Source organism: Arthrobacter sp. THG-b23 (assembly GCF_059091265.1).
This window is the reverse complement of record NZ_JBNHGM010000007.1, coordinates 1-57,671: the sequence shown is the minus strand read 5'-3', so window position 1 is coordinate 57,671 and position 57,671 is coordinate 1. Positions and strand designations below refer to the sequence as shown.

Below are 57,671 nucleotides of genomic sequence, written 5' to 3'. Positions count from 1 at the left end.
CTGGATGACCGTTTCACGTTGGATCTGTACCTGGTCAAAGCCCGCGACGGCGGACGCTACTGGCAGCAGCTCAAGGACCTGGCCGACGGCGACGAACGCATCACCTTCCACGACGCGGTCCCCCCGGAAGAGCTGCCCGCCACGCTCAATGCCTACGACGTCGGGGTCTTTTCCCTTCCGCCGCAGACGATGAACCACCGGTTCATGTTGCCGAACAAGTTCTTCGATTTCGTCCAGGCGCGCCTGGCCCTGGTGTTCAGCCCGTCCCCGGAGACCGCGGCGCTGATGAAGGCCTACGACCTGGGCGTGGTGACCGAGGACTTCAGTACCGAGTCGCTGGCCCGGGCGCTGGCGTCGCTGACCACCGAACAGGTGGACAAGTACAAGGCCAACGCGCACGGAGCCGCCGCGGCGCTCAGCTCGGCCGAGGACGAGGCCGTCACCAGGGGCATCCTCGCTGCCCTGCTGACGCCCTGACCGAGGCCGGCGCCAGCGGCATCCCCGCGGCGCGGCCGACGCACTGCCGGAGCCGGCGTCAGCGCTGCCGGAAGCCTTTCGCGGCGTCCGCGACGGCTTCGGCGGCGCGGGCCCCCACGCTGCGCAGCGAGTAGTTCCGCTCGACCCAGTCGGACAGCCGGCGGCGCTCGGCGTCGTCCGGGGTCTGTTCCAGCGCCGCGGCAAGGGCCTCGGCCACCTGGCCGGCGTCCCAGTCCACGCTCTGGCCCAGCCCATGGTCGGCCACCAGCTGCCGCAGCGGGCCGACGCCGGCGTAGACCACGGGCGTGCCGCAGCTCAACGAGACGAAGGCCTTGGTGGCGAAGGCAAAGTCATAGCCGCGGGCCGGCCGCACCGAGGCCAGCCCCGCGGCGGCGGAGCGCAGCGCGCGGGCGATCGTGCCGCCGTCGGCCGTTCCCATGAAGCGGATCCGCTCCCCCGCCGGTGCCGCCCGCCGGCGCAGCTCCTCCAGCTCCACGCCGCCGCCGTACATCAGCAGCCGCGCCTCGGGGTACCGGTCCGTGATTTTGAGGAAGCCGTCCACGAACACGCCGGCGCCCTGGATTTCGGACATGGTGCCGGCGTAGACGAAGGTGGGGCCGGGATGCGCAGCGCGGGGCCCGTCCAGGCTGAAGGTGCCCGTGTCGATGCCGGTGCCCACCTCGGCCACCCTGGCGCGTCCGGAGGTCAGCCCCGCCAGCGCCTGGGTCACGCCGGGCGAGATGCTCAGGACGCCGGAGGCACCGGTCACCACCCAGCGTTCCACGGCCCGCAGCACCTTGACCACCCGCGGGTGCACGCCGATCCCGGCCGCGGCATCAGAGCTGACGTCGGCGGAAAAGTACACGTAGGGACGGCGCCGCAGCGCGGCCGCCGCCCGGACCACCACGCCGGTGGTCGGCGGCGGCTCCACGAGCAGCACGTCGAAGGGTTTCTGCGCCAGCAGGCGGAAGAACAGCGGGATGTCGAAGCTGGCGTACTGGAGGTAGCCCCGCACGGCGCCGCTGGCATCCCGCAGCACGGGCCAGCGCAGGACCCGGGCGCAGGGGCGGCCGGTTTCCCCCGCCGCGGCACCAAGTCCCTTCGGGGGCCGGGTGGTGAGCACGGTGACCTGGTGCCCGGCCTCGGTCAACGCCCGGACGGTGGCGGCCAGCCGGTAGGCGGCGGCGCCGGCCTCCGGTGCATAGATCCGGGTGGCCAGCAGGATCCGCAGGCCCATCAGGCCTGCAGCCCGATGGTGCGGGATTCCTTCGCGCTGGCGATCATGGCTTCGGCGACGCGCAGCGTGTTCAGCCCTTCGCGCATGGTGACGATGGTGGCCGCCGGGCGGTCGGTGCGGGCGCCGCCGTCGTGCTGTGCAGCCGGGGAACCGGGCGGCAGTCCGCGCGTGGCGAGCACGGCGTCGCGGAAGGCCTCGTGTTCCACCTTCAGCGGTTCCCGCTTGGGAATGGCCAGGCGGGTGATGTTGCCTTCGGAGACGCCGCGGAAGTTCGCCACGGATTCCCATTCGGTGTCGATGGTGCCGTTTTCGTAGAAGGTCAGGTCGGCGGTCAGCGTGTCGGCCACGAAGGAGCCGCGTTCCCCGGTGACCACGGTGACCCGTTCCTTCATCGGCGAGAGCCAGTTGACCAGGTGGTTGGTGATCACCCCGTTGGCCAGCTGCCCGGTGGCCGCGACCATGTCCTCGTGTTCCCGGCCGGAGCGGGTGGTGGTGCGGGCGCTGACGGACCGGTAGTCGGACTGCGCCAGCCAGGCGGTGAGGTCGATGTCGTGGGTGCCCAGGTCCTTGATCACGCCGACGTCGGCGATCCGGGCCGGGAACGGGCCCTGCCGGCGGGTGGCGATCTGGAAGATCCGGCCGAGTTCGCCGGCCTCCAGCCGGGCGCGCAGCGACTGCAGCGCCGGGTTGTACCGCTCGATATGGCCGACGGCGCCGACCAGGCCGCGGGATTCGAACGCGGCGGCCAGTTTCTCGCCGCCGGCGACGGTGTCGGCGAGCGGTTTCTCCACCATGGTGTGCACGCCGGCCTCGGCCAGGGCCAGGCCGACCTCCTCGTGCAGGCCGGTGGGCACCGCGCACATGGCGATGTCGATCCCGGCCGCGATCAGCTCCTCGACGCCGCCGAAGACGGGCAGGCCGGGCGCCGCGCCGTGCGGGTCGCCGTACGCGTCGGCCACGGCCACCAGTTCCACGCCGTCGGTCTCGCGGAGCACCCGGGCGTGGTGGCGGCCCATCATGCCCAGGCCGATCAGCCCGGCGCGCAGCACGGTCTTGCCGGTCCCTGCCATGCTCAGGCACCTGCCTTCGCGAGGGCGTTGACCGCGGTGGCGATCCGGTCCAGGTCCTCGGCGTCGAGGGAGGGATGCACCGGCAGCGAGAGCACCTCGGCGGCCGCGGCTTCCGTCGCCGGCAGGTCCGCGGCGGTGTTGAAGGAGGGCAGCCGGTGGTTCGGGATCGGGTAGTAGACGCCGGACCCGATCCGGTATTCATCCTTCAGCGCCGCGGCGAACCGGTCGCGCTCCCCCGCGCCGATCCGCACCGTGTACTGGTGGTAGACGTGCACCGCGCCGTCGGCCACCCGGGGGGTGCCCACGCCGTCCAGGTTCGCGTCGAGGAACGCGGCATTGGCCCGGCGCCGGTCGGTCCAGCCGAGGACCTTGCCCAGCTGCACCCGGCCGATGGCGGCGTGCAGGTCGGTCATCCGGGCGTTGAAGCCGACCAGTTCGTTCTCGTACTGGCGTTCCATGCCCTGGTTGCGCAGCAGCTGCAGCCGGCGCGCCACCTCGTCGCTGCCGGTGGAGACCATGCCGCCTTCGCCGGAGGTCATGTTCTTGGTCGGGTACAGGCTGAACATCGCGAACTCGCCGAACGTACCCACCGGGCGGCCGCCCAGCGAGGCCCCGTGGGCCTGGGCGGCGTCCTCGAAGAGCAGCAGCGACTTCTCCGCGGCCAGCCTGCCCAGCGCGTCCATGTCGGCCGGATGCCCGTACAGGTGCACCGGCATGATGGCCTTGGTCCGCCCGGTCACGGCGGCGCGGACCGCGTCAGGGTCCAGGCAGTAGTGCTCCGGCTCGATGTCGGCGAACACCGGGGTGGCGCCGGTCAGGGCCACCGAGTTGGCGGTGGCCGCGAAGGTAAAGGACGGGACGATGACCTCGTCGCCGGGCCCGATGCCGGCGGCCAGCAGGCCCAGGTGCAGGCCCGAGGTCCCGGAATTGACCGCCACCGCGTGCCGGCCGTCCAGCAGCACCTGCGAGAACTCCTGCTCGAAGGCGGCCACCTCGGACCCCTGCGCGAGCATGCCGGAGGCCAGCACGGCGTCGACCGCGGCCCGTTCCTCGTCCCCGATGATCGGCTTTGCCGCCGGTATGAAGTCCTTGCTCACAACTGTTCTCCTCCGGTCTCGTCCGTAACTTCGTGCAACACGCCCTCGTCCTCCCGGTATTTGGACCCGGTCGCCGGGCACACCCACGCCGACGGATCCGCCGGGTCCTGCGCCAGCCGCTGTCCGGCCCGGCCCACCCAGCCGATCCGCTTGGCCGGAACCCCGGCCACGAGGGCGAAGTCGGGCACGTCGCGGGTGACCACGGAGCCGGCGGCCACGGTGGCCCAGGCGCCAATGGTCACCGGGGCCACGCAGACCGCCCGCGCGCCGATCGACGCGCCGTCGCGGATGTCCACGCCCACCGGCGTCCAGTCCTCGGCGCTCTTCAGCGAACCGTCCGGGGCGACCGCCCGCGGGTAGGTGTCGTTGGTCAGCACGACCGCCGGGCCGATGAACACCCCGCGGCCCAGCCGCGCCGGCTCGTACACCAGCGCATAGTTCTGGATCTTGCAGTTGTCCCCGGCCTGCACCCCGGTGCCGATGTAGGCGCCGCGGCCCACGATGCAGTTCTCTCCCAGCACGGCGCCCTCGCGGACCTGTGCCAGGTGCCAGATCTTCGTGCCCTCGCCCAGCCGGGCGGCGTCGGCGACGTCTGCCGAATCGGCGATGAACGCCATGGTTTCCCTCTTTCCGCTCACGGCCGCTGCGCCGCCGTCGATTCCGTTTTCGTTCCGGCGCTCAGGGCTTGCCGATCACCCGGTACGCCACGCCCGGCCAACGCCCAGCCGAGCTGACCCGCCGGCCGTCGACAAATACCTTCACGCCGGGCAGATCGTCCGGTCCCAGGTCCGAGTATTCGGCGTGGTCGGCCTGCACCACGGCGGCGTCGGCGGGCTCGCCCAGATGGTAGGGCGTGAAGCCCAAAGCCGTGAGCTCGGCATCGCTGAACATGGGATCATGCACGACGGCGGTGCCTCCCCGCGCGTTGATCGCCTCCACCGCGCCGAACACCCCGGAGAACGCAGTCTCCTTCACGCCGCCGCGGTAGGCCGCGCCCAGCACCGCCACGCGCGCACCGGCAAGGTCGCCGTATGCGCCCTCCAACAGGCCGATCGTATAGTCCGGCATGCCCGCGTTCGCCGCCCGCGCCGCAGCGACCACCGTGGCCGACGGATCGTTCCACAGATACAGCCGCGGGTACACCGGGATGCAGTGCCCGCCGACGGCGATGCCGGGCTGGTGGATATGGCTGTAGGGCTGGGAGTTGGACGCTTCGATCACCTGATAGATATCGATACCGGCGGTGGCCGCATAGCGGGCGAACTGGTTCGCCAAACCGATATTCACGTCCCGGTAGGTAGTCTCGGCGAGCTTGGCCAGCTCGGAGGCCTCTGCCGAGCCCAGGTCCCAGACACCGTTGCCGCGCGGCAGGTCCGGCCGGTCGTCGAAGTCCAACACCGCCTCGTAAAACTCCTGCGCCGCGGCAGCACCGGCCGCGGAAAGCCCGCCGACGAGCTTGGGATACTTGCGCAGATCCTCGAACACCCGCCCGGTCAGCACCCGCTCCGGGGAAAAGACCACGTGGAAGTCCTCGCCCTCGACCAGCCCGGAGCCGGCCTCGAGCATCGGTTTCCACCGGTTCCGGGTGGTGCCCACCGGCAGCGTTGTCTCGTAGGAGACCAGCGTGCCCGGCGTCAGGTGCCTGGCCAGCTCCTGCGTAGCAGCATCCATCCAGCCGAAGTCGGGCTTGGCCTCGGCGTCCACGAACAAGGGCACCACCAAAACCACGGCGTCGGCTCCCGGCACCGCGTCAGCATAGTCCGTGGTCGCCCGCAGCCTGCCGGCAGGCACCAGCTCGGCCAGCCTGTCCTGGAGTCCTGCCTCCCCGGGGAACGGTTCGCTGCCCGAGTTGACCAGGTCAACCACGGCGGGGTTCACGTCCACGCCGACGACCTCGTGCCCCTTTGAAGCGAACTGGGCCGCCAACGGCAACCCGATCTTTCCCAGAGCAATGACAGCGATCTTCAAGAGCTAAGGCCTTTTCTCGTTGTGTCGGTGTGCGGGCCTTTCGGCCCAGAGTCAAGGGTATCGCTTGTTCACGGCAGCCTTCGGTTCCGCAGTTATCCACAAACCGGGCGAAGCACAGGAAAGTAGCGCGCCCTTCTGCCTAGGTTCCTTGTCATGGTCCTCCACCTGACGCTCGCGGCCGCCCCCGGCCTTCGGGCCACCGCCGCGGCCTGGGTCGCCGCGAATGCCGAGGCGGTCGCGGGGCTGGAAAGCGGAATAAGCGCGGCGCCGTTGGCGGCCTGGCTGCGCGGGCGCCTGCCGGGGGTGGCCTTCACGGTGGCCGGACGGAGGCTGTCCTCCCTCACCGCGGGCGTGTCCCCGCTGGTCGACGGCGCCGTCGTCGTCTGCGCCCCGGACGCGGCGGTTGTGCCGCGCCGGGAAGCACCGGCGCTGCCGCCGCTGCTGCTGGCCGTCACTGCCGGGCCCGACGCCGGCCGCCTGTTCGCCCTCACGCGCGGCCGCTTCACCGTCGGCCGGCATGCCTGCGCGCTGACCATCGCGGATCCTGAGTTGTCTCGGCTGCATGCCACCGTGGAAGTCACCGACCGCCAGGTGTTGCTGCGCGACGCCGGGTCGTCCAACGGCATCGTCCGGGGCGGCAGGCGGACCAGGCAGGTCGTGCTGAGGGCGGGGCACACGGTGCGGATCGGCGGCAGCCGACTGCAGCTGGTCGTGGGCAGCGAACCGGGTGAACCGTTCCGGCCGGACACCGACCTGACCGTTCCGGTGCCCGTGGCTGAAAAGCCTCCGGAGCAACGGAGCCGGACGACGTTGCTGCTGGCCGGGCTTCCGTTGCTCGCCGGCCTGGCGCTGGCCCTGCTGACGGGGCTCTGGTTCTTCCTGGTCTTCAGCGCCATGTCCCTGCTGGCCGCCGCCGTGCCCTGCGCCGCCGGGCGGCGGCAGCGTCGCCGCTACCGGGCCGCGGTGCTTGCTGCGGCGGAAGCGGACGCCCGGCGGCGGCGCCGGGCGGCCCCCGGCCCCGCCGAGCTGACCGTGTCCCTGTTGCGGGCGGGCACGGGGCTTTGGCGTCCCGCCGCGGACCTGAGCCCTCCGGCACGCCCGGCCCACGTGTGGCTGCGGCTGGGGACGGCCAGCCTGCCGGCCCACATCGGCTCGGCGTCTGCGCCGGTCGCCGAGCCTCCCGCGCCACAGGACGTTCCGCTGTGTGTGGATCTGCTCGCCGAGCCCCGGCTGCGGTTCCAAGGAGCACCGTCCGGGCTGGAAGGACTGATGCGTTCCGTCCTGCTGCAGTTGGCCACACGGGCAGCGGGAACCTCTCTGCGTGTTGTCTGTTATGCGTTGCCGGAGTCGCTTCGAGCGTCGGCCCGGTTCCTGCCGGGGGTGGATCTGGTGGACCGGCCCGGGCAGCTGGCGGAGCGGCTCTCCGCCGGCGGCGGCACCATAGTGCTGCTGGTAGCCGGACGCGGCGGCGAGGCGGCCCGGCTCCTGGCGGATTCAGGACCGCCGGCCGCGCAGCTCTGGTTCGGCGGCCAGGCCGCATCCGGGACCCGGATCATCGTGGCCGGACAGGAGTCCCGCCTGACCGCCGACTCAAGGGACGTCGCGTTTTCGGTGGATCTGGTGTCGGCCCCGACGCTGGACCGCTTTGCCCGGCTGGCCGCCGCGGCCATCCCGGGCACGACGCCACAGGCGGCCGGTTCCGTGCCGGCGCGCTGCCGCCTGCAGTCGATGCTTCCGCCGGAGCCGCTGGCAGGGCGGTGGTCCCGCGGCGACCACCATCCCGGCCTCATCGCTGTGCCGGGTGCCGGCGCCGCGGGACCGCTGGCGCTCGACCTGGCCGTCCACGGGCCGCATCTGCTGGTCGCCGGCACCACCGGCTCCGGCAAGTCCGAACTGCTGCGGAGTCTTGTGCTCTCGCTGGCCCTAACCAAGTCCCCGAACACGGTGAATTTCCTGCTGATCGACTTCAAGGGCGGTTCCGGGCTCGGCCCGCTCGCCCGGTTGCCGCACTGCGCCGGCCTGCTCACGGACTTGACGCTGGAAGCAGTCGGCCGGTCGCTGGCCTGGCTGCAGGCGGAGGTGCGCCGCCGCGAAGCCCTGCTGGCCGGCCGCGGCATCGGCGACATCGCGGCCTGCCCGCCGGGCACCTTGCCGCGGCTCGTCGTCGTGGTGGACGAATTCCGGATGCTGGGCGAGGACGCGCCGCAGGCACTTCCCGAGCTGATGCGCGTGGCCACGGTGGGCCGGGCCCTGGGCATCCATCTGGTGCTGGCCACGCAGCGGCCGCAGGGGGCGGTCTCCTCGGACATCCGCGCGAATATCACCACCATGATCGTGCTGCGGACGCAGAACACGGCCGAGTCCCGCGACCTGCTGGACTCGCCCGTGGCCGCCGACATACCGGTGACCGCAAGGGGCAGGGCCTACCTGCGCATCGGCACGCAGGATCCGGTCCCCTTCCAGTCGGCCTCCAGCACCTTGCCGGCCGCCGGCCCCCTCCCGGCCTTCCGGACCGTGGACGAATGGCTGGCGGCGGAACCGCCGGCGGCGGTTGCCGCGGAGGGCGCCGGAGAGGTCGAGCGGCTGGTGGCCGAGGCCGCGGCCGCCTCCCGTGGCCTCGGCCTGGCGGAAGCCCGGCGGTTGCCGCCGGCCCTGCCGGCGAGACTGGCCGTCGCCGACCTGGCCGGGCCCGGGCCGGTCGCCCCGGCCCGCTGTCCCGGAGGCGGCGACGGCGGGAGCCAGCGCCCCGCCGGCGCCTTGCCTCACGACGGGGACAGCCTCGCGATCGGGCTGCTGGATCTGCCGTCCCGCCAACGGCAGGTGCCGCTGCACTGGCAGCCGGAGCGCGACGGCCACCTTGCGGTTCTCGGCGTGGAGGGAGGAGGGCACCGGGAGTTCTTGCGGGCCCTGGCGGCACAGGTCCTGGGCGGACGGGTGGAACGACACTGCTACGTGCTGGACGGTGACGGTTCGCTGGGCCCCGCCTCGGGCGCCGGCCGGACGGGCGCCTACATGGGCCCCCAGGACACCGAACGGGCGGCAAGGGTTTTGCGCCGGCTGGCCAACGAGGTCGCCTCCCGGCTCGGCGGCCTGGCGTCGGCAGATGGGCCTGCCGAGCCGGCGGCCACCGTTCCGTTGGTCGTGTTCGTCAGCGGGTGGGGCCGCTGGCTCAGTGGCTTCCGGGCCGGCCGGCTCGGCTGGGCCGAAGACTGTCTGCAGGATCTGGCCCGCGACGGCCAGGCGACGGGCGTTGTCCTGGTTGTGTCCGGAGACCGTGAGCTGTCCGGCAGCCGCTTCCTGCCGCTCATGGCCAACCGGCTTTACCTTCCGACCGGCGCCGGTCCCGAAACGTTGCTGGGCTGGCCCCGCCTTCCTCCCATGGACGCGGTGCCCGGCAGGGCTTTGGTGCAGGGGCGGATCGGCGGCGACGGCGGGGTCTGCCACCTGACCACCGATCCGGCCGGCTGCCTCCCGCCGGCCGACGCCCGCACCCGCCCCTTCAGGATAAAACCGCTGCCGCTGACGGTTTCCGCAGCCACGCTGCCCCGCGCATGCCGCGGGCAGCCGGTGATCGGCGTGGAAGGCGACGAGCTTGAGCCCTCCACGCTGGCGCTGGCCGCCGGCGAGGTGTACCTGGTCCTGGGCCCCGAAGGCAGCGGTAAGACCAACCTGCTGGTCCTCCTGCAGCGGTCGTTGGAGGGACTAAGGCCGTGTTGTGCACCGCCCCGCGACGGAAACGCCGACGAATTCTGGGCCGGACGCGCCGCCGCCGGGCGCGGCGCTGTCCTGTTGGTCGACGACGCCGAGGCCCTCGGCGGGCGTGCCAACGGAGCCATCGCCGCCTTGGTCGCCGCCGGCGCATCGGCCGTGGTGGCTGCACGCCCGGGGCCCTTGCTGCCGCAGCAGGTTCCGCTGGCCCTGCAGGCCAGGGCCAGGGGGCGCGGCATGGTCTTGGCGCCGCGGGCGGGCGCGGATGCGGACTTCTTCGGGGTGCGGCTCGACGACGGGTGGAGGCCGCCGGGACGCGGCTACCGGATCGATTCCGGCCGGGCCGTGCCGCTGCAGGTAGCCGTGGCTACAGGGCGCGGGGAGCGGCGCCCCTGACCAGAAAATCCGTCACGGGCTTGGTCAGCAGCAGGAAGAAGGAGGCGCCGGCCGCCACCAGCAGGACGGGGCCCAGCAGCAGCTGGCCGCCTTGGATCATGGAGATGGCCACCACCACCACGAAGACCTGCCACACCAGTGCAGCAGCCCGCGTCCAGCGGTATCCGCGGAACAGGAAGTGCCCGACGACCAGCAGCCAGAGGCCGAAGACCAGCATCAGGACCAGCAGGAAGACGCTGCTGGACAGGGATATCGGGGTCTGGGTGGCCAGCCCGTAGCCGTACAGGGCGGCTCCGCCCAAGAGCACCAGTGCTTCCAGGACCACTGCCGCCGCGATGATTTTGATGGCGATGGGACGGGCGGCAGGGGCGGATGACGGTGCAGGCATTGACACACTCGCACCCTACCTTAGATAGTCGGATTATCGCCTGCAGATGGCCGGGCACCGGTTCCCGGCCGGTGCCGAACCATATCACCCTGTGACGAATGACTCAGGTATTACGGCCGGTTAAGTCCGCATGACCTCTTGTTTACGCGGATTTAACATGAAACGCTTGATGGCGAAGCGCAGAGGGGGCCGGTCGGGCTCCCTTTTCTATGAGTCTGTTCGTGAATGTTTTCACAAAAACCACCGGACACCATTTAAAGGAGTATGTGATCAGCATGGATTGGCGTAGCCGCGCGGCATGCCTGGACAAGGACCCGGAACTGTTTTTCCCCGTGGGGAACACCGGGCCGGCACTCCTGCAGATCGAAGAGGCCAAGAGCGTCTGCCGGCGCTGCCCGGTGATTGATACCTGCCTGCAGTGGGCCATCGAGTCCGGCCAGGACGCCGGTGTGTGGGGAGGCATGAGCGAGGACGAGCGCCGGGCGCTCAAGCGCCGCGCCGCCCGGGCCCGCCGGGCGTCCTGACCCCAAGACCCCCAGTTTGGCGAGAGGCCGCTGCCGGATTCGGCAGCGGCCTCTCGCGTCGGCGGCCTGCCCGCGCTCAACGGGCACCCCTGTTGTTGAGCACCAAGTCGATCCGCACACACGTTCCCCCGCCGTCGCGCGGGGTCCATTCGATCCGGCCGCCCAGTTCGCTGGTGACAAGCGTGCGGACAATCTGCAGACCCAGGCCCTCCCCCCGCGGTTCCTCGGGCAGGCCCACGCCGTCGTCCTCGACCGAAACGGTCAGCAATTCGTCGTCGCCGCGCCGGCTCCGCCGGGCAGTCAACCGGACCGTGCCGTGCCGCCCGGCCAGCCCGTGTTCGACGGCGTTCGTGACCAGTTCGTTGATCACCAGGGCCAGCGGTGTGGCGAACTCGCTGGGCAGTTCCCCGAACTCGCCGCTGCGCTCGGTGCGGACAGCTTGCGTGGGCGAAGCCACTTCCGCCGAGAGCCGGAACTGACGCCCGATCAGTTCGTCGAAGTCCACGTTCTGCGCCAAGCCCTGGGACAGCGTTTCGTGAACCAGCGCGATCGTGGCGACGCGGCGCATGGCCTGTTCCAGCCCCTGTTTCGCCTCGTCGCTGACCATGCGGCGCGACTGCATGCGCAGCAACGCGGCCACCGTCTGGAGATTGTTCTTCACGCGGTGGTGGATTTCCCGGATGGTGGCGTCCTTCGACACCAGCTCCATCTCCCGCCGGCGCAGCTCCGAGACGTCCCGGCACAGCACCAGGGCGCCGAAACGCTCCTGCTCATTCCTCAGGGGGATGGCCCGCAGCGAGAGCGAGACGCCGCGGGATTCGATCTCCGTGCGCCAGGGCATGCGCCCGGTGACAACCAGCGGCAGGGTTTCGTCGACCATGCGCCGGTCCTTGAGCAGTGCCGTTGTCACTTCGGCCAGTGAGCGGCCTTCCAGGGACTCGACGTCGCCGAGCCGCCGGAAGGCCGAAACACCGTTGGGGCTGGCGTACTCCACTACCCCGTCGGCATCCAACCTGATCAGGCCGTCGCCGACCCGGGGCGCGCCGCGGCGCGACCCGGTCGGCGAGGCGAAGTCCGGCCACAGTCCCAGCGTTCCCATCTTCAGGAGGTCGTAGGCGCACTGCCGGTAGGTCAGCTCCAGCCGCGACGGCATCCTGGAGCTGGACAGGTCCATGTGCGACGTCACGATCGCCAGCGTCCGGCCGTTGCGGACCATGGGCACCGCCTCCACCCGCATCGCCATCTCCGTGGTCCAGTCGGCCTCCGACGACCGTTCGATCGTCTGCGACTGGCGTGCCTGGTCCACCAGCGGCTTGAGGTCCTCACGGATCCGCTCCCCCACGAAGTCCCGGTGGAACACCGTGTGGGTGGTCGACGGCCGCACATGCGCCAGCGCCACGTAGCTCCCGTCCGGCGTCGGGAACCACAGGGCCAGATCGGCGAACGCCAGGTCCGCGATCAGCTGCCAGTCGCCGACCAGCAGATGGAGCCACTCCGCGTCACCCGGTCGAAAGTCGGCGTAGTCGCGGATGGGATCGGTGAAGATGGCCAAGCTATCGCCGTACTGTCGAGCGCATCAGTCGCAGTGCCACGGACAACGACGCCATGTCGTCCTGTTCGAGCTTGTTCACTTCCTCGAACATGTCCCGGGTGCGCTTGATGTTCTCCGCGTTGGCCCGCTCCCACTCGTCGAGCCTGGCCTCGGCCTGCTCCCATGCCGGGGTGCTTTGCATCACCGCTACGGTGATGTCCGTGACGGTCGTGTACAGGTCGTCGCGCATGGCGGCCCGGGCCAGCGACTGCCACCGGTCCTCCCGCGGCAGCGACGTGATGCGCTCCAGCAGGTTGTCGACGTCGAACCGATCGTAGACCGCGTAGTAGACGCGGGCGACGGACTCGACCGGTTCGTCCATCTGCCCGGCGATGCGGGCAACGTCGAGCAACCCGAAGCTCTCGAACTGCTCGGCCCACTGCCGGGCGATCCCTTCCGGCAGCCCGCGTTCTTCGGCGGTTTCGAGCCATTCGTGCACGCGGGCCAGGTCATCGCCGCGCAGGTACTTGACCAGGTTGTTGCGCAAGGGATCCATTTGCGGCTTGAACATTGCGACGCCTTCGGCGACCGGGGTTCCGCTGTCAACATGGTTGATGTACCAACGTACCGCCCGGTCCAGCAGGCGGCGCATGTCCAGATGCACCGTGCACCACAGGTCCGTCGGGAAGCTGGCCGGCAATGCGTTCAGGGCCTCCACGAGCTTGTCGAACTCATAGATCTCGCGCAGCGCCACGAAGGCCCGTGCCACGTCGGCCTCGGAGACGGATGTTTCCTCCATGACCCGGAACGCGAAGGTGATGCCGCCCATGTTGATCATGTCGTTGGCAACGACGGTGGCGATGATCTCCCGGCGCAGCGGGTGGCCTGCCATATCGTCCCCGAACCGCTCGACCAGCTGGTGCGGGAAGTAGCCGCGCAGCACACCGTCGAAGAACGGGTCGTCGGCCAGATTGCTCTCGGTCAGCGCATGGGTCAACTCAATCTTCGAATAGGCGGCCAGCACGGAAAGCTCCGGTGAGGTCAGGCCCTGGCCGGCGCCGATCCGTTCGTGCAGCTCCTCGGTGGACGGCAGCGCTTCGAGCTGCCGGTCCAGGTCCGCATGGTTTTCCAGCCAGTCCATCAGGCGTTCGAAGCTGGGGCTCCACTCGATGATGCGCTGGCGGTCGTTGAGCAGCAGGACGTTCTGGTCGATGTTGTCCTGGATGACCAAACGGCCGACTTCCTCGGTCATCGAGTGCAGCAGGTCGGCACGCTCCGCTACCGGCAGTTTTCCGGCGGCGACCATCTGGTCCACGAGGATCTTGATGTTGACCTCGTAGTCGGAGCAGTCCACGCCGGCGGAGTTGTCGATGGCATCGGTGTTGAGGATGATCCCCTGGCTGGCGGCTTCGATCCGGCCGTGTTGGGTCATGCCCAGGTTGCCGCCTTCGCCGATCACCTTGACCCTCAGGTCGGCGCCGTTGACGCGGATGGCGTCATTGGCCTTGTCGCCGACTTCGGCATTCGACTCGGTCGAAGCCTTCACATAGGTGCCGATGCCGCCGTTGTACAGCAGGTCCACCGGCGCCTTCAGGATGGCCTGCAGCAGCTCGGGCGGACTCATGCTCGTGACCTGCGGATCGAGGCCGAGGACCTCCCGAACCTGCCCGGACAACGGGATCGACTTCACCGACCGCGGGTAGACCCCGCCGCCGGCGCTGATCAGCTTCTCGTCATAGTCGGCCCAGGAGGACCGGGGCAGCTCGAACAGGCGCCGGCGCTCCTGGAAGGAGGCAGCGGCGTCGGGGTCCGGGTCCAGGAAGATATGCCGGTGGTCGAAGGCTGCGACCAGCCGGATGTGCTCTGACAGCAGCATCCCGTTCCCGAAGACGTCGCCGCTCATGTCCCCGACCCCGACGACGGTGAAATTCTCGGTTTGGGTGTCGACGCCGAGTTCGCTGAAGTGCCGCTTGACCGATTCCCAGGCGCCGCGTGCGGTAATGCCCATTGCCTTGTGGTCGTAGCCGACCGAGCCTCCGGACGCGAAGGCGTCACCCAGCCAGTGGCCGTATTCCAGCGAGATGTCGTTGGCGATGTCGGAGAAGCTCGCCGTCCCCTTGTCCGCGGCGACCACCAGGTAGGTATCGTCGCCGTCCAGCCGGACAACCCGCTCCGGGGGCACGACTTCCTGGCCGGATTCGGTCCGGACCAGGTTGTCGGTGATGTCCAGCAAGCCGCGGATGAAGGTGCGGTAGCTTTCCTGCCCTTCCGCCATCCAGGCCGCGCGGTCCACGGCGGGGTCGGGCAGCCGTTTGGCGTAGAAACCGCCCTTCGCGCCGGTGGGCACGATAACCGCGTTCTTGACCGTCTGCGCCTTGACCAGTCCCAGGATCTCGGTGCGGAAGTCCTCCCGGCGGTCAGACCAGCGGAGTCCGCCGCGGGCAACATCGCCGAACCGAAGGTGGACGCCTTCGACCCGCGGCGAGTAGACCCAGATCTCATACTTTGGCCGCGGGAACGGCGCACCGTCGATCCGCGACGGGCTGAGTTTGAAACTGAAGTAGGGCTTGTCCTGGAAGTAGTTGGTGCGAAGCGTCGCGTCGATCAGGTTCGCCAGCGAGCGCAGCACCCGGTCGGCGTCCAGGGTGGGCACGGCTTCGAGTCCGGCTGCGAGCTCGGAACGGGCGGCCTCGACCGCCGCCTCGCGGTCACCGTCCAGGTCCGGATCGAAGCTGGCGTTGAACTCCGCCAGCAGGGCGCGGGCCACTGCCGGGTTGGCCAGCAGCGTGTCGGAGACGAAGGCGTAGGAGACCAGGTTGCCCAGCTGCCGCAGGTAGCGGGTGTAGGCGCGCAGCACCGCGACCTGGCGCCAGCCGATGCCCTCGGCCAGGACCAGCCGGTCGAAGCCGTCCGACTCGCTGCGTCCGGTGACGGCGGCGCCGAAGGCTTCCTCGAGCAGGTCGCCGGTGGCGATCGGATCGACGCCCGCCGGGTACCGGAGGCCGAAGTCGTACAGGAAGTAGTCTTCGCCGTCCGCAGTGGCGATCTCGAACGGGCGCTCGTCCAGTACCTCCAGCCCGGTGTTCTGCAGCACGGGCATGATGTTGCTCAGCGACCGCGCCTCCGGCAGGTACAGCTTCAGCCGGGCGTCGGCGGCGAGGACGTCGGCGCTGTCCTCGGGGACATAGACGTGCAGCACCGGGGCGGCCCCGGCGTCGCCTCCCTCATAGTTGCGGAAACGGTCGATGTCCTCGAGCGCGTCTTCCACTTCGTAGTCCACCCGGTAGCTGGGCGGGAACGCGTCCTTCCAGTTCGCCGAGAGGCGGGCAGCCTCCTCGCCGTCGAAATTGGCGCGCAGCACCTCTTCGATGCCCTCCGACCAGGACCGGGACGCCTGGGCCAACCGGCGCTCAAGGTCGGCGGTATCGACCTTCGGCACCGTGGAGTCACGCTTGAGCCGGATGCGGAAGAACAGACGGGCCAGGGCGGATTCCGACATCCGCGCCTCGTAATCGATGCTCTGCGGGTCGAAGGTGTTGCGCAGTTCCTGCTCGATCCGCAGCCGGACGGCTGTGGTGTAGCGGTCGCGCGGCAGGAACACCAGGGCAGACACGAACCTGCCGTAGGCGTCGGTGCGCAGGAACAACCGGGTCCGGCGCCGCTCCTGCAGCCGCAGGATGCCCATCGCGGTCGCGGCCAGCTCCTCGGCGTCCATCTGGAACAACTCGTCGCGGGGGTACGTTTCGAGGATCGACAGCAGGTCCTTGCCGGAGTGCGAATCGGCCGGGAAGCCGCTGTGCTGCAGCACTGCGGCGACCTTTTCCCGGGCAATCGGGACGCTCTTCACCGAGCGGTTGTAGGCGCTGGTGGCGAAGAGGCCGATGAAGCGGCGCTCGCCGTCGACGTTGCCCTGCGCATCGAAGCTCTTCACGCCGATGTAGTCCAGGTACGCCGCACGGTGCACCGTGGAGCGCGAATTCGCCTTGGTAATCACCAGCGCACGCTTTTCCCGTGCGCGGGCGCGGCCTTCTTCGGTGAGGTGCTGGATCCGCTTCGTGTCACCGATGTGGCGCATCATGCCCAGGCCGCTGTCCTCCCGGACCAGGAGCACGTCTTCGCCGTCCTGGGTGACGAGATCGTATTCGCGGTAGCCCAGGAAGGTGAAATTCCCGTCGTCGAGCCACTCAAGCAGCGCCTTGGCCTCCTGCAGGTCGGGAATCTCGTCGGCGCCTGCGACCGAATCCAGCGACGCGGCCACCTGCCGCACCTGCCGGCGCATGGCCGGCCAGTCCTCGACCGACGCGCGGACGTCCGCCAGGACGCTCTTGAGTCCGGTCATCAATTCGGCGGCCTTTTCCGGCTCGATCCGTCCGGTCTCCACGGCCATCCAGGACTCGATCCGCAGGACCTGGTCGCCGCCGGTCTCAAACGATCCCAGGTGCGGCAGTGCCGCCGTGTCCCCGCTGGAGACCCCGGCGGCGACGGGCACCTGTTCCACGCCGGCGAGGTCGTGGCTGTCCCGGGCCCGGGTGGTCACGAAAGTGGGGTGCATGATCATCCGGATGGCGATACCCTGCCGCAGCAGCTCGGCGGTGACCGAATCGACCAGGAACGGCATGTCGTCGGTGACGATCATGACCACGCTGGCCTCGGGTTCGTCGCGGATGCCGATCACCGGCTGGGCCGGCGGCCGGTGGACTGCCAGCTCCCGATGCGCGAGCGCACGGGCGCGGAGCACATCCGGACTGTAGCTCGCGGCATCCTCCGCGGCCAGGTGCTCGTAGTATTTGGCGATGAATTCCTCGTCGCCGGTTGCTGAGCTGGACAGATCCGCCATGCTGGATCCAGTCGACATGTAAAACGCCTCCGATAGGTGTGTCCCGACCGCGCCGTTGCGGTCCTTTGGCTAGCCTAACGCGGTGCGTTCAAAACTTCACTTTGGCCGGGTACGGCGGCGGATTCCCCGCCTGGGCGCCGCCGGCCGGCTTCCTGCCAGCCCGGCGATGGCGTGCCGCAGCACAGATCCGGGCGCGGTCTCCAACAGGACCGAACCGCCCAAGAGGGCGGCATCGGCCGCGGCGGAATCGGCCGGCAGCAGGGCGCGGATGTCACGCGCGGGCCCGAACCGCTCCCAGGCTTCCCGCAGCTGTGCTTCCGGCCGGGCTCCCACGGCTGCCGCCCGAACCTTGTTGAGCACGACTTCTGCCGGGGCCGAGGGGACTGCGTGCGCCAACTCGTCCAATCCGCGGACCAGCCGCGGCAGCCCCACGGAATCGGCGCTGCCCACAGCAAGCACCCGGTCCGCCGCCTGGAGTACCCGCAAGGTGGCGCCGTTGCGCCGGGGCGCCATCGAGTCAAAGCTCAGCTCCTCGTCGTGTTCCAGCGAGAAACCGCAATCCACGACGACGGTCTCCGCCACCGCCCGCGCCACCTCCAGGACCTTTCCAAGCGCCGATGGCCTCAGCTCGGTCCACCGGTCCACCCTGGTAATCCCGGTCAACACCAGCATCGAGGTTCCGGCCACGGCCACCTTCAGGCAGACCCGCTCCAAGGCCTGAAGATCCAAGACGCCCTGGTCCGCCAGCCGGCAAGCGTGGGCCAGGGCGGCGGATTCGTCGAGCAGGCCGAGGAACGCGGCCACGCTGGCCCCATAGGTATCCGCGTCCATCAGCAGGGTCCGCCGCCCGGCGGCGGCGTATTCGGCCGCGAGGTTGACCGCCACGGTGGTGCGTCCCGGCGCCCCGGCCGGACCCCACACCGCGACCAGTTCGCCCTTCGGCCCTGCAGGTACCGCTGGTCCGGGTTCAGCGCCGTGCGCGTGCAGGGCCCGGGCTGGGTCGGCAAGCGCCGCCGGTCCGGGCGCCGCAGCCCGCCCGGCCGCCCCGGCCGGTGTCAGCGAGCCCAGCTGTGCGACCGACTCGGCTACCAGTGCCGTCAGGGCCACGGGTTCGACGGTTTCGGGACCAGTGCGTATGCCGAGGGCTTCGAGCCGGAGTCGTTCGCCGCCGTCGTCGGTCAACGCCACCACGGCAACCTCGGCGCTGTGCAGCCGCTCCAGCACGCTGCCGTCGAGTTCCCGGGTCCTGCCTGCCACGATGGCGGCCCGGGCCAGCCCGGACTGCGCCGCCGCCAGCAACTCAGCGAGCTCGGTGCAGCGCCGGACCACCGTCACGGGTCCATGCAGCCGTTCCAGGCCCGCGACGAAGTCGGCGGCCGCTGTGCCCAGCGTGACGACCGGCAGGCTCATGGGGTGCCGGCCGGGTTGAGTACGACGTTGATGCGGGCCCCGTTGGCGAGTGCATGCAGCAGCGCCGGCATGGTGTCATCCCCCACCAGGACGTGCAGCCGTTCCGCTCCGGACGAGCCGAAAGCGGTGGTGGCGTCGGTCAACTGCGACACCTCGGCCGCCTCGAGCAGCCTCTCCGGCTGCTTGAAACCGTTCCGTCCGTCGGGCAGCGAAACCCAGACATCCACCCTGGAACCGGGGCCGGCGCCCTCGGGCAACGGGCTCTCGATGTTCAGGCCGATCGGCTTTCGGTCCAGGTCGTCGGCAACACCCAGCACGGAGGCCGGCAGCAATTCCCCGCCCCGGACCAGTGCGGTGGCGACGGCACCTGCCGGCAGCCCCGATGCTGCCGGCAGGTAGCGGCCCTCGGCCTCGCCCAGCCGGACATCGACGACGACGACGTCCGCCGCTGAGATCGGTTGTCCCACCGCGATGTCCGTCCTGGCTGCCAGGACACCGGTGGTTTGGTCCGCGCCGGTTACCAGCGCGGAGACGCCGGCCACCGAAGCCAACACCAGCAGCAGTCCCACCAGCAGCCGGGGATCTTTCCACGACGGGCGTTTCAGCCGTTGTGCGGTGGTTTTTTCGGCGATGGCAGCGCTCACGGATCTTCCCCCTCAGCCCCGCGCCCCGAAAGGGACAGCCACGCTGCGGTCCGAACAAGGGCTTCGAGGCCGCGGGTGGCACCATTCTGATCGGGGCGGCAGGGAAAGGGAACCGACGGCGGCCGATCGGCCCCGGTCTGTGGAAAAACTTTTCGGGTCAACAGCACGGCAGGAGCCGGATCAAATGACATCAAACGATGCCATAATGTGGGAAAACTATCCCCGTCTCAAAGGATCTGTCCATGCCACGGTTCCTGACTCTGTCCGATGTGGCGGAGGAGTTGCAGATCTCCTCGTCGCAGACATATGCCCTGGTCCGCAGCGGCGAACTTCCCGCCATCCAGATCGGCGGCCGGGGCCAGTGGCGCGTCGAGCAGGTCATGCTCGATCAGTACATTCAGGACAAGTACGCCCAGACGCGGCGGCTGATCGAAGAAGCCAAGTCGACCACCGAATGAGCATCTAGTCCGGGCTGCGCGATACGAGGGCGGCAAGGGCCGGGAAGGGCACCGTGTAGACCGACCGGACATTTGCCGCGCGCCGGTCCTCGCCCGAGGGCACGGCCGCGACGTCGAAGGAGTCCGCCCCGACCCTGTCGATCACCCCCTCCGCCGCAGGCACGCCCGAACTGTCTGACAGATAGACGGCGACAGGGGCGCGGTCGCGGCCAACGGCCCGAAGCGCGGAACCGAGCCCGAGCCGACGCGCTCCGGACTTGTCGCCAACCGCATGCCGGCCCATGCCTTCGAGCATTTGGAGGGCAGCCAGCGGCACGAGCATGCTCCGCACGCCCTGGTTGAGCACCAACCAGGTTGATCCGACATGGGCCAACGTCCCCTCGAACCTGAGGTCTGCGCCGAGACGCACGCGCAACCAGCTTCCCAGCTGCCCCCGAAGCCTGTCGGCCAGATCCACCGCGGCCAGCTCGATCCGGGCACGCTCGTTGGCCTCGGCTTCCAGCTCCAACCGGTCCGCGGCGTGTAGCTGGGTCTCCAGATCGGCAAACAGGGCGTCCCAACGCATGGCGCCAGCCTAGGAACTTCGATCAGTTTCCGTCAATCGAAAACCAACCACTTTACAACAAGCCTCAACCAATGCCACCATGGGTGCCCAAGCAGCAACAAAGAGCAACAAACTGCATCAAACTGCATCAAACTGCATCTCACGGAGTCAAAGCAGATCTCGACCGGAGGCGCTTCCCATGCTCAGAACCACCGCCGATCTGGCAACCGCAGTACTGGTCACGGGTTGCGCCGCCGTGCTGATTCTCGCCGGGACCGAAGTAGCCGCCGGCGTCACGTGGCCGGCGCATAACTATCAGGACCTGCTGGCCGTCCTGTCGATCGGCGCCGGCGCGGCCGTGCTCTGTTGGCTGCTCCTGGGCATGGCAGCAGCTGCCGCCAGCGCCGTACTGGCCAAGACCGGCCACCGGCGCCTGGCGGCTCGGTGGGCCGCCCTGAGTCCCGCGTTCCTGCGGCGCTTGGCGGGCGCGGTCGTCGGCCTCAACCTGGTGGTGGTCGCCGGGGCCCACGCGGGGACCACAACGCGTGCGGCAGAACCCGCGGCCGGGAGCCGCATCTCCGGCGCCGCCGTCGTGGATCCGCAGTGGCAGCCGGACGGCCCGGCAAGTCCGGCAAGTCCGCCGGTGGATCCCTTATGGAAACCCGCGCCGCCGGCCGCGGCACCGGGCGTCGTCGCCAAGCCGCTGACCAGGCAGACTCCCGGGAACCCGCGGACCGTTACCGTCACCGCCGGCGACTCTCTCTGGCATCTCGCGGCCGCCGAGCTGGGCCCGCTGGCGACCGACAGGGAAATCGCCGAGCGGTGGCCCGATTGGTATGCCGCCAACCGGACCGTCATCGGCCTCGACCCCTCGCTGATCAAACCGGGGCAAACCCTCGTCGTGCCGCCGCCGGGGCAGTGACTCTTTACGGCGGGGCGGAGAGACGCACAGCCCCGCGGACCACGGACGCCGCGAGGCTGGCGGAGCGGCTGGAAGTCAGGCCAGTACCAGTGCAGTACCAGTGGAAGGAAGGGCAGGACATGGACAACGTGCGACACCTCCCGGCGGTGCAGGCGCCGGGGAAAGAAGCCGCCGCGGGCGCGGGAATCCAGGCGCTGGCACCCGCGAGCGGGGAGCCTCGGCCCCTGACGGTCCGGCGGGTCAGGCCGGCGGGGCCGGACGGCTACTTTGCCCCGGTCATCCGGTTGCAGCCCAGGCGGCCGGAGGACACCGGGGCCCACGGGGCAGCCAAACCCGTTGCAGTGCCCCGGCCAATTCCGCTGCCCGTAGGCGGGGATCCGGAGGCGGAGGCCGAGTTGAGCCACGTCACCGCGACGGCCCGGTCCGTCGCGCAGGCCTGCCTGGAGGCCGTCTCCGGCACGCGACCGGTCCATCAGCTGGCCCGCTGGCTCGACCCCGCCAGCTATGAAAAGCTGGTCCACCGCGCGGACATCGTCAGGGCGCACCAGGCGAAACTGCGTTCCGATGGCCGCGCCCCGCTGCGGCTGCACCGCAGCGCCGTCGTCCGCTCCTCCCGGGTGTGCCGTGCCGCCGACAGCGCCTATGAAGCGTCCCTCGTGGTGGCCGAGACCCGCCGGATTCGCGCCGTAGCGCTGCGCCTGGAGTTGATCCGCGGACTGTGGAAGGTCACGGCCCTGGAGATTGGCTGAACCCGAAACTACTTCCGGCGCTTGCCGCTCTTGGCGGGCCGCTTGTCCCTGGCGGGACCTGCCGCCTTGGCCGGAGCCTGGCGCTCGACCCGCGTCTCGGCCTCCCCGGACGCGCTGGGCGCCGTGAACTGGAGGGCGACCGGGCGCTGCGGAGCTTCCAATCCTGCCGCAGTGATCTGCGGCCCCGCCGCCGCCCGGGCATCTGCGACCCCGGGGACAGTCGCGGCGGCAGGCTGCTGCACCTGGACCTCGAGGTTGAAGAGATAGCCAATGCTCTCTTCACGGATGGACTCCATCATGGCCTGGAACATCACGAATCCCTCGCGCTGGTATTCGACCAGCGGATCGCGCTGGGCCATGGCCCGCAGGCCGATGCCCTCCTTGAGGTAGTCCATCTCGTAGAGGTGTTCCTGCCACTTCCTGCCGATTACCGAGAGCACAACGCGCCGCTCCAGTTCGCGCATGGTCTCGGAGCCGAGTGTCTGCTCACGCTGCGCGTAGGCGACCTTGGCATCGGAGACAATCTCTGCGCGCAGGAAGTCTGCCGTGACTCTCGAGCGCCCGCCGGCTTCCTCCAGCACCTCGTCGATCGTCAGTTCGATCGGGTAAAGCTGCTTGAGGTTGGTCCACAGCTGCTCGTAGTCCCAGTCGTCGCCATGGCCCTCCATGGTGGCTTCGTTGACCATGGCCGTCACTACGTCCTCGAGGAAGAACGAGACCTTCTCGTGCAGGTCGTCGCCTTCCAAGATCCGCCGCCGGTCGTTGTAGATTGCCTCGCGCTGCCGGTTGAGCACGTCGTCGTACTTCAGCACGTTCTTGCGCTGCTCGGCGTTGCGGCCCTCGACCTGTGCCTGGGCGTTCTGGATGGCCTTGGAAACCATCTTGGACTCCAGCGCCACGTCGTCGGGCATGCGGGAGGAGTTCATGATCCGCTCGGCCGCACCCGAGTTGAACAGCCGCATCAGGTCATCGGTCAGGGAGAGGTAGAAGCGCGATTCGCCCGGGTCGCCCTGCCGGCCGGAGCGGCCGCGGAGCTGGTTGTCGATGCGCCGCGATTCATGCCGCTCGGTACCCAGCACGTAGAGCCCGCCGAGCTCCTTGACCTCGTCGTGCTCGGCCTGCACGGCTTTCTGGGCCGCCGCCAGGGCGCCGGGCCAGGCTGCCTCGTATTCCTCCGGATTCGCCGCGGGGTCCAAGCCGCGGCGTTCCAACTCGGCCACGGCGTTGAATTCGGCGTTGCCGCCGAGCATGATGTCCGTACCGCGGCCGGCCATGTTGGTGGCCACCGTGACGGCACCCTTGCGGCCGGCCTGCGCGACGATGGCCGCTTCCCGGGCGTGGTTCTTGGCGTTGAGCACCTCGTGCCGGATGCCCTGTTTCGCCAACTGCTTGGACAGGTACTCGCTCTTCTCCACGCTGGTGGTGCCCACCAGGACCGGCTGGCCCTTTTCGTGGCGCTCGGCGATGTCCTTCACGACGGCGTCAAACTTGGCGACTTCGTTCTTGTAGATCAGGTCCGACTGGTCGAGCCGGGCCATCGGCTTGTTCGTCGGGATCGGAACCACGCCGAGCTTGTAGGTGCTCATGAACTCGGCCGCTTCCGTTTCGGCGGTGCCGGTCATGCCCGACAGCTTGCCGTAGAGGCGGAAATAGTTCTGCAGGGTCACCGTGGCCAGCGTCTGGTTCTCGGCCTTGATCTCGACGCCCTCTTTGGCCTCGATCGCCTGGTGCATGCCTTCGTTGTAGCGCCGGCCGGCGAGGATACGGCCGGTGTGCTCGTCGACGATGAGCACCTCGCCCTTGAGCACCACGTAGTCCTTGTCCCGCTTGAACAACTCCTTGGCCTTGATGGCGTTGTTCAGGAACCCGATCAGCGGCGTATTCGCCGATTCATACAGGTTGTCGATGCCGAGGTAGTCCTCGACCTTTTCGATGCCGGACTCCAGCACGCCGACGGTGCGCTTCTTCTCGTCGACTTCGTAGTCCTCGGTGTCCTTCAGCCGCATCACGACGCGCGCGAATTCGGTGTACCAGCGGTTCACGTCGCCGGAGGCCTGCCCGGAGATGATCAGCGGGGTACGGGCCTCGTCGATCAGGATCGAGTCGACCTCGTCCACGATCGCGAAGTGGTGTCCGCGCTGCACCAGTTCGTCACGGCTCCAGGCCATGTTGTCGCGCAGGTAGTCAAAGCCGAATTCGTTGTTCGTGCCGTAGGTGATGTCCGCCGCGTACTGTTCGCGGCGCGTCGCCGGGTTCTGGTTTGAAAGGATGCAACCGCTGGTCAGGCCCAGGAAGCGGTAGACGCGGCCCATCAGGTCGGACTGGTACTCGGCCAGGTAGTCGTTGACCGTCACCACGTGGACGCCCTTGCCGGTGAGCGCGTTCAGGTAGGCCGGCGCGGTGGCCACCAGTGTCTTGCCTTCACCGGTCTTCATCTCCGCGATGTTGCCCATGTGCAGTGCTGCGCCGCCCATCAGCTGGACGTCGAAGTGGCGCAGGCCGAGCGTGCGGCTGGCGGCTTCCCGGACAGCGGCGAAGGCTTCGGGGAGCAGGTCGTCCAGCAGCTCGCCGTCCTGGTAGCGCTGCTTCAGCGTGTCGGTTTCCCCGCGCAACTCGGCATCCGTGAGGGACTTGAAGTCCTCTTCCAGGACGTTGATCGCATCGGCGTAGCCGCGCAGCCTCTTTAGCGTCTTCTTGTCGCCGGTACGAAGCACACGCTCGAGAATCGTTGGCACTACATTGCTCCCAGTCAGTTGCGCAGAAATCTGGCTTGTTCAGTCTACGTGAGAGACGAGTCCCGCACCGTTTTGGTTCCCGGCGGCCGTTTCGCTGCCTCACGGGCCAGGGCGGCGGCCAAATCGCCCCTCTCCTCCACGACGACGGCGTCCAGCGCCAGCCAGTCGGCCATCAGGGCGAGCTCGGCTGCCAGTTCGGCCGCGGTTCCGGGCGGAGCGTCGGCCTCGGCGTGCGCGGCCCGGACCACGAGCCTGCCCGAGGCCCGGTCCGCTTTCAAGTCCACCCGGGCGCACAGCCGGTCCCCCAGCAAGAACGGCAGGACGTAGTAGCCGTAGGTCCGCTTTGGCGCCGGCGTATAGATTTCGATCCGGTAGCGAAAGCCGAACAGGCGTTCCACCCGCTGGCGTTCGAACACCAGCGAGTCGAAGGGGCTCAGGAGCGCCCTGCCGGTGGCCCGGCGCGGCCGGGCTGCCTCGGCGTGCAGGTACACGTCTCCCCTCCAGCCGTCCACCTGCACCGCTTCCAATTTGCCGGCCGCCTGCAGTGTCCGCACCGCTTCGGCCGCGGCCCGCACGGGCACCCGGAAGTAGTCGGCGAAGCACTTGACGGTCCCGATGCCGTGAGCCAGCGCTGCAGCCTCGATCAGCCTCAGCATCGCCTGCTCCGGATCGGGCCGGTGCTGTGCGTCGTGCGGGGCGGGCAGCACCCGCTCCGTCAGGGTGTAGAGCCGTTCGAACTGCGGAGTGCGCGCGGCGGCGCTGACCAGCCCCTCTTCGAAGAGGGCCTCCAGCACCCGCTTGACGGCGTTCCAGTTCCAACCCCAGTCGGTCTTCGGCTGGTGCGCGTCGTGGCCGATCCGGTCGGTTACCGCCCGGGCGGTCAGGCCGCGCGAAGCGGCAAGGGTGTCCAGGATTTTCGCGGTCAGGTCCCGGACGAGGTCCGGGTCCATGCCGGTCGCGCCAACCCACCGGCGCCGCTGCCACTGGCGGAGGTCGGCGAAATCCTGCGGCTTGATATAGCTGGCTTCGTGCGCCCAGTACTCCATCATGCGGCGCGGCGCTCTCCCCGCGAACCGGTGGAGGATGTCGACGTCGTAGCCGCCGAGCCTGGAGAAAAACGGCAGGTAATGCGAGCGCACCAGCACGTTCACGGAGTCAATCTGCAGCAGCCGCAGCCGGTCAAAGGTCCGGCCCACCTGCCTTGCCGTGACAAGGCCGGTGGGCCGTTCCTGAACCAGTCCCTGCGCCGCCAGCGCGATGCGGCGGGCCTGGGCCGGAGTGATGCGGGCTGTCATGCCTTCATATTAGGCAGCCGCGGCGGCAGTCAGGCTTTCGCGCCCGCAGACGAGCGGTAGGCCAGCACCTCTTCGCGCGCCTTGGCTTCTTCGGCGCTGCAGTCGGCATCGAGGGTAATCACGCCGTACGTCCAGCCGCGACGGCGGTACACGACGCTGGGAGCGTTCGTTGCCTTGTCGATGAACAGGTAGAAGTCGTGTCCCACCAGTTCCATGTTGTCCACGGCATCGTCGAGGGTCATGGCCGCGGCCGGGAAGACCTTGCGGCGGATCAGCACCGGCGAGTCTCCGGCGGGAACGTCATTGTCAATCTCGTAGCCGGTCCGATCCTCGGCCTGGTCCTGGGCAGTTGCCGCAGCCAGCGCCTCTTCATGCAGCGGCACGTCGGTGCTGGCCGGTTCCAGCGTGGCGGTGGCCTGGTGGACGGCGGTCGGGGTGTGGCGGCCGTGGTGGACCTTGCGGCGGTCCCGGGCGCGGCGCAGGCGCTCCAAAAGCTTGTTATAGGCAATGTCGAAAGCTGCAAACTTGTCCGCGGCCTTGGCCTCGGCGCGGACCACGCTGCCCCGTCCGAGCACGGTGAGCTCGACGGTCATCGAGCTTTCGGCATTGCGGGCATTGGCCTCTTTGGTGACTTTGGCATCAAGCCGCTGGACCTTGTCGCCCAGCTGCTCGATCTTGGAGATCTTCTCCTCAGCGTACTCGCGGAACCGGTCCGAAACGGACAGGTTGCGGCCGTTGATGTTGAATTCCATGGTGCCCTCCATAATTGCCTAGATGACACAACAGCGACCGAAAGTGAAACTCCTTTCAGCCGCTGAAGACGGGTTGCCTCCCTCGCGGGAGCCCATACCTCACGTTAGATCACTGACACCTTTTATTCACCCTTTACCCACGAATATCTACAACATTTCCCGACGATGTCCTGGGGCACTCCGACGGCCGGTGCCCGGGCTGGGGCGTAATCGTTACACCACGCGTCACACCGCGCGCTCATGAGGACCCGGGTCCGGCGCCCCCGCCCCCACATCCACCGGCGGGTCCGGCGGGAGCCGAGGCGGCTGCCAACACCGCCCCGCCCAGGGGAAGTCCGCCGGCGGCACGCAGCGCCCGGGCCAGCTCACCCATCGTGGCGCCGGTGGTGAGCACATCGTCCACCAGGAGGCAGCACCTCCCGGCGATCAACGATGCGTACCCCGGCGGCACGGCCATGCTGCCGGCAACGTTCCGTCGCCGCGCCGACCGGCCCAGCGCCTTCTGCCCGCCCGGGGAACCCGGCCGCCGCAGGCGCCGCACCGGGTCCACCTGGCGGACGGCGGGCAGCAGCTGCAGGCCGGCCGGCAGCAGGCCTTGCCGTGCCAGGCGGGACAGCAGCAGTTGCAGCGGATCGTAGCCGCGGCGCCGGCGGGAACTCCCGCGCGGGGGAACCGGGATCAGCACCCCTGCGGCGGGCCGGCCGGCCCGTGCCGCGGCCGCGTCCAAGGCTCCGGCCAACACGACGGCCAGCACCGGGGCCAGCTCGGTCCGTCCGTGATTCTTGAAGGCCAGCACGGCCTGGGACAGTTCCCGCCGGTAGGGCCCCCCGGCGGTCACCGGCAGCGGCCGGCCGGCCTCGTCCAAAGGCAAGGAGTCGGCGTCCTGCTCCACGGCCATCGGGCGCACCGTCGACCGCCGCAGCCGCCGCCGGCAGGCAGCGCACAGGACGTCATCCGGCGCACCGCAGGCCACGCAGTCGGTCGGCAGCAGCAGCCGGCCGAACTGTCCGGTCCAGATGCGCAGCGCCTGGGCGGCCGGGCTGAAATACAGCCTGTCCAGCCCGGCGCCCACGTCCGCCGTCGTCCTCATGAGCGGGTCCCTGCCATGCCTCCAGCATGGCCGCGCCCGGCCACGCCCGGGGTGACCGGACACCGGATGTGGAGACGGCCCGGGCCGCGGGCGGCTGTGGAGGGGGGCTACCCCGGGAAGGACGGATCGATGACCAGCGGCGAATTGCGCTGCGGGGCCCAGCTGTTGCCGACGCGGATGTAGAGCATCTCGTTGGTCTGGGCGTACACGTCCTGGTCGCCGTTGCCGGCACTGATCTCCACCATCCCCTGCAGGGGCGCGGTCCGCAGGGTGCTGCCGTCCAGGTTCAGCACCTCCGCGGTCACCGCTTCTTCGGGCGAGGCCTGCATGACGACGACGGTGTCTTCGTCGGCCCAGACGCCGGAGTCCACCGGCACCGAGGGGTTCAGCCGCTTGGGCGTGGTGATGCCTCGCGGCCTGCCGTCCTGGTCGCGGACGACGCCGGCGATATAGACCGAGGTGCTCTCGCCTTCACGGGTGGTGATGAGCGCCCTGGAGCCTTCACGGGAAATCTGCAGCTCGGTCACGGTCCGTTCCGTCAGCCATTGGGCGCTGACCGCGACCGCTTCGTCCGGCTTTTCGATGGAAACCGCGGAGACCTTCCCGCTGCCGTCTCCGGCCGCCGCCCAGGCCCAGCCGAAGGGATCGACGCTGGGTCCGGTGAGGTTGCTTCCGGATGCCGCCTCCACCGCGCGGCGGTCCCCGCCGATCACGAACATCCGGTCGCGCTCGGCGGTCAGGAAAGCAAAGCGTTCCTGGTCCAGCGACATCGCCGGTTCGCGCGGCCGCAACCGTTCCACGGACGGCAGGCCCTCCGGCTTGACCGGCCGCGATCCCTCGTAGAACACCAGTTCCTCGTCCAAAACCCCGATCTGCACATTGCCGACCGCGGGGTCCGTCACCGCGGCCTGGAACTGCGGATCGGGCGTATTGCCCAGATCCACTTCCCGCTGGTCCACCGTCATCTGGACGGTAGAGACAGTATTAAGCCCTCCCAGCGTCAGCTCCAGCTGCTGTTGCATCTGCTGCCGGCGCAGGAACGTGGTGCCCGTCAGGACTTCGGCCGAGAGGTCCACGCTGGCGGCACCGGATTCAATCGGCACGGCCCGGCGCACCAGCTGCGAGCCTTCCGGGAAGGCGCTGATCACGGCGCCGGCCAGGTACGGTGCCGGCCCCTCCAGCATGGCGGCCACGATGGCCGCGGAAATGCCCTGCCGGTTGGCGAACCAGCGGACGTCCGGCACGGCATAGGTGTACGTCGGGTCGTAGTAGTACAGGTTGAACGGAGAGAACAAGCTGCGGAAGTCCACCGTGGAGACCATGGTTCCGTCGGGAACGCTGGAAATCCGCCATTCGCCGTCCACTTGGGTCAGTTCCACCGGCAGCGACTCGGTGGCCCCTTCCTCGGCCTGGGTCCGGACGCCCGATTCGTTGATCGTGGTATCGACCTCCACCTGGAGCACGAATTCGGTTTCGGACGGCGACCCGACAATCCTCACAACGTTCCGGTACACCAGCGTCCGCTGCACCGGCTGCCATTCGCCGGCCAGGTCCGGAGCCAGGAATTCGCGCGCGATCCGGTAGTCGTCCTGCGTGGCCGTGCCCGCCTGGATGAAGCCGGCGACGATCTGCTGCGGCGTGTCCCCCGGCGACGGCCCCGGCGGGTTGAAGGTGTAGCCGGTTCCCCCGGTTTCGCCCGAATCGGCCTGGACTGTGCCCACCGGCCCCGACATCGGGATGGAGGAACAGGAGACCAGCGCCAGCATGGCACAGAGGATGACGACGACGGCGCGCAGCCGGGCGAGGCGGGCAGGGTCAGCTGGGATCCGGAACACCGTTTTCCTCCTGCCGTTCGAGGAGCACATTCTCGGCCACCAGCTGCCCGTGCCACGCCGAGGCACCGGCCGGCGGCAGCGGCAGCGGCGAATGCGTGAGCGTGCCGCCGCTGTGCCGCGGCAGCGTGAGCCGGAAGCAGGCACCGTTGCCCGGCTCCCCCCACGCCTGCAGCCAGCCGCCATGGAGGCGGGCATCCTCGGTGGAAATCGACAGCCCCAGGCCGCTGCCGCCTGTGGTCCGCGCCCGGGCCGGGTCGGCGCGCCAGAAGCGGTCGAACACCCTGGAGGCTTCCATGGGCGTCATCCCGATGCCGTAGTCCCGGACCGAAACGGCCACGGCGTCGTCGGTTGCCCCGACCGTCACCTCCACCGGTTTGCCCTCGCCGTGTTCCAGCGCGTTGACAATCAGGTTGCGCAGGATGCGTTCGATTCTGCGGCGGTCCATGTCCGCGATGCAGCGCGGCTCGTGGGCGATCAGGCGCAGCTCCGACCCGCTGTTGTCCGCCAACGGCTGGGCGGAGTCGAGCGCGGTGCGGGCGATCTCCACCAGATCGGTCGCCTCCGCGTCCAGCGCGGCAGCACCGGCGTCGAAGCGGGAGATTTCCAGGAGGTCGGCCAGCAGCGCCTGGAAACGCTCCACCTGGTTGTACAGCAGTTCGGTGGAGCGGGCGTTGATCGGATCAAAGTCCCCGCGCGATTCGTACAGCACCTCCGCGGCCATGCGGACCGTGGTCAGCGGCGTCCGCAGTTCGTGCGACACATCGGAGACGAACCGCTGTTGCATTTCGGACAGCGCGGCCAACTGCGTGATTTGCTCCTGCAGGCTGTTTGCCATGTGGTTGAAGGAGGCGCCCAGCCGGGCGAGTTCGTCTTCGCCCCGGACTTCCAGCCGCTCCTGGAGTTGTCCTGCCGCCAGCTTCTCCGACGCGATCGCCGCCTGGCTCACCGGGTGCACCACGGCGCGGGTCAGTAGCCAGACGATGCCGCCGACCAGGACCAGCAGCAACCCGCCGCCGATCCAGAGCACCCGGTGGATAAAGTCCAGGGTCTGCTGCACGGAGGAGAGGTCGTAGATCAGGTACAGCGCATAGGAATTGCCCGGCGGCAGCGACACCTTGGTGCCGAATCCAATCGCGGGGACGTCGCTGTCGCCCACCGGCAGGGCGAGCGCCTGGCGGTACTGCCCGGTGCCGGTGGCGACTTCCTGGGCCAGCCCTTCCGGAATGATGTTGGCGGTGATGGAGGTGTTCGACTGGCTGAACACGTAGAGGTTCTGGCCGCCCGGCAGCGGCGTCAGCAGGTAGTAGCGCGGCGCTTCGGCGCCGGTGCCTTCCAGCAGTTTCAGCGTGTCCGCCACCATGCTGGAGACGGTCGAACGGTCGCTGGCAGAAGAACTCTCGAAGATCGTCTTGACTTGGGAAAGCCCGCGCCGGGACTCGGCCTCCGCCTGGTTCACCCGCTCCTGGTAGAGCCCGGAGGCTATCTGGCTGGAGAGGAACGCGCCGACGCCCATAAAGGCGAAGGCGGTGAGCAGGACGGCGGCCGTCACCGTGCGGAACTGCAGCGACCGCCGCCATTTCCGGTTCAGGAACTCGCGGGCCCGCAGCGTGGCATGCCAAGCGGCCTCAGCTGCCGCCTTCAGCTTGGCTGTCCACCGGTTGAGAACCGGCTCCACTTACCCTTGGCCGGCCTTGTAGCCGACGCCGCGTACCGTGAGCACCACTTCGGGGGCTTCCGGATCGCGTTCGATCTTGGAGCGCAGCCGCTGGACGTGGACGTTGACCAGTCGGGTGTCTGCGGCGTGGCGGTAGCCCCAGACCTGCTCCAGCAGCAATTCGCGGGTGAAGACCTGCCAGGGTTTCCGGGCCAGGGCCACCAGCAAGTCGAATTCCAGCGGGGTGAGCGAGATCTTCTCGTCCCCGCGGTGGACCACATGCCCGGCAACATCGATCACCACGTCGGCGATCCGCAGGGTCTCCGGGGCCCGCTGGTCTCCCGGCCGCAGGCGGGCGCGCACCCGGGCCACGAGTTCTGCCGGCTTGAACGGCTTGGGCACGTAGTCGTCGGCGCCGGATTCCAGGCCCCGAACCACGTCGGAGGTGTCCGACTTGGCCGTCAGCATGACAATGGGAACGTCCGATTCGCCCCGGATCTGGCGGCAGACCTCAATCCCGTCCAGCCCCGGGAGCATCAGGTCGAGCAGCACCAGGTCCGGCTTGCTGCTGCGGAAGACCTCAAGGGCCTGGGCGCCGTCCGCGCAGAACACCGGATCGAATCCGTCGTTGCGCAGCACGATGCCGATCATTTCGGCCAGGGCCTCGTCGTCGTCTACGACCAGAATGCGTGCCTTCATATCTCCCTATTGTTCCCTATTCACCTCATCCCTGGCGTAACGACGCACAGGGCACACCGACAGCGCGCCCACGGCCGGGCCCGCGCCCGGGATGATAGGAACTGGCGGACCGAAACTATAGGCTGATGAGAGGCTAACACTTCGCCGGGGGCCTCCCGCCGTCGGCGACACGAGACGAGGAAGACGGGACGCGATGAGCCACGGGGCCAATGACGCCGGGCACGACAGCAGGGATCCGCAAGGCCAGGGCCCCGGCGGCCCCGGCTCCAACTCCGCCGCCGGCTCCAACAGCCAGGCGCCGGGCCAGCCGGCGTGGGGGCAGCAGCCGGTGTGGGGACAGCCCGCGCCCGGCGCGCCGGAACCCGCGTGGGCGCCGCCCGGCCGGCAGCCTCCGCCCGCCCAGCCCGGGTGGGGCCAGCAGCCTCCGCCCGCCCAGCCCGGGTGGAACCCGCAGCCGCAGTGGGGACAGCCCGGGCCCGGCGGGCAGCAGCCGGGAGGCTGGCCCGGGCAGCCTGCCTGGACGGGCCAGCCAGGCGGCGGTTGGCCGGCCCCTCCCGGCCCGGGCCCCTACCGCGGCTATGTTGCCCCGCCGAAACCGGGCGTCATCCCGCTGCGTCCGCTCGGCGTCGGCGAAATCCTCGACGGCGCTTTCCAGGCTGCCCGCAAGAACGCCGCGGCGGTCTTCGGGACGGCGGTGCTGCTCCAGGTAGTGGTCAGCGCGCTGGCCTGGCTGGTCGGCGGACTGATCATCTCCGCCTTCGGCGGCCTGCAGGTCATGGCGAACGAGGAACTCACGGATGAGTCCGCGGTGGCCTTCGGCCTGTCCATCATCATCTCTTCCCTGGTGCTGGGCCTGCTGTCCGGGGTGGGGATCCTGGTCCTGCAGGGCGTCCTTGCCATTCCCACGGCCCGGGCCGCGGTTAACCAGAAAACCGGCTTTGGCCTGATGTTCGCGCTCGCGAAGGGCCGGATCGGCGCGCTGGTCGGGCTGGCCCTGCTCTATCTGGCGCTCACTGCCGCCGCGCTGGTCGCGATCGTCGCCGGCTCCTTCTTCCTGGCCGACCAGCTCGGCGTGTCCTCGGCCTGGCTCATCGTGCTGATCATCCTCGGGCTGACGGCGGTGTCGGTCTGGATCGGCATCAAGCTGATGCTGGCGCCCGCGGTCATCATCATGGAACGCGCACCGCTCTTTAGGGCGCTTGCCCGGTCGTGGCAGCTGACCGACCGCAGCTGGTGGCGGACCTTCGGCATCATCCTCCTGTGCACCATCATCGTCACGGTGATCACCTCCGTGGTCAGCATGCCGATTTCGTTCATCGTGGGACTCGCCGGTCCCCTGCTCGGCGATCCGACATCGGCCGAGAGCATGCTGGCGACCATGGGGCCGCTCACGCTGGTATCGATGCTGCTGTCTTCCATCTTCTCGGCCATCGGCTATGCCTTCCAAGCGGCCGTGATCGCCCTGGTCTATATCGACCTGCGGATCCGCCGCGAAGGGTTCGACGTGGTGCTGTTGCGCGAGCATGAAGCCTCCGGCGGCCAGGACACCCGGACCATCCCGGGACTCGGCACCGGCGCGGCGCCCGGCCCCGCGGTTCCCGGGCCATCCGGTCCATGGTCCACATGATCGTGAACCCCATGGGCGTGGCGCGGGGCTTCGCAGCTGTCCCCTTCGACGTTCCGGTGGAGCCGGGACCGGAAGAGGCACGTGAACTGCTGGTCCGCGAACTGGCCAAGGAGGAATACCAGGATGCCCGCCCCGGAGTCCTGGAATCGGTGCTGCAGGCCGTCCTCGACTGGCTGGCGGAGCTGATCGCCCAGCTCAATGGCTTCACCCCCAATCTCGGCACGCTGGTCCTGGTCCTGGCTGCTCTGCTGCTGATCGGCGCGGCCGTGTGGCTGGTCAAACCGCGGCGCAACGCCCGCCGCCGGGCGGCGGCAGAGATGTTCGACGGCGCCGTCCCGCTCACAGCCGACGAGCACCGCAGGAACTCGCGGGCTGCCGCGGCCGAAGGCGACTGGGACTCGGCGCTGACCGAGCGGTTCCGCGCGCTGGTGCGATCGATGGAAGAGCGGGTGGTTCTGGACCCCCAGCCGGGCCGCACCGCCGACGAAGCGGCCGCCGGCATCGCCGCCGCGTTCAGCACCGAGGCCGGGCGGCTGCGTGATGCCGCCGCCCGGTTCGACTCCGTGCGGTACGGCAAGGTGCCGGCAACGCGTGAGGACGTCGACCGGCTGGCAGCCCTGGACGATGCCCTGGCCGTGGCGACGCCGCACCCGGGCGGCAGCAGCCCGGCGCCGCTGGCGGTTCCGCGATGAGCAGCGCCGGCGCCGCGGATCCGGCGGTTGCAGCACCCGGCGGCTTCGCCGGAGGCGCCACCGGAACCGGCGGCGCGCCCGGATCCCTGCCCGAAACCATCGGCGACGGCGGCTCGGTGCTGTCCACGCTGCGCAACCGGCTGCGCCGGTGGAGCTTCTGGCTCCTGTTGCTGGTGCTGCTGTGCGGCGTGGTAGCGCTGGAGCTGCTCCGCGGCCCGGCCGCCGACCGCGCCGACCTCTCCCCCGGCAACGCCGCGCCCAACGGGGCCAAGGCCGTGGCCGAAGTGCTCCGCCAGCAGGGCGTGCAGGTGACCGCGACGAATTCGCTGCAGGAAACCCGGGACCAGCTGAAGGCAGGCGACGCCGCCTTGCTGATCCACGACCCGGACGGCTACCTGACCACCGGGCAGCTGGAACCCCTGAAGGAGCGGGCCGCCCGCGTCGTGCTGCTCGAGCCCGGCTTCGAGGCGTTGCGGGCACTTGCCCCCGGCGTCCGGGCCGCCGGCGTCGTCCCTGCCGACGGTGGCAACCTCGCGGCCGGCTGCAGCGTGCCCGGTCCCGCCGCAGCCGGCGAAATCACCCGCGGCGGCTTGTCCTACCGCGGCGGCAGCGAACTGTGCTTCGCCTTCGAGACACCCGCCGAGGACGCGGCCCCCTTCGTGGTGTCCGACGACGGCGGCACCATCGTGCTCGGCGCCGGACACGTGCTCAGAAACGAAGGCGTTGTCCGCGCCGGCAACGCCGCGCTGGCACTGCGCACGCTGGGAGCCACGGAGCGGCTGGTGTGGTACCGGGCGGGACTGGAGGACCTTCCGGTGTCCGACGAAGCGGTCAACCCCCTGAGCCTGCTGCCCGGCTGGGTGCTCCCGGTGTCCCTGTGGCTCATGGGGGTCGGCGTCGCCGCGATGTTCTGGCGCGGACGCCGCCTCGGACCGCTGGTGTCCGAGCCGTTGCCGGTGGTGGTCCGCTCGGCCGAGACGATCGAGGGCCGTGCCCGGCTTTACCAGAGTGCCAAGGCCGTGAACCACGCCGCCGACAACCTGCGCGCCGCCACCCTGACCCGGCTCGCCGCCCACCTGCGGCTGCCCGCAGGCGCCGCCAGCGCCGACGTCGTCGATGCGGTAGCCCGGGACAGCTGCCGCCCGCGGGCGGACGTGGAGCGCCTCCTGCGCCACGAGGCACCCGGCACCGAAGCCCGGTTCGCGACCTGGGCACAAGAACTGCAGCAGCTAGAGAAAGAGATAATGCACCGATGAGCGATCAGCCAGGACAGCAGCAGGCATCCCACTACGGCGGGGGCCCGGCCGTCGCCACGCCACCTGCCGACGACGACCGCCTGCGCCAGACGCTGCACGACGTCCGCAGCGAGGTGGCGAAAGCAGTGGTGGGCCAGGATGCCACCGTCACCGGGATGCTGATCGCCCTGCTGTCGCACGGGCATGTGCTGCTGGAAGGAGTGCCCGGCGTCGCCAAGACGCTGCTGGTCCGCTCGCTCTCCGCCGCACTGAGCCTGGACACGAAACGGATCCAATTCACCCCCGACCTGATGCCCGGCGATGTCACCGGCTCCATGATTTACGACACCCACACCGCCGAATTCCGCTTCCGCGAGGGCCCGGTCTTCACGAACATCCTCCTGGCCGACGAAATCAACCGGACGCCGCCGAAGACGCAGGCCTCGCTGCTGGAAGCGATGGAAGAACGCCAGGTGTCGGTGGACGGCATGTCCCGGAAGCTGCCCGAACCGTTCATCGTGGCGGCCACGCAAAACCCGGTGGAATACGAGGGCACCTACCCGCTGCCGGAAGCCCAGCTGGACCGCTTCCTGCTGAAGCTCACCATGCACCTGCCCGACCGGGACGCGGAAATCGAAATCATCCGCCGCCACAGCCAGGGCTTCGACCCGCGCGACCTGCGTGGCGCCGGGGTGCGGGCCGCCGCCTCCGCCGGGGACCTGGTCCAGGCCCGGGCCGCCGTGGCCCGGGTGGCGATCGCGCCGGAGGTGGTCGGCTACATCGTGGACCTGGTCCGGGCCACGCGCTCGGCGCCGTCGTTCCAGCTGGGCGTTTCGCCTCGCGGCGCCACCGCCCTGCTCAGCACCTCGCGCGCGTGGGCGTGGCTGAACGGCCGCGGTTTTGTCACGCCGGACGACGTCAAGGCGATGGCCCTGCCGGCGCTGCGGCACCGGGTCGGCCTGCGGCCGGAGGCGCAAATGGACGGCGTGCAGGCCGACGACGTGCTGCAGAGCATCCTGGCCACCGTGCCGGTCCCCCGCTGAGTGACGCCGTGGCGATCACCGGACGTTTTGTCCTGCTGGCCCTTGCGGGCATCATCCCGCTGATGCTCTTCCCGCGCCCCGTCACGGTTCTGGTGTGCTGCCTGCTGCTGGCCGCGGCGGTCGGCGTGGACCTGGTGCTGGCGCTTTCGCCGCGCCGCGTCGGGCTGCAGCGGAGGCTGCCGTCGAATGTGCGGCTGGGAGAATCGGTGACGGCCGGGTTGCTGCTGGCGAACCATGGCCGCAGCCGGCTGCGGGCGGTGGTGCGGGACGGCTGGCAGCCCTCGGCCGGCGCCGCCAATCCGGAGCAGCCGGTGCGCCTTGCACCGGGGGAACGGCGGCTGGTCGAGGTGCAGCTGACGCCGCAACGCCGCGGCGACCTGCTGGCGCAGCATGTCACGGTCCGGTCGCTGGGTCCGTTGGGAGTGGCCGCGCGCCAGGTCACCGTCGGCCTGCCCGGCCGGCTGCGGGTGCTGCCTCCGTTCCATTCCAAGCGGCACCTGCCCTCCAAGCTGCGCAAGCTGCGCGAGCTGGACGGCCGGGTGGCGGTGCAGGTCCGCGGCGCCGGCACCGAGTTCGACTCGCTGCGCGACTACGTGCGCGGCGACGACGTGCGCTCCATCGACTGGCGCGCCACCGCCCGGCGGCAGGCCGTCGTCGTTCGCACCTGGCGCCCGGAACGCGACCGCCGGGTGGTGATCGTGCTCGATACCTCCCGCACCTCGGCCGCACGGATCGAAGACGAGCCGCGGCTGGACACCGGAATCGAAGCCTCCCTGCTGCTGGCGGTGCTCGCCGAGCGCGGCGGCGACCGCGTGGATTTCCTGGCCTTCGACCGGCGGCCGCGGGCCAAGGTCGCCTCCGCGGCCAAAGGCAACCTGCTCAACCAGTTGGTCAACGCCATGGCCCCGCTGGAGCCGGAATTGATCGAAGCGGACTGGTCGCAGATACCCGCGGAAATCCACGCCTTGTCCTCGCACCGGTCCCTGGTCGTGCTGCTGACGGCGCTGGATTCCGGAGCGGCCGAGGAGGGGCTGCTGCCGGTGCTGGCCCAGTTGAGCGCCAAGCACACCGTGGTGGTCGCCTCGGTCAACGATCCGCACGTGGATCGGCTGCGCACCGTCCGCGACACCGTCGACGACACGTTCCGGGCCGCCGCCGCGGAGCGCGCGGTGCTGGAACGGGCAGCAGTCGCCGCACAGATCCGCCAGCTCGGCGCGGAAGTGGTGGACGCTCACCCGCACGAACTGCCCCCTCAGCTGGCGGATATGTACATCCGGCTCAAAGCCGCCGGACGGTTGTAGCCGTCGTGGACGCCGTCAACGGCGGCAGTGGCCGCGGGCCCGCCTCCCGGCGCGGGTGGTGATGCAGTGGTTTCCGTCTACCGGATGGCGCTGGGGCCGGACTTCCGGCTGCTCCAGCCCGAACTGCAGGAATACTTTTCGCTCGCCCCGGACGGCGCGGACGACGGCGGAACCGGAGCCAACGGGATCGGCTCCGGCGTGTTCGACGTCGCCGGCTGCCCCCGTCCGGCGTTGCGGCCGTTCCTCGGCCTGACCAGCGGCGACAACGCCCTGTTCCCCGAGTACCAGCACAATGTGCCCTTCAGGATCGAGAACCGGGCCTCACTGAATGCCCCCGGCGAGCCGGAGCTCACCGCCGTCAGGACACTCAGCTTCCACGACCGGACCCGGATCGTGGAGGACCGGACCAGCTGGGACCGCGATCTGGGCCATGCCGTCGGTGCCCTGGGCCGCAGCGGCCGCCTGCTGACGGACGTGGCGTGCTCGGTCGGCGCCGACGGCCGGATGCGCCTGGCCTCGCGGCGCTGCCGGCTGGCGACCGGCCCGCTCAGCGTCGGGCTTCCGCTGCTGCTGGATGCCGCGGCTTTCACCGAACAGTGGTGGGATGGATCCGAGCGCCGTTTCCGGATCCGGACGAAGGTCATCCAGCGCCAGTTCGGCACCGTGCTGGAATACTCCGGGTCCTTCTCGTACAGCCTCGTGGCCTAAGGAGTCAGCCGGATCCGCCGTGCGTTTGGTGGGCCGGCCCCCGGGCTCAGGCCTCCGCGACAACCTGGTTGAGCGCGTCCGCCGCCTGGGTGAGCCGCTTGACCACCGCGCGCGCCGTGTCCGGTGCGTGTCCGGCCAGGCCGGAGGACGGCGTGATCCTCAACCGGGGCAGCCGCGTCAACGGCAGGCCCAACTGCCGCCAGGGGCGAACGACGGAATCCACGAGCGCGCTGACCTGCGGGACGGTGCCTGCGGCCGGGTCGATGAGGCCCGCCCACACCGTTCGGTCCGCTTCCACCGCGGCCGCGATGGTTTCCCACTGCCGGGTGGTCAGCGCGCCTGTGGGGACGGCGACACCGTCCAGGCCGCTGGCGGCCACGGCGTCGAGGGACGAATCCGCGGCGGGGATCAGGGCGACGACTTCCACGGCTCCGGCATCGCGGACGGCGGCGGCCACCAGGTCCCAGGCGGCGGAGGCTTCCGAGGCGGCGACCGAACGCAGCGTGCGGTATCCACTGGCCGTGGGGATGGTCCCGGCCAGCACGGCATCGAGCTCCGGCTCCTCCAGCTGGACCACCAGATCCGTGCCGGCCGGCAGCGCGGCCCTGACGTTGGCCAGGTGTCCGGCCGCACCTGCCGCGAGCGACTGGGCCAGGTCCCGCCGGGCGCCGGCGTCGATCAGGGCACGTTCGCCGTTGTGCAGGTGCAGGTTTGCCGCCAGGGACATCGGTCCGCGCACTTGGACCTTGAGTAGCTTGCCGGGGCGGTCTTCGGCGCCGGCCACATCGGCCAGCACGTTCAGGTCGGTGCGCAGCGCGGACACAGCCCTGCGGTGATCCTGGCCCGGACGGTCCACCAGGCGCCAACCGTGCGGCTGCAGGTCGATGAACAGTCCCTCCAGCATGCCCGCGGTTCGTCCGGTGGGGTCCGACCCGGGGCCGCGGTCCGGCAGCTCGACCAGATGCGGCAGGTTTGGCTCGCCGAGTTCACCGCGGACGATGCGGGCAGCCTCGGCTGGTTCCGTGCCGGGCCAGCTGCCCAGCCCGGTGGCGCTCACGTGGGCGGGCCGCCCGCCGGCTGCAGGTGCGCCCGCGGCAGGCATGTCGGATCCGGCCGCCATCTCAGTTGCCGCCGTTGTGCTCGTCGGAGATGGCCTGATGGTGCCTGATGACCTCGGAAATGATGAAGTTCAGGAACTTCTCGGCGAAGGCCGGATCCAGATGCGCTTCTTCGGCCAGCCGCCGCAACCGGTTAATCTGGGCGGTCTCGCGGTCGGGGTCGGCCGGCGGCAGCTTGTGCATGGCCTTGAGGTACCCCACCCGCTGGGTCGCCTTGAACCGCTCGGCCAGCAGATAGACCAGCGTCGCGTCGATGTTGTCGATGCTTCCGCGCACCGCCAACAGCTCCGCCATCACCTCGGGCGCCACCTGGTCGGAGAGGGAGCTGGCGGTCGGGTCGTAGTCATCGGCAAGGTGGGGCTCGGTCATGCCACCAGTTTATGGTTCGGCCCGCGCAGTCGACGCACCGGTTACCGCTCTATGAAGTACCGCCGGTCCTCCGGGCAGTCCCAGGCCGGAGGAGGTTCGCTTCCGGCCCGGCCGGAAGAGTCCCGCTCCCCGAAGCGTGCGCCTTTTAGGAAACGTTGGCCGGGTCCCAGCTCAACGACCGCGCCGAGTCGATGGTTGCCTGGCCCAGCACCCTGGTTCCTTGGTAGAGCACCATGGTCTGGCCCGGGGCCACGCCGCGCATCGGTTCGATGAGGGTCACGACCAACTGCTGGCGGCCGTCGTCGCCGACCTCCGCCTGGGCCCGCGCCGCCACCGGGTCGCCGTGCGCGCGGACCTGCACCATGCAGTCGAACTCGGTGTGCGCCTGGACCTCGGGCAGCGGCAGGCCGGCCCAGGAGACTTTGATGCCGCGCATCTGGTCGACGGCCAGCAGGTCCTCGGGTCCCACCACTACCTTGTTCTCCTTGGGCCGGATCTCCAGCACGAACCGCGGCTTGCCGTCCGGCGCCGGCCGGCCCAGCTTGAGTCCGCGCCGCTGGCCCACGGTGAACGCGTTGGCGCCGTCGTGTTCGCCGACGACCTGGCCGTCCTGGTCAACGATGGAACCGGACTCCATCTCGATCTTTTCGGACAGCCAGCCGCGGGTGTCGCCGTCGGAAATGAAGCAGATGTCGTGGCTGTCCGGCTTGTTCGCCACGGACAGCCCGCGCCGTGCGGCCTCGGCGCGCACCTCGGCCTTCGACGGCGTTTCGGCCAGCGGGAACATGGAGTGCTTGAGCTGTTCGTGGGTCAGCACGCCCAGCACGTACGACTGGTCCTTGGCCCAGTCGGCGGCGCGGTGCAGTTCGCGGTTGCCTTGCGCGTCCTCCACCACCTTGGCGTAGTGGCCGGTGCACACCGCGTCGAAGCCCAGCGCCAGCGCCTTCTCCAGCAGGGCGGCGAACTTGATCCGCTCGTTGCAGCGCATGCAGGGGTTCGGCGTCCGGCCCGCGGCGTATTCGGCGATGAAATCGTCCACCACGTCTTCCTTGAACCGCTCGGAGAAGTCCCAGACGTAGTACGGGATGCCCAGGATGTCGCACGCCCGCCAGGCGTCGCGCGAATCCTCGATGGTGCAGCAGCCCCGGCTGCCGGTGCGCAGCGTGCCGGGCATCCGGCTCAGGGCCAGGTGCACGCCCACCACATCGTGGCCGGCCTCCACCGCCCGTGCCGCCGCCACAGCGGAGTCCACGCCCCCGCTCATCGCTGCCAGTACCTTCATGAATTCGTTTCCCTACTGATTCGTTGTCTGTGTCCGCCGCGGCCGCCAAGCTCAGCGCCCCACCGCACCGGCCCGGTCCGCTGAGGTGTCAGCCGGACTGCGTGCCCGCGGTTTGGATGCTGGAGACGTGGCCGGCCATCCCGGCCTTCCTGGCCCGCGCGTATGCCTCCGGCAGCGCTGCCACCAGTGAGTCAACGTCTGACTCGGTTGTTGTATGCCCGAGCGTGAAGCGTTGTGCTCCGCGGGCTTCTTCTTCGCTCAACCCCATGGCCAGCAGGACGTGCGAGGGCCGGGGCACTCCCGCGGTGCAGGCCGAGCCGGTGGAGGACTCCACGCCCGCCAGGTCCAGCAGGAACAGCAGGGAGTCGCCCTCACAGCCGGGGAAGGTGAAATGCGCGTTGCCGGGCAGCCGCAGGCCCTCGTGGTGCGGGTCCGGGGTGCCCCGCAACACCGCCTCCGGGACGCTGCGCGCGACGCCGGCTATCAGCTTTTCGCGCAATCCCGCCAACCGTGCGGCTTCTTCCGGCAACTGCCCGACGGCGGCCTCCGCGGCCGCGGCGAACGCTGCGATCGCCGGGGTGTCCAGGGTGCCCGACCGGATGTCGCGTTCCTGGCCGCCGCCGTGCTGGACAGGCGTCAGCTTCACGTCCCGGCGGACCAGCAGCGCACCGACCCCCACCGGGCCGCCGATCTTGTGCCCGCTGACGGCCAGGGTGTCCAGGCCGGACGCTTTGAAATCCACTTGCATGTGGCCGAACGCCTGGACGGCGTCCGAGTGGACCGGGATCCCGTGCGGCTGCGCGGCGGCGACGATCTCCGCCACCGGCTGGACGCTGCCAACCTCGTTGTTGGCCCACATGACGGTGACCAGCGCCACCGCGGCAGGGTCCGCCTCGATTTCCCGTCGCAGGGCCTCGGCGGAGACCACGCCGTGGGCGTCGACCGGGAGCCAGACCGCCTCGGCGCCCTCATGCTTTTCCAGCCATTCCACCGTGTCGAGCACGGCAGGGTGCTCCACCGGCGAGCACAGGATCCGCCGCCGCCGGGGGTCGGCGTCGAGCCGGGCCCAATACAGGCCCTTGACGGCAAGGTTGTCGGCCTCGGTGCCGCCGGAGGTGAAGATCACCTCGGACGGATGCGCTCCGGCCGCGGCGGCGATGGTCTCGCGAGCCTCCTCGACCACCCTGCGGGCACGCCGGCCGGAACCGTGCAGCGAGGAGGGGTTGCCGCTGCGGCTGAGTTCATGGGTGAGTGCGGCCAGGGCCTGCGCCACAAGGGGCGTGGTCGCCGCGTGGTCAAGGTACACGGGCACGCCAATATTTTACATGCCCCGGCGCGCCTTGTTTCAGCCCGCCTGCCGGACCCGGGACGGCCCGGGTCCGGCAGGCGGCTCAGCGCCGGTTGATCCTGGCGCAGCAGAATGGCCCGTCCGGATCTGCGGCGACGCCGTGGGACTGGTCGGCGCAGCCGGCCAGCATTCCTTCCAGCAGGGCGAGGTTCAGGCCGCATACCGTTTGCGTATGGCTGCGGGCCAACAGGTGGAACGGGCAGTTCCCCAGCGCATAGCCGGCCCCGTCCGGCAGCGGCCGGTAGCCTGCCGCGGCCAGGGCTGCCTCCAGGTCGCCGGCGCCGGCCCCCAGCTCAAGGCCCTTGGCCCGGGCAGCCTCGGCCACCAGTTCGTGTGCCGGGCGGGCGGTCCTGGCCGATTCCTCCACGGCCGTGGCCAGCAGGTCGCCGGCCAGGCCATAGGCACGCTCAGGCACGGAGGCTGATACTTCCGGCACCGCAGCCGCGTAAAGCTTGGCCGGCCTGCCGGAGCCCGGTCCGGATTTACCGCTGAGTTTTCGGAACTCGATGGTCAGCAGCCCGTGCCCGGCCAGCGCGTCCAACTGGAGGGACACGGTGCTGCGCGGCAAATCCAGGGCGGCAGCGGCCTGGTCCCGGGTGACCGGTCCGGCGCTGTAGCGGACGAATTCGAAGAGGCGGCGGCGCACGTCGTCGCCCAGGGCCGAGACGGCAGAGAGTCCGGGTGGCGGCTGGTCGGCCATGGCGCCCCTTCCGGTGGCAGGTGCATTGACTTATCCGGAACTGATTTCTAAAGTCGGATGTACCCATTTTAGAACATCTGGCCCTGCCCGAACAGGCAGCCGCCGGTGCTTCCATCAGATCGGCTGCCAGGGGCGGACCCGCTGCGTGCCCGCCGGCACATGAAGGAGCGCTGCCATGGCAGGGAACCCGATCGTCATCGCCGGAGCGGGCCTGGCCGGTGCCAGCGCCGCCAAGGAGCTGCGCAGCGGCGGCTTCAGGGACGAGATCGTGCTGGCCGGTGCCGAGGACCAACACCCTTATCTTCGGCCGCCGCTCTCCAAGGGCTTCCTGGCAGGACGGGAGGACGCCCAGTCGGGGCTGGTGCAAGCACCCGACTGGTATGACGAGCACGGCGTCCAACTGTTGCGCGGCACCACGGTTGTATCCTTCGATCCCGCTGCCCGTACTGTCGCGCTCTCGGATGCAGGCACGCTGGAGTACTCGCAGCTGCTGCTGGCCACCGGGGCATCGCCGCGGAGGCTGGAACTGCCCGGCGCCGGGCTGGGGGGCGTGCACTACCTGCGCACGCTGGCGGACAGCCAGGCCCTGCACGCCGTGCTGGCCTCCGGGGACCAGCGGCTGGTCGTGATCGGCATGGGCTGGATCGGCATGGAGGTTGCGGCCACGGCCCGCCAGCTCGGAAACGAGGTCTTGGTCCTGGGCCGCGGCGACATCCCGCTCGCCCCCGCGCTGGGCGACGCCGTGGGCAGCATCTTCGCCGACACCCACCGCCGCGAGGGCGTCCTGCTGCGCACCCGGCGCTGGCCCGTGGAAATTCTCGGCGAGGACGGCAGGGTCACCGGCATTGTCTTGGATAACGGCGAGCGCCTGCTAGCCGACGCGGTGCTGGTGGCCATCGGCGCCGTCCCTAACACCGCGTTGGCCGAAGCTGCGGGGCTGGCCGTGTCCAGCGGCATTGACACCGACCAGATGCTGCGCACCTCCGCGGAGCATGTCTACGCCGCCGGCGACGTTGCCCGTGCCTACCATCCCGGTTACGGCGCACCGTTGCGCAGCGAGCACTGGGCGAACGCCTTGGCCCAGGGGAAGACCGCCGCGGCCGCGATGCTGGGCCAAGACGCGTCCAACGACGACATCCCGTACTTCTACACCGACCAGTTCGGAATCGGAATGGAGTACTCCGGCTATTTCCCGTGGTCTGCGCGGGGCGAGCCGGTGTTCCGGGGCAACTACCAGGACCTCGACGCCCTGGAGTTCATCGCGTTCTGGCTGCGCGAGGGCAGGGTGGTGGCTGGTATGAATGTAAATATCTGGGACGTCCAGGAGCCCATCCAGGACTTGATCCGTTCCGGCCGCAGCGTGGAGGCCGCGGACCTGTCCAATCCCGACAAGGAGCTGACCAGCCTGTGAGCCAGCCACTGACGGCACGGTCGCCGTCCAGCGCGTTCCTGCCCGAGCTGTACCACCCGGTGCACGACTTCGGCGTCCGACGGATCGACTTCCGCCGCCACGTGGCGCTGATGGCCATCGTCAACCGCACCCCCGATTCCTTCTACGACACCGGCCGCACCTTCACCCGGCAGGCAGCCATCGACGCCTCCTTGGCCGCGGTGGCCGCGGGCGCGGACTGGGTGGACATCGGCGGCGTGCCGTTCGCCCCGGGCCCGGCATTATCCGCGCGCCGGGAAGCCGAGCGGATCGTTCCGGTGATCGAGGCCGTGCGGACCGGTTCGGACGCCATCATTTCCGCCGATACCTTCCTGCCAGAGGTTGCCGAAGCGAGCATCCGCGCCGGGGCCAACGTCATCAACGACACCACCGGGCTGCACCACCCGGAGTTGGCGGCGGTCGTGGCGGAAGGCGGCGCGCATCTGGTCATCACGCACTCGCTCGCCGCTCCGCGCACCGTGTATCCCCGCCCCCGATACGACGACGTGGTCGACGACGTCGCCGGGTTCCTGCGACGCAAGGTGCAGCTGGCCCTGGACTTGGGCATTCCGGCCGGGAAAATCATCGTCGACCCTGGCCACGACCTGAACAAGAACACGCTGCATTCGCTGGAAATCACCCGCCGCTTTGGCGAAATCGCCTCCCTTGGCTACCCGGCGCTGGCGGCGGTGTCCAACAAGGACTTCATCGGCGAGACACTGGCGCAGCCCAAGCAGGACCGGCTCTCCGGCTCGCTGGCCGCCGCGGTGATGTGCATTATGAACGGTGCGCGGATCCTGCGCATGCACAACGTCGCCGAGGCCAGTTCGGCCATCCGGATGACCGAGGCCGTGATGGGCTGGCGGGAACCGTCCTGCCTGAAACACAACATGGGCGACGTCAACGAACCGGCGGCGCCGTGACCCGCCCGATCCGCCGCCTCCTGCCGCCCGGACCGGAGCAGGCCACCGACCAGCAACTGCTGGACTGGTACGGCGAACTCCCCCGCTCCGGCCCGTGGGTCCGCTTCAATTTCGTCGCCAGCCTGGACGGCGCCGCGACCTATGCCGGCCGCTCCGGAACCTTGGGCGACGAGGTGGACCAGCGGGTCTTCCTGCTGCTGCGCAGGCTGGCCGACGTGCTGGTGGTCGGTGCCGGAACGATTCGGGCCGAAGGCTATGGCGGACAGCTGCTCTCGGCCGAGTCCCAGGCGTGGCGCGTCGCCCGCGGCATGAGTCCGCACCCGCCTGTCGCCGTGGTCTCGGCGTCGCTGGACCTGGACCCGGGCAGCGCGTTCTTCACCGCCGCCCCCGTGCGGCCGATCGTACTGACCAGCGCGGCGTCGCCCGCGACCCGGCGCCGCGCGCTGGAACCGGTGGCCGACGTGCTCGACGCCGGCACCGCCCGGGTGGAACCGGCGCGGGTGGTGGAAGCGCTGGCAGCCCGCGGCTACGAGCAGATCCACAGCGAGGGCGGACCCCTTCTCTTCGGCAGCTTCCAGGCGGCGGGACTGGTGGACGAGCTGTGCCTGACCATCAGCCCGGTGCTGGCCGGCGGGACCGCCAAGCGGATAGCGGACCACCTTCCCGACGCGCGCGAGTCGCTGCAGCGGCTTCAACTGCGGCAGGTGCTCGAGTCAGGATTCATGCTGCTGCTGCGCTACACCGCCGCAAGCAGCGCGCCCGGGACCACGTCCACCGACACCGGCAGCCTCCCCACCCGCTCGCCGTCGGCGTAAGCGGTGACGCCGGCGGCTTCCAACCGGACCGTCCTGGCCTGCTCGATGTGGACCGCCGGATGGCTGATGTGCCGGCCGGCATAGACGCGCGGAAAGATGCCGACTAAGGCGGGACGGGACAGTGGCGAGACGATGAACAGATCCAGCAAACCGTCGTCGTACGCCGCCTCCGGCACAACGCGCATCCCGCCGCCGAAGAAGCGGCCATTGGCCACGGCCACGAGCATTGCGTCGGCCTGCCGCGGCACGCCGTCCACGACCAGGTGGTAGCGGATAGGGCGGAAGGAGGCGAGTTCGCGCAGCATGGCCAGCGGATAGCGCAGCCGGCCGCGGGGGAAGCTCCAGCGATTGGCACGGTCGTTCACCGCAGCGTCGAAGCCGGCCGAGAGGACCCCGGCGAACCAGGCTGTGGAACCGTCCGGATGCGTCACCCGGCCAAGGTCCACCCTGCGCGGCTGCTCCAAGGCGCGCAGGAAATGCCCGACGGCGGTGACCGGCCCGGCGGGCAGGTCGAACAGCCGGGCAAAGTCGTTTCCGGTGCCTGTCGGCACGATGCCCAGCGGAACCTGTGTACCCGCCAGCGCGTTGACTGCTAAGTGAACCATTCCGTCACCGCCCACCACCAGGAGGGCGGAGACCCCCCGGCGCAGGGCGCCGGCCACCAGGTCGGCGAGCGCAGCCCACGTTTCGGCCCGCAGCTCGACGGCGGGGCGGTCACGCCGGGCGAGCTCGGCCATCACTTCCGCTCCGGCACCGGCGGCCGCACCGAAGGACGCCTGCGGGTTGACGGCAACGGCGATCGGCGCGGAGGACGGCAGCGAAGTCACAGCAGATCATTGTGGCATCGCGACGACCTGCCGCCGCGGTACGACACAGGCGGCCGGCAGCCGCCGGTTACACTTGGCTTCGCGCAGGACCCCGAGACCCTACAGAGAGGCGGCCGGTGATCCCCCTATCCCACTACGACGTCCTGGGGCTGCCGGTCAATGCCACGGCGCACCAGATCAAGGCCGCTTACCGCCGGGCCGCCCGCGCCACGCACCCGGACCACGGCGGGGATGCCGCCGAATTCCGCCGCGTCAGCCTGGCCTACGAAGTCCTCAGCAACCCGCAGGCCAGGTCCCGCTACGACCGTTCCTACGGCGCCGCCGGTCAGGGCGCCCCGACGAACGGCACCGGAACCTTTGCGGCCGGACCCGGCACCCGGCACTCTGCCCCCGGCCAACGCGGCCCGTCGGCGTCAGACTCCCCCGTCTATGTTCCCGCCTACGGCTCCCCGGACGAATCCGCTGCACTGGCGCAGAACATCGCCCGCCAGCACATCCACGGTGCCCCGCGGAAGCGTGGCATCTTCGGCGCCGGAGCCAGGCTGCGCCGCGAGGCGCTGACGGTGCAGCTGATCAGCCGGCAGATCCTGCCCGCCATCCCGTCCGCCCGGCTGGTCAACGGCCTGCATTCGCCGGCCGACAACGGCTTCATCGACCATGCGCTGTTGGCCGGCTACCGACTGGCACTGATTGATTCGATGCTGCTGCCGCGGGGAAACTTCCGCTGGGACGGCCGGACCCTGCACAAGGACGGCCGGATCGTGGAGCCGCCGAGGCTGGCACCGGCCGTGCGCAGGATGCAGGAACTTTTTCCGGAGCTCAATGTCACCGGCTGGACGGTAATCCACTCCGCGGACGGAAACCTCCACGAACCGGTGATCGATTACACGCGCGGCTACGACCCGGACGGGATCGTCCCGGTACACGTGGTCAACGCCGCCCGGCTGGTGCGCGAACTCAAACAGTTCCTGTCCTCCGGCCCGGCGCCGAATACCGTGCACGTCCCCTCGCTCGCCAAGCTGCTGGGCGGCATGCACGCCTGACGTCCCGCTTCCGGGCCGCCGGCGGATGACGGGCCGCGGCCGCGGCGCGCATAGGATGGAATCCGTGTTCCGCATCCTCTTCTACACCCCCGAGATACCCGGCAATACCGGCAACGCCATCAGGCTGGCCGCGGTCACCGGAGCCGAACTGCACCTGGTCGAACCGCTGGGCTTCACCTTCGAAGACTCCAAGCTGCGGCGCGCCGGGCTGGACTACCACGATCTGGCCGTGGTCCAGGTCCACGCTGACCTGGAAGCGGCGTGGGACGCCCTGCAGCCGGAGCGGGTCTTCGCCTTTGCGTCCGACGGGGAGCGCTCCTACACGGACGTCGCCTACGCTCCCGGCGACGTGCTGATGTTCGGGCCGGAGTCGGTGGGGCTGCCGGCAGCGGTCAAACAGGATCCGCGCGTCACGGCGCGGCTGCGCCTGCCCATGCTTCCGTCGCTGCGGTCGCTGAACCTGGCCAACTCGGCCTCGATCGCCGTCTATGAGGCCTGGCGGCAGCACGGTTTTGCCGGGGCGAAACTGTAGCGCCGACGCGATGGAAGGCGCCGGCGTGTCGGGCTGGACACTGCCTCCCCCGGGGACGGATAGACTTGAAGCCTATGGATACGCCCCAGCCATCTGATCGCCTGGCCAGCCCCGGTAACTCCACCGGGGACAACGACTACGCACCGGATGACGATGTCTCGGTGCTGCACGCCGACCAGCTCACCGGCGGATCAGAAGACACCGAGCGGCGGCCGATGCCGGCCGTGACCAAGTGGCTGCTGCTTGCTTTGGCCGCCGTCGTGGTGGTGGTGGGGGCCATCGCCACAGCGAAAACACTGGGCGGAACTTCGGACCAGGACGTCACGGCTGCCCCGGATGTCGTCTCCAGCCAGCAGGAGCTGGAGGGAGGCGGCACGGTGGACGCCTCGGTGTCGCTCCGCGAGAACGCGGCCGTCCTGACGTTCAGCGGCATTCAGGCGTCGGAGGGACGCACGTACCAGGTCTGGCGGCTTCCGCTGGACGGCTCGGCACCCGTGTCGGCCGGGACCATCGAAGCCGCCGACATCACCTCGGGCAACCCTGTGGTCATCGACGGCATCTCCACCAGCCGCGAACTGGCCGTCTCGGTCGAGGCACCCGGCGGAGCCGAGTCCCCCAGCCTGCCGTTCGCCGTCGTCATTCCGCTCTCCACGCCGTAGCCCGAGCCGCCGGCCACCTGCCGAGGCCTTGGCGCCACCTGGGGCGCAGGCCTGCCACCGTGCCGCCGCGTGGGCAGGCCGGCCGGCAGCCTGTCAGAAGCCGGCGATGGTTTCCGGGGTATTGATGCCCACCACGTGGAAGGCTTCCGCGCTGCGTCCGGGCAGGCCGCCGCGCATGGCGTTCTCCGCCAGGTTCTGGCGCACGCGGGCGTCCATCGCGGCCAGGTCCGGGTGCTGGCTCGCGTGGATCCGGATGGCGGCAAGCTTCGTGTCGACGTGGTCGGTAATGTCAACGTAGTGGTTCTCGCGTTCCCGCGGCCCGCCGTAGAACCACAGGAACGGCACCTTGTAGGCGGCCAGCCCTGCCTCGAGCAGTTCGGGATAGGCGTAGGGGTTCTCCACGGCCGGGTAGATCGCGCGCGTGACGATTTCGCCGCAGGCCAGGTGGTCGGGGTGGCTCTTCTGGATCCGGTCCCAGGCGCGCTCCGGATGCATGGAGAGCACAATGTCGGGACGGATGCGGCGCATCAGCTCCACCGCCTGGCGGATGACGTCGTGGGTAGGCTCCAGGTAACCGTCGGGTTGATGCAGGAAATGCAGGTCGGTGACGCCGGCGAGCGCTGCGGCCTTGGCCTGCTCGGCCGCCCGCAGTTCGACAATTCCGGCGCGCTGGGCCTCGTCGAAGCCGCCCGCGTCGCCGTCGGTCATGATGCAGTAGCTGACCTGGACGCCCGCTGCCGTCCAGCGGGCGATGGTGCCGGCTGCACCGAAGTCCAGGTCGTCCGGGTGCGCAGCAAAGACCAGGACGCGTTCCGGCTGGAATTCCTCAATGGTCACCGCGGCTAGCCCTTCCGCCGGCGGATCTCGGCGGCGGCCTGCGGCAATACGGTGGCGAGGTCGCCCACGATGCCGAAGTCGGCGATCTCGAAGACCGGCGAGTCGGCGTCGTTGTTGACCGCAACAATCACCTTGGCCGTCTGCATGCCGGCCTTCTGCTGGATGGCCCCGGAGATGCCCGCGGAAATGTACAGCTGCGGCGAGACGGTCTTGCCGGTCTGCCCCACCTGCGCCGAGTGCTCAATCCAGCCGGCATCGGTGGCGGCCCGGGACGCGCCCACCGCCCCGCCGAGGGCGTCGGCCAGGTCTTCGATCGGCGAGAAATCGCCGCCGGTGCCGCGGCCCCCGGCCACCACGACGCGCGCCTCGGTCAGGTCCGGCCGGCCGCTGGCGGCCTTCTCGGTGCGTTCGGTGATGCGGGCGGCGGGGCCGAAGTCCCCGGCGTCGACCGTCACCACCTGCGGCACCGCCGCTTCGGCCGCCGGAGCTTCGGCCACAACGTTGGCCTTCACGGTGATCACCGGCGTGCCTTCGGTGACATTGGCCTGCACGGTGTAGGCGCCGGCCAGCACGCTCTTGGTCACCATCAGGTCCGCCGAAACGTCAATGGCGTCGGTGATGACCCCGGATGACAGCTTGATGCCGACCCGGGCTGCGATCTCCTTGCCTTCGAACGTGTTGTCCAGCAGCACCGCGGCCGGAGCGGCCTGGCGCACAGCCGCCGCCAGGAACGCGGCCTTGGGAGCCACGAGGGCGCCGTCCACGTCCGCGGCCGGCACGTAAGCGGTCCCCACGCCGTATTCCCCGAGCTCGGTCCGCAGGGCGTCGGTGAGGTCGCCGTTGAATGCTGCCACCGGTTCTCCGATGCCGCGGGCGAGCGTGAGCAGTTCCCGGTGGATCTTGTGCAGGGCTTGGCCGGGACGGTCGATGAAGACAAGAACAGTAGTCATGGTGCCGATATCCTTCGCGGTTTCCGTGGCGGACTAGAGCAGGTTCTGGGCGGCCAGGTAGTCCACCAGGCGGATCCCGGCGTCGCCCTCATCGGTGATGATGGTGCCCTGCGACCGCGGCGGCCGCGCTTCTGCCTTGGCGACGGCGGTCCAGGCGCCTGCTGTGCCGACCGCGCTGGGTTCGATGCCCAGGTCCGCCAGCGACACCGTGGCAACGGGCTTCTTCTTGGCGGCGATGATGCCCTTGAAGTTCGGGTAGCGCGGTTCGTTGATCTGGTCGGTGACCGATACCACCGCGGGCAGTTCCGCTTCCAGGCTGTCGGCGTGGGTGTCGCCGTCCCGGCGGGCGCGCACGGTGGTCCCGTCCACCTCCAGGCTGGCGGCGAAGGTCAGCTGCGGCAGGCCCAGGCGCTCGGCCAGCTGCGCCGGAACCAGCGACGTTTCGCCGTCGGTGGACGCCATGCCGGTGAGTATTAGGTCAACGTCGCCGAGGCTGCGGACGGCGGCCGCCAGGACGAGCGACGTTCCGGCGGCGTCCGAGCCGGCCAGGGCATCGTCGTTCACGTGCAAACCTTCGGTGGCGCCGATCTGCAGCGCCTTCTTCACCGCGGTGGCCGCCGCTGCCGGGCCCATGCTCAGCGCGATCACCCGGTTGCCGGCCTTCGGCCCGCCGCGCTCCTCCGCCAATTGCAGGGCGGATTCGATGGCGTATTCGTCCAGTTCGGACAGGATGCTCTCCGACCGGTCGACCGTCGCCGGATCGCCGGTCAGGTGCCGGTCGAACTGCGCGTCCGGTACGTGCTTGATCAGCACCACGATGTTCAAGGCTGTGCCTGCTGCTTTTTGCATCCTCGCTGAACTTCCTTCCGCCGTCCGCGGCCCGCGCGGGTGTTGCGGGTCGCTGCAAACACCCTAACCTTACCGGCAACGCCGCGGCGGTAAACACCTGCGGCGCTGCCGTGTGCGCCACCCGGGGCGGCATGTGCGCCCCGGGGACGTGCGGGTCAGGCCTGGCCCTCGCCCAGCGTCACGTCGGCGGTGCGTTCTTCGCCGCCGCGCAGGTAGGTGACCTGCACCGTGCTGCCGGCGGCGTGTTCGCGGATGGCCGCGGTCAGGGACTGGCTGTCGCCGATGACCCGGTTTTCCACCCGGGTGATGACGTCGCCCTTCTGCAGGCCGGCCTCCTGTGCCGGCGAGCCCTCAACCACCTCCACGACGGCCGCCCCCACCGAGAACTGGGTGTTGCCGGAAGAATTGCCGGAGGGCTTGGCGGTCACTGTCACACCGAGTTGGCCGTGGCTCGCCGTCCCGTCTTCGATCAGGTCCTGGGCGATCCGCTGCGCGTAGTTGCTCGGAATGGAGAATCCCACGCCGATGCTGCCGCTGTCCTCGCTGGAGGACGCGATGGCCACGTTGACGCCGATGACCTCTCCGTTGGTGTTCACGAGCGGGCCGCCGGAGTTGCCGTGGTTGATCGCCGCATCGGTTTGGATCACGTTCAGGAAAATGCTGCCCTGGTTGGAGGACCGTTCCTCGCCGGGGAACTGGAAGTTCCACTGGTCGCCCGGGCCGGGCTGCGCACTGTCGCCGGAATTTTCCGGCACGGCGGAGGACGAGACGCTGATGGTGCGGCTCAAGGTGGACACGATGCCGTCGGTGACGGTGCCCGCGAGGCCCAGCGGCGCGCCGATGGCAATGGTGGTGTCGCCGACGTTGAGCTTGTCCGAGTCGGCAAACGTCGCGGGCGTGAGGCCCTTGGCATCGGTCTTGATCACGGCCAGGTCCGACAGCGGATCGGTGCCGACCACCTTGGCACGGTGCACGCCGCCGTCGCTGGTGCGCACCTCGACGTCGGGATTGGCGGTCTGGCCGCCCAGCGTCACCACGTGCGCGTTGGTGAGGATATGCCCCTCCGTGTCCAGGATGATGCCCGAACCGGATCCGCCTGCGTTGCCGCTGGCCACCGAGATCGTCACCACGCTCGGCGATGCCTTGGCCGCCGCAGCGGTGATCTCGTTGACCGAGTCCGTGTTGTTCACGATCAACTGCTCGGGCCCGCTGCCGGTAATCGCGGTGCCCGCGGAGCCCTCAGCCAGTGCCTGCGAGCCCACGGCGACTCCGCCGCCCGCCAGGCCGGCCAGCAGCATCCCTGCGATCAGGGTCCCGGTGCCAAAACGCTTCTTGGTGCTCGCCCCGGCCGGCTGGCCGCCGCCGAAGCCGTAGCCCGACCCCGTCCCGTGGCTTCCATTGCCGTAGCCGGAGCCGGAGCCCGTCGCGTTCCCATACCCGGAACCTGACGCGTTCCCGTAGCCGGACCCCTGCCCGTAACTTCCACTGCCGTGACCGGAGCCGTGGCTTTGGCTTCCGTAGCCGCCGTGGCTGCCCGCGTTGTCCTGACCGTAGGCCGGCGCGGCATACTGGCCGAAGGTGCCGGGGGCGTACTGGCCGTACCGGGGCTGCTGGGCTGTGTCGTTCAGGGGCTCCTGCCGGGCCTGGTCTTGTGCCGGGACCTGCCCGCCCGCCTCCGCTGCCGGGCGACGGAACGGTTGGGTCTCGTCGGCTGCCGCCGGCTGCTCCCCGGCACGGGAGGCCGGCGGATTCTCCGGCAGCGGGGGCATGGGCCGGGCGGGCCGCTCCTGCGGGCCCTGGTTGTTCTCGCTCATGGCAGGTCCTTTCTTGGTCTGCCCTCCACTATGCACGGCTTCGCTGGGATAACGTCGCACGTTTCCTGTAAGGATTCTGGAAACCAGCCGGACGCGAACGGCGGCGTGGCACGCCGTCGACCCCGCCCGCTCCCCAAACCCGTGGTCAAACGATAAAGTCTCGTGTTCCAGAGCCGGGGAAAGGGCTGCTCCCGCGTTCGCTGCCGGCGGAGGGCGGTGGTGGACGGTGCCAAACGCGGACCATAGAATCACCAGTGGGTGGATCCGCCCCGGCCGGGGCCAGGACCACGTTGACGAGCCGGGGCGCCACGGCCCCAGCTTGCGTTGCTGAAGGGACCTTTATGCGCTCACCGCTCAGGCGTCTGGCGGCCGTAGCCGGCCTGACGGCAGTCTTCCTTGCGCCGGCAGCACTGGCGCACGCCGTGCCGCCGGTCGACATCCCGCCGGGCGAGTTCGTGGTGGACCAGGCCGGTGTGCTGGGCGGCCGGACGGCCGAGGTCGAGGACGCCGTGCGCGAGCTGCAGCAGTCCGAAGGCCTGAACGTCTACATCGTCTTTGTGGATGAATTCACCGAGCCGGCCGACCGCGACCAGTGGGTGCTGGACACGGCGGAGCTGAACTCACTGGGCTCCGTCGATAGCTTGCTTGCCGTTTCCGTCGACGGCCGCGAATACCTGTTCCAGTCGGGCGAGGACAACCCCGTCGTCTCCCGGGACCAGAACATCGCGCAATCCATCCGGCCGGCCCTCGGTCAAACGGACTGGGCGGGGGCCGCGCTGACCGCCGTGGCGGCGGTCGAGGACGCCGCGACCGGCGGCGACGGTTCCGTCGAATCCGGTGGCGGGGGCGGCTCGCTGGGCCCGGTGCTGCTCATTGGCGGTGTCGTGGTGGTGGGCGGCGGCGCGGCGCTGCTGTATGCGCGGTCCAAGCGGAACAAGAACCAGCGCCCGCAGCCGCAGCTGCAGACCGGCCCCGACGGCCGGCCGCTGGATCCGCATGACGCCATGTCCGTGGAGGACCTCCGCAAGAAGGCCGGCAGCCTGCTGGTAGCCGCCGACGACGCGATCAAGTCGAGCGAGCAGGAACTGGGCTTCGCCATGGCGCAGTACGGCGACGACGCCGTGCAGCCGTTCCGCCAGGACATCACCGCGGCCAAGTCCCACATGATGGAGTCCTTCAAGCTGCAGCAGCAGCTCGATGACCATATTCCGGACACCGAAGAAGAGCAGCGTGCCTGGCTCGGCGACATCATCCGCCGCTGCGAGGCGGTCAACGATTCCCTCCAGGCACACAAAGAGGACTTCGACGCGCTGCGGGAGCTGGAAAAAACCGCACCGCAGGCGCTCGAGCGGGCCCGGGCCGCCGCCCGGGAAACCCGCGGCAGGCTGGACGACGGCACGGCCCGGCTGCGGGAGCTTCGCGCCCGTTTTGCCGACAGCGCGCTGCAACAGGTCGCCGACAACATCGGCCAGGCCGGGGAGCGGCTGGACTTCGTCGAGAACGCAGCCAACACCGCGCAGGACAAGCTCGACGAGGGAGACCGCAGCGCCGCCGTGATTGCCGTGCGTGCCGCCGAGGAAAGCCTGCACCAGGCCAACATCCTCCTGGAGGCCATCGCCAAGACGGCCAAGGACCTCGACGACGCCCGGAACAGCATGGAACGCACCATCGCCGACGCGACACAGGACATCGCCCAGGCCAGGGCCATCATCGCCTCCGGGCAGCACCCCGAGCTGACGGGCCCCTTGGCCGGGCTGGAAGCGGCGGTGTCCGCGGTCCGGCAGGAGGTCGCCGGGGGACGCGTCGACCCGATCATGATGGTGCAGCGGCTGGAGGCGGCCATGGAGCCCCTGGATGCCTCGCTCTCCGGGATCCGGGACGCCCAGGACCGCAACCGGCGTGCCCGTGAGGCCCTGCAACACGCCATCATGTCCGCGCAGGCACAGATTTCCGGCACCTCGGACTACATTCAGGCCCGGCGCGGCGGCGTTCGCAGCGAGGCACGCACCCGGCTGGCCGAGGCGGAACGGAACCTCGACCATGCGCTGGCCATCGCCGACTCGGATCCGGAGCAGGCGCTCAACTATGCCCGGCAAGCCAATGCCTTGGCACAGCAGGCCAGCCAGATGGCCCAGGAGGATGTGGACGGTTTCGGCGGCGGCATGGGCGGCTTCGGCGGCGGCGGGATGTTCGGCGGCCGGGGCGGCGGCTTGGGCGGGGCGATCCTCGGCGGCATCCTCATCGACTCCATCCTGCACGGCGGCCACGGCTCGCACGGCGGCGGCGGGATCTTCGGGGGCGGCGGAGGCGGTGACGTTTTCGGCGGCGGCGGCTTCGGCGGGTTCGGCGGTGGCGGCGGCGGCTTCGGTGGCTTCGGCGACGGAGGCGGCGCCGGCGGCAACTTCTAGACCAGACAGGCCGGGCAGCCATGCGGGCTGCTTGGAAGGCAAACAGTTCGAGTAAACCCGATCGAAAGGCATCACCGTGGTAAAGCACTCAATTTTCGGCCGCATGGCCCAGCTGGCCAAGGCAAACATCAACGCCCTGCTCGACCAGGCGGAGGATCCGCAGAAGATGCTGGACCAGATGGTCCGCGACTACACGAACAACATTGCCGAAGCCGAAAGCGCCGTCGCGCAGACCATCGGCAACCTGCGCATGCTGCAGGACGACTACAACGAAGACCTCGAGAACGCCCGCAGCTGGGGGGCCAAGGCCTTGGCTGCCAGCCGAAAGGCCGACGAATACCGCACCTCGGGCCACGCCGCCGACGCCGAGAAGTTCGACAACCTCGCCAAGGTGGCGATCCAGCGCCAGATTTCGTCCGAGAACGAAGCCAAGGGCGCCGAGCCGACGATCTCCTCGCAGACCGAAATCGTCGAGAAGCTCAAACACGGACTCAACCAGATGAAGTCCAAGCTCAACGAGCTGCAGAACAAGCGCGATGAGCTGATCGCCCGCGCCAAGACCGCGCAGGCCCAGTCACAGGTCCACGACGCCATCAAGAGCATCGACATCCTGGATCCGACCAGCGAAGTCGGCCGCTTCGAGGAGAAAATCCGTCGCGAGGAAGCAAAGGTACGCGGCCAGGCCGAGCTTTCCGCTTCCAGCCTTGATGCCCAGTTCGAGAGCCTGGAGGACCTCGGCGAGCAGACGGAGGTGGAGGCACGGTTGGCCGCGCTGAAGTCCGGCGCCAGCCCGGCCCCGTCGTCGCTGGAGGCCGGCAAGGAAACCACCTCAGAAAGCTACTGAGCGCCGGCCGGCCAGGCGCTCGGGCATGAATGGCTCCGGGCCGCACCTTTCCTGGTGCGGCCCGGAGCTTTCCTGTTAAGCCACGCGTCCCAGTTTCCCGGCGCGCGGTCCGATCGCGTCAACGGCGCGGTTTCACGCCCCGGAGAAGGCGGCGGCCGGTGAAGCGCCCCGGCCGGGAGGCACCGGCCCGCGCGCGGCGCAGGGCCTTGGGGTTGTAATGCCGGGGACGGTGCTCCGCTGCGTCCGGCACAGGGCCGCTCCGCTCCCGCGGTGCTGCGGCCGCTCCCCCGCCCTGCTG

At 69.8% G+C, this 57,671-nt stretch carries 48 protein-coding genes (1 of these 48 running past the window's edge); 20 read left to right on the top strand and 28 right to left on the bottom strand.

All coding sequences use genetic code 11. From position 1 onward, the window contains the following. A protein-coding gene (locus tag AC5RVD_RS12975) for a glycosyltransferase (RefSeq protein ID WP_494113387.1) crosses the window boundary here: on the top strand, window positions 1-477 show its end. It extends 663 nt beyond the left edge of the window; only the last 477 of its 1,140 coding nucleotides appear in the window; the start codon falls outside the window, past its left edge; the stop codon is at window positions 475-477. Between the two features lie 58 nt (window positions 478-535). Here the strand turns inward: AC5RVD_RS12975 and AC5RVD_RS12970 are convergent, their stop codons facing one another. From AC5RVD_RS12970 to AC5RVD_RS12950, 5 genes are all read right to left on the bottom strand, one after another. Continuing rightward, complete coding sequence (locus tag AC5RVD_RS12970) at window positions 536-1,714, bottom strand: glycosyltransferase (protein WP_494113386.1); 1,179 nt, start codon at window positions 1,712-1,714, stop codon at window positions 536-538. Continuing rightward, a complete protein-coding gene (locus AC5RVD_RS12965; RefSeq protein WP_494127133.1) occupies window positions 1,714-2,784 on the bottom strand; it encodes a Gfo/Idh/MocA family protein in 1,071 nt (356 codons plus the stop codon). Before AC5RVD_RS12965 ends, AC5RVD_RS12970 begins: the two co-directional genes overlap by 1 nt. A gap of 2 nt (window positions 2,785-2,786) precedes the next feature. Beyond that, window positions 2,787-3,881, bottom strand: a complete 1,095-nt coding sequence (locus tag AC5RVD_RS12960; protein ID WP_494127132.1) for a DegT/DnrJ/EryC1/StrS family aminotransferase — start codon at window positions 3,879-3,881, stop codon at window positions 2,787-2,789. Continuing rightward, window positions 3,878-4,498: an acyltransferase gene (locus tag AC5RVD_RS12955; protein WP_494113383.1), complete on the bottom strand. Its 621-nt coding sequence runs from the start codon at window positions 4,496-4,498 to the stop codon at window positions 3,878-3,880. The genes AC5RVD_RS12960 and AC5RVD_RS12955 overlap by 4 nt, the downstream gene beginning before the upstream one ends. A gap of 61 nt (window positions 4,499-4,559) precedes the next feature. Then, window positions 4,560-5,849 (bottom strand): nucleotide sugar dehydrogenase, encoded by a 1,290-nt coding sequence (locus AC5RVD_RS12950; RefSeq protein ID WP_494127131.1) that lies wholly within the window; start codon window positions 5,847-5,849, stop codon window positions 4,560-4,562. A gap of 153 nt (window positions 5,850-6,002) precedes the next feature. Between AC5RVD_RS12950 and AC5RVD_RS12945 the strand changes: the two genes are divergently transcribed. Beyond that, a complete protein-coding gene (locus tag AC5RVD_RS12945) occupies window positions 6,003-9,953 on the top strand; it encodes a type VII secretion EssC family protein (RefSeq protein WP_494127130.1) in 3,951 nt (1,316 codons plus the stop codon). On the opposite strand, the gene AC5RVD_RS12940 is transcribed toward AC5RVD_RS12945, so the two are convergent. After that, entirely contained in the window at window positions 9,925-10,341 is a 417-nt protein-coding gene (locus AC5RVD_RS12940) for a hypothetical protein (RefSeq protein WP_494127129.1), read from the bottom strand. The genes AC5RVD_RS12945 and AC5RVD_RS12940 overlap by 29 nt on opposite strands. Before the next feature lie 275 nt (window positions 10,342-10,616). On the opposite strand from AC5RVD_RS12940, the gene AC5RVD_RS12935 reads away from it, so the two are divergent. Next, the gene (locus tag AC5RVD_RS12935) at window positions 10,617-10,865 is read left to right on the top strand and encodes a WhiB family transcriptional regulator (RefSeq protein ID WP_086994524.1); all 249 of its coding nucleotides are present in this window, start codon (window positions 10,617-10,619) and stop codon (window positions 10,863-10,865) included. A 76-nt stretch (window positions 10,866-10,941) separates the two neighbouring features. Here AC5RVD_RS12935 and AC5RVD_RS12930 read toward each other — a convergent pair whose 3' ends face one another. The 4 genes from AC5RVD_RS12930 to AC5RVD_RS12915 all read right to left on the bottom strand — a co-directional run bounded on the left by AC5RVD_RS12930 (window position 10,942) and on the right by AC5RVD_RS12915 (window position 19,287). Continuing rightward, on the bottom strand, window positions 10,942-12,417 hold the full coding sequence (locus tag AC5RVD_RS12930) for a sensor histidine kinase (protein ID WP_494113692.1): 1,476 nt from the start codon (window positions 12,415-12,417) through the stop codon (window positions 10,942-10,944). Between the two features lies 1 nt (window position 12,418). Further along, complete coding sequence (locus AC5RVD_RS12925) at window positions 12,419-17,251, bottom strand: NAD-glutamate dehydrogenase (protein WP_494127128.1); 4,833 nt, start codon at window positions 17,249-17,251, stop codon at window positions 12,419-12,421. A gap of 78 nt (window positions 17,252-17,329) precedes the next feature. Next, window positions 17,330-18,643 (bottom strand): CpaE/TadZ family protein, encoded by a 1,314-nt coding sequence (locus tag AC5RVD_RS12920; protein WP_494127127.1) that lies wholly within the window; start codon window positions 18,641-18,643, stop codon window positions 17,330-17,332. Then, window positions 18,640-19,287, bottom strand: coding sequence for a hypothetical protein (locus AC5RVD_RS12915; RefSeq protein WP_494127126.1), 648 nt, complete (start codon window positions 19,285-19,287; stop codon window positions 18,640-18,642). The genes AC5RVD_RS12920 and AC5RVD_RS12915 overlap by 4 nt, the downstream gene beginning before the upstream one ends. Before the next feature lie 242 nt (window positions 19,288-19,529). Here AC5RVD_RS12915 and AC5RVD_RS12910 point away from each other — a divergent pair, with 242 nt between their 5' ends. Continuing rightward, window positions 19,530-19,745: a helix-turn-helix domain-containing protein gene (locus tag AC5RVD_RS12910; RefSeq protein ID WP_493979122.1), complete on the top strand. Its 216-nt coding sequence runs from the start codon at window positions 19,530-19,532 to the stop codon at window positions 19,743-19,745. A 4-nt stretch (window positions 19,746-19,749) separates the two neighbouring features. On the opposite strand, the gene AC5RVD_RS12905 is transcribed toward AC5RVD_RS12910, so the two are convergent. Then, a complete protein-coding gene (locus AC5RVD_RS12905) occupies window positions 19,750-20,310 on the bottom strand; it encodes a hypothetical protein (protein WP_494113696.1) in 561 nt (186 codons plus the stop codon). A 178-nt stretch (window positions 20,311-20,488) separates the two neighbouring features. Here AC5RVD_RS12905 and AC5RVD_RS12900 point away from each other — a divergent pair, with 178 nt between their 5' ends. Together AC5RVD_RS12900 and AC5RVD_RS12895 are read left to right on the top strand one after the other, a co-directional pair. After that, window positions 20,489-21,211: a LysM peptidoglycan-binding domain-containing protein gene (locus tag AC5RVD_RS12900; RefSeq protein ID WP_494113697.1), complete on the top strand. Its 723-nt coding sequence runs from the start codon at window positions 20,489-20,491 to the stop codon at window positions 21,209-21,211. A gap of 119 nt (window positions 21,212-21,330) precedes the next feature. Further along, on the top strand, window positions 21,331-21,960 hold the full coding sequence (locus tag AC5RVD_RS12895) for an Rv3235 family protein (protein WP_494113698.1): 630 nt from the start codon (window positions 21,331-21,333) through the stop codon (window positions 21,958-21,960). An 8-nt stretch (window positions 21,961-21,968) separates the two neighbouring features. On the opposite strand, the gene secA is transcribed toward AC5RVD_RS12895, so the two are convergent. From secA to mtrA, 7 genes are all read right to left on the bottom strand, one after another. Further along, window positions 21,969-24,695 carry a preprotein translocase subunit SecA gene (gene secA / locus AC5RVD_RS12890; RefSeq protein ID WP_494113699.1) on the bottom strand — a complete coding sequence of 909 codons (2,727 nt, stop codon included), beginning with the start codon at window positions 24,693-24,695 and terminating at the stop codon, window positions 21,969-21,971. A gap of 44 nt (window positions 24,696-24,739) precedes the next feature. After that, window positions 24,740-25,990: a winged helix-turn-helix domain-containing protein gene (locus AC5RVD_RS12885; RefSeq protein ID WP_494127125.1), complete on the bottom strand. Its 1,251-nt coding sequence runs from the start codon at window positions 25,988-25,990 to the stop codon at window positions 24,740-24,742. A 29-nt stretch (window positions 25,991-26,019) separates the two neighbouring features. Beyond that, window positions 26,020-26,742, bottom strand: coding sequence for a ribosome hibernation-promoting factor, HPF/YfiA family (gene hpf / locus AC5RVD_RS12880; protein ID WP_494127124.1), 723 nt, complete (start codon window positions 26,740-26,742; stop codon window positions 26,020-26,022). A 238-nt stretch (window positions 26,743-26,980) separates the two neighbouring features. After that, entirely contained in the window at window positions 26,981-27,832 is an 852-nt protein-coding gene (locus AC5RVD_RS12875; protein WP_494127123.1) for a ComF family protein, read from the bottom strand. 107 nt (window positions 27,833-27,939) lie between these two features. Beyond that, entirely contained in the window at window positions 27,940-29,667 is a 1,728-nt protein-coding gene (locus AC5RVD_RS12870; protein ID WP_494127122.1) for an LpqB family beta-propeller domain-containing protein, read from the bottom strand. Beyond that, entirely contained in the window at window positions 29,648-31,342 is a 1,695-nt protein-coding gene (gene mtrB / locus AC5RVD_RS12865; RefSeq protein ID WP_494127121.1) for an MtrAB system histidine kinase MtrB, read from the bottom strand. The genes AC5RVD_RS12870 and mtrB overlap by 20 nt, the downstream gene beginning before the upstream one ends. Then, window positions 31,343-32,020, bottom strand: a complete 678-nt coding sequence (gene mtrA / locus AC5RVD_RS12860) for an MtrAB system response regulator MtrA (RefSeq protein WP_493989146.1) — start codon at window positions 32,018-32,020, stop codon at window positions 31,343-31,345. A gap of 193 nt (window positions 32,021-32,213) precedes the next feature. On the opposite strand from mtrA, the gene AC5RVD_RS12855 reads away from it, so the two are divergent. The 6 genes from AC5RVD_RS12855 (at window position 32,214) to AC5RVD_RS12830 (ending at window position 38,626) form a co-directional block, all read left to right on the top strand. Beyond that, the gene (locus tag AC5RVD_RS12855; RefSeq protein ID WP_494127120.1) at window positions 32,214-33,647 is read left to right on the top strand and encodes a glycerophosphoryl diester phosphodiesterase membrane domain-containing protein; all 1,434 of its coding nucleotides are present in this window, start codon (window positions 32,214-32,216) and stop codon (window positions 33,645-33,647) included. Next, the gene (locus AC5RVD_RS12850; protein ID WP_494121648.1) at window positions 33,644-34,339 is read left to right on the top strand and encodes a DUF4129 domain-containing protein; all 696 of its coding nucleotides are present in this window, start codon (window positions 33,644-33,646) and stop codon (window positions 34,337-34,339) included. The genes AC5RVD_RS12855 and AC5RVD_RS12850 overlap by 4 nt, the downstream gene beginning before the upstream one ends. After that, window positions 34,336-35,595, top strand: a complete 1,260-nt coding sequence (locus AC5RVD_RS12845) for a DUF4350 domain-containing protein (RefSeq protein WP_494127119.1) — start codon at window positions 34,336-34,338, stop codon at window positions 35,593-35,595. The genes AC5RVD_RS12850 and AC5RVD_RS12845 overlap by 4 nt, the downstream gene beginning before the upstream one ends. Further along, entirely contained in the window at window positions 35,592-36,617 is a 1,026-nt protein-coding gene (locus AC5RVD_RS12840) for an AAA family ATPase (protein WP_494127118.1), read from the top strand. The genes AC5RVD_RS12845 and AC5RVD_RS12840 overlap by 4 nt, the downstream gene beginning before the upstream one ends. An 8-nt stretch (window positions 36,618-36,625) precedes the next feature. Then, a complete protein-coding gene (locus tag AC5RVD_RS12835; protein WP_494127117.1) occupies window positions 36,626-37,918 on the top strand; it encodes a DUF58 domain-containing protein in 1,293 nt (430 codons plus the stop codon). A gap of 66 nt (window positions 37,919-37,984) precedes the next feature. Beyond that, the gene (locus AC5RVD_RS12830; RefSeq protein ID WP_494127116.1) at window positions 37,985-38,626 is read left to right on the top strand and encodes a DUF4166 domain-containing protein; all 642 of its coding nucleotides are present in this window, start codon (window positions 37,985-37,987) and stop codon (window positions 38,624-38,626) included. A 46-nt stretch (window positions 38,627-38,672) separates the two neighbouring features. On the opposite strand, the gene AC5RVD_RS12825 is transcribed toward AC5RVD_RS12830, so the two are convergent. The 5 genes from AC5RVD_RS12825 to AC5RVD_RS12805 form a co-directional block, all read right to left on the bottom strand. After that, window positions 38,673-39,746 (bottom strand): uroporphyrinogen decarboxylase/cobalamine-independent methonine synthase family protein, encoded by a 1,074-nt coding sequence (locus AC5RVD_RS12825; RefSeq protein ID WP_494127115.1) that lies wholly within the window; start codon window positions 39,744-39,746, stop codon window positions 38,673-38,675. A gap of 1 nt (window position 39,747) precedes the next feature. Then, window positions 39,748-40,113: a chorismate mutase gene (locus AC5RVD_RS12820; protein WP_494113559.1), complete on the bottom strand. Its 366-nt coding sequence runs from the start codon at window positions 40,111-40,113 to the stop codon at window positions 39,748-39,750. Between the two features lie 145 nt (window positions 40,114-40,258). After that, the gene (gene mnmA, locus AC5RVD_RS12815) at window positions 40,259-41,395 is read right to left on the bottom strand and encodes a tRNA 2-thiouridine(34) synthase MnmA (RefSeq protein ID WP_494113558.1); all 1,137 of its coding nucleotides are present in this window, start codon (window positions 41,393-41,395) and stop codon (window positions 40,259-40,261) included. 88 nt (window positions 41,396-41,483) lie between these two features. Beyond that, entirely contained in the window at window positions 41,484-42,707 is a 1,224-nt protein-coding gene (locus AC5RVD_RS12810) for a cysteine desulfurase family protein (RefSeq protein ID WP_494127114.1), read from the bottom strand. A 79-nt stretch (window positions 42,708-42,786) separates the two neighbouring features. Then, window positions 42,787-43,443, bottom strand: coding sequence for a helix-turn-helix transcriptional regulator (locus AC5RVD_RS12805; RefSeq protein WP_494127113.1), 657 nt, complete (start codon window positions 43,441-43,443; stop codon window positions 42,787-42,789). A 175-nt stretch (window positions 43,444-43,618) separates the two neighbouring features. Here AC5RVD_RS12805 and AC5RVD_RS12800 point away from each other — a divergent pair, with 175 nt between their 5' ends. Genes AC5RVD_RS12800 through AC5RVD_RS12790 form a run of 3 tightly spaced genes read left to right on the top strand, consistent with a single transcriptional unit; the run spans window position 43,619 to window position 46,610 of the window. Beyond that, entirely contained in the window at window positions 43,619-44,854 is a 1,236-nt protein-coding gene (locus AC5RVD_RS12800) for an NAD(P)/FAD-dependent oxidoreductase (RefSeq protein WP_494127112.1), read from the top strand. Continuing rightward, a complete protein-coding gene (folP, locus tag AC5RVD_RS12795; RefSeq protein WP_494127111.1) occupies window positions 44,851-45,795 on the top strand; it encodes a dihydropteroate synthase in 945 nt (314 codons plus the stop codon). The genes AC5RVD_RS12800 and folP overlap by 4 nt, the downstream gene beginning before the upstream one ends. Beyond that, the gene (locus AC5RVD_RS12790; RefSeq protein WP_494127110.1) at window positions 45,792-46,610 is read left to right on the top strand and encodes a pyrimidine reductase family protein; all 819 of its coding nucleotides are present in this window, start codon (window positions 45,792-45,794) and stop codon (window positions 46,608-46,610) included. Before folP ends, AC5RVD_RS12790 begins: the two co-directional genes overlap by 4 nt. Here the strand turns inward: AC5RVD_RS12790 and AC5RVD_RS12785 are convergent. Next, window positions 46,532-47,437 (bottom strand): diacylglycerol/lipid kinase family protein, encoded by a 906-nt coding sequence (locus AC5RVD_RS12785; RefSeq protein WP_494127109.1) that lies wholly within the window; start codon window positions 47,435-47,437, stop codon window positions 46,532-46,534. The two genes, AC5RVD_RS12790 and AC5RVD_RS12785, sit on opposite strands and share 79 nt — an antisense overlap. 116 nt (window positions 47,438-47,553) lie before the next feature. Here AC5RVD_RS12785 and AC5RVD_RS12780 point away from each other — a divergent pair, with 116 nt between their 5' ends. From AC5RVD_RS12780 to AC5RVD_RS12770, 3 genes are all read left to right on the top strand, one after another. After that, a complete protein-coding gene (locus AC5RVD_RS12780; protein ID WP_494127108.1) occupies window positions 47,554-48,480 on the top strand; it encodes a J domain-containing protein in 927 nt (308 codons plus the stop codon). Window positions 48,481-48,544: 64 nt separating this feature from the next. Beyond that, window positions 48,545-49,012, top strand: a complete 468-nt coding sequence (locus AC5RVD_RS12775; protein ID WP_494113550.1) for a tRNA (cytidine(34)-2'-O)-methyltransferase — start codon at window positions 48,545-48,547, stop codon at window positions 49,010-49,012. 74 nt (window positions 49,013-49,086) lie between these two features. Beyond that, entirely contained in the window at window positions 49,087-49,671 is a 585-nt protein-coding gene (locus tag AC5RVD_RS12770; RefSeq protein WP_494127107.1) for an anti-sigma factor, read from the top strand. A gap of 93 nt (window positions 49,672-49,764) precedes the next feature. On the opposite strand, the gene AC5RVD_RS12765 is transcribed toward AC5RVD_RS12770, so the two are convergent. The 4 genes from AC5RVD_RS12765 to AC5RVD_RS12750 all read right to left on the bottom strand — a co-directional run bounded on the left by AC5RVD_RS12765 (window position 49,765) and on the right by AC5RVD_RS12750 (window position 54,121). After that, window positions 49,765-50,508, bottom strand: coding sequence for a PIG-L deacetylase family protein (locus AC5RVD_RS12765; RefSeq protein ID WP_494113548.1), 744 nt, complete (start codon window positions 50,506-50,508; stop codon window positions 49,765-49,767). A gap of 5 nt (window positions 50,509-50,513) precedes the next feature. After that, window positions 50,514-51,458 carry an electron transfer flavoprotein subunit alpha/FixB family protein gene (locus tag AC5RVD_RS12760; RefSeq protein ID WP_494113547.1) on the bottom strand — a complete coding sequence of 315 codons (945 nt, stop codon included), beginning with the start codon at window positions 51,456-51,458 and terminating at the stop codon, window positions 50,514-50,516. A gap of 33 nt (window positions 51,459-51,491) precedes the next feature. After that, the gene (locus AC5RVD_RS12755) at window positions 51,492-52,307 is read right to left on the bottom strand and encodes an electron transfer flavoprotein subunit beta/FixA family protein (protein WP_494113546.1); all 816 of its coding nucleotides are present in this window, start codon (window positions 52,305-52,307) and stop codon (window positions 51,492-51,494) included. 155 nt (window positions 52,308-52,462) lie between these two features. Beyond that, entirely contained in the window at window positions 52,463-54,121 is a 1,659-nt protein-coding gene (locus AC5RVD_RS12750; RefSeq protein ID WP_494113545.1) for a S1C family serine protease, read from the bottom strand. Between the two features lie 341 nt (window positions 54,122-54,462). Here AC5RVD_RS12750 and AC5RVD_RS12745 point away from each other — a divergent pair, with 341 nt between their 5' ends. Further along, window positions 54,463-56,529, top strand: a complete 2,067-nt coding sequence (locus tag AC5RVD_RS12745) for a TPM domain-containing protein (protein WP_494127106.1) — start codon at window positions 54,463-54,465, stop codon at window positions 56,527-56,529. Between the two features lie 76 nt (window positions 56,530-56,605). Continuing rightward, on the top strand, window positions 56,606-57,373 hold the full coding sequence (locus tag AC5RVD_RS12740) for a PspA/IM30 family protein (RefSeq protein ID WP_494113543.1): 768 nt from the start codon (window positions 56,606-56,608) through the stop codon (window positions 57,371-57,373). Window positions 57,374-57,671: the final 298 nt, after the last annotated feature.

Coding starts and splice junctions, on each gene's coding strand:
- AC5RVD_RS12855 (WP_494127120.1), top strand. CDS start 32,214: ATGAGCCACGGGGCCAATGACGCCGGGCACGACAGCAGGGATCCGCAA.
- AC5RVD_RS12895 (WP_494113698.1), top strand. CDS start 21,331: ATGGACAACGTGCGACACCTCCCGGCGGTGCAGGCGCCGGGGAAAGAA.
- AC5RVD_RS12750 (WP_494113545.1), bottom strand. CDS start 54,121: ATGAGCGAGAACAACCAGGGCCCGCAGGAGCGGCCCGCCCGGCCCATG.
- AC5RVD_RS12800 (WP_494127112.1), top strand. CDS start 43,619: ATGGCAGGGAACCCGATCGTCATCGCCGGAGCGGGCCTGGCCGGTGCC.
- AC5RVD_RS12820 (WP_494113559.1), bottom strand. CDS start 40,113: ATGACCGAGCCCCACCTTGCCGATGACTACGACCCGACCGCCAGCTCC.
- AC5RVD_RS12940 (WP_494127129.1), bottom strand. CDS start 10,341: ATGCCTGCACCGTCATCCGCCCCTGCCGCCCGTCCCATCGCCATCAAA.
- AC5RVD_RS12955 (WP_494113383.1), bottom strand. CDS start 4,498: ATGGCGTTCATCGCCGATTCGGCAGACGTCGCCGACGCCGCCCGGCTG.
- AC5RVD_RS12840 (WP_494127118.1), top strand. CDS start 35,592: ATGAGCGATCAGCCAGGACAGCAGCAGGCATCCCACTACGGCGGGGGC.
- AC5RVD_RS12805 (WP_494127113.1), bottom strand. CDS start 43,443: ATGGCCGACCAGCCGCCACCCGGACTCTCTGCCGTCTCGGCCCTGGGC.
- AC5RVD_RS12910 (WP_493979122.1), top strand. CDS start 19,530: ATGCCACGGTTCCTGACTCTGTCCGATGTGGCGGAGGAGTTGCAGATC.
- mnmA (WP_494113558.1), bottom strand. CDS start 41,395: ATGAAGGTACTGGCAGCGATGAGCGGGGGCGTGGACTCCGCTGTGGCG.
- AC5RVD_RS12935 (WP_086994524.1), top strand. CDS start 10,617: ATGGATTGGCGTAGCCGCGCGGCATGCCTGGACAAGGACCCGGAACTG.
- AC5RVD_RS12825 (WP_494127115.1), bottom strand. CDS start 39,746: ATGGCGGCCGGATCCGACATGCCTGCCGCGGGCGCACCTGCAGCCGGC.
- AC5RVD_RS12850 (WP_494121648.1), top strand. CDS start 33,644: ATGATCGTGAACCCCATGGGCGTGGCGCGGGGCTTCGCAGCTGTCCCC.
- AC5RVD_RS12925 (WP_494127128.1), bottom strand. CDS start 17,251: ATGTCGACTGGATCCAGCATGGCGGATCTGTCCAGCTCAGCAACCGGC.
- AC5RVD_RS12945 (WP_494127130.1), top strand. CDS start 6,003: ATGGTCCTCCACCTGACGCTCGCGGCCGCCCCCGGCCTTCGGGCCACC.
- mtrA (WP_493989146.1), bottom strand. CDS start 32,020: ATGAAGGCACGCATTCTGGTCGTAGACGACGACGAGGCCCTGGCCGAA.
- AC5RVD_RS12905 (WP_494113696.1), bottom strand. CDS start 20,310: ATGCGTTGGGACGCCCTGTTTGCCGATCTGGAGACCCAGCTACACGCC.
- AC5RVD_RS12760 (WP_494113547.1), bottom strand. CDS start 51,458: ATGACTACTGTTCTTGTCTTCATCGACCGTCCCGGCCAAGCCCTGCAC.
- AC5RVD_RS12885 (WP_494127125.1), bottom strand. CDS start 25,990: ATGACAGCCCGCATCACTCCGGCCCAGGCCCGCCGCATCGCGCTGGCG.
- AC5RVD_RS12845 (WP_494127119.1), top strand. CDS start 34,336: ATGAGCAGCGCCGGCGCCGCGGATCCGGCGGTTGCAGCACCCGGCGGC.
- AC5RVD_RS12970 (WP_494113386.1), bottom strand. CDS start 1,714: ATGGGCCTGCGGATCCTGCTGGCCACCCGGATCTATGCACCGGAGGCC.
- AC5RVD_RS12900 (WP_494113697.1), top strand. CDS start 20,489: ATGCTCAGAACCACCGCCGATCTGGCAACCGCAGTACTGGTCACGGGT.
- AC5RVD_RS12875 (WP_494127123.1), bottom strand. CDS start 27,832: ATGAGGACGACGGCGGACGTGGGCGCCGGGCTGGACAGGCTGTATTTC.
- AC5RVD_RS12745 (WP_494127106.1), top strand. CDS start 54,463: ATGCGCTCACCGCTCAGGCGTCTGGCGGCCGTAGCCGGCCTGACGGCA.
- AC5RVD_RS12965 (WP_494127133.1), bottom strand. CDS start 2,784: ATGGCAGGGACCGGCAAGACCGTGCTGCGCGCCGGGCTGATCGGCCTG.
- hpf (WP_494127124.1), bottom strand. CDS start 26,742: ATGGAATTCAACATCAACGGCCGCAACCTGTCCGTTTCGGACCGGTTC.
- AC5RVD_RS12770 (WP_494127107.1), top strand. CDS start 49,087: ATGGATACGCCCCAGCCATCTGATCGCCTGGCCAGCCCCGGTAACTCC.
- AC5RVD_RS12755 (WP_494113546.1), bottom strand. CDS start 52,307: ATGCAAAAAGCAGCAGGCACAGCCTTGAACATCGTGGTGCTGATCAAG.
- AC5RVD_RS12920 (WP_494127127.1), bottom strand. CDS start 18,643: ATGAGCCTGCCGGTCGTCACGCTGGGCACAGCGGCCGCCGACTTCGTC.